The following is a 57,671-nucleotide window of genomic DNA, read 5'->3' as shown; positions in this document are numbered from 1 at the left end:
CAGCACCATCTGAGTTACTATAAGCTGCTAAGTTAGGCATTGGTAGTGGGAATTGGAATTTTGTTTCGATATCCGTTTCACGATAACCACCTAACGTTGAATCAACCGTCAAAACAATGCCTTTAACCCCGGCATTAACGGCCTTTTGTAGTAAGAATTCATTAAATTGATCGTCTTTACTCATATAAAGTTGGAAGAATTGTGGTGCATCAGGCGCAGCTGCGGCTGCATCTTCAACAAGTGTATTAGCATACGTACTAATTGAGAAGATTGAACCAGCTGCGGCCATCCCTTTGGCAGTATCTACTTCACCTTTTTCGTGGGCTAATCCTTGTGCTGCTGAAGGGGCTTGAATAATCGGCGTCTTCAAATCAATATCCCACAATTTTGTGTGCAAATCAGCATGTTCAACCCCTTGTAAAACACGGGGCATAATCTTCTTTTGATTGAAGGCACTGGTATTTTCAGCCATTGTCCATTCATCTTCTGAACCGCCACGAATATAGCCAAAGGCACCTGCTTCCATTCGTTCCTTCACACGACCTTCTAGCGATACTAGATTTAAAACATCAACTGGGTGTTCTGCGTCACTTGTAGGATATGTCATAATAATTGTCTCTTTCTTTTTGTCAATAGGATCATGATATAGCACTTACATAGTGATTAGCAAACATTTGTACTCGCTTTCTTACATTTGACTTTTAAAACCAATGTCTCGGCGGAAAAAGCTTTGTGGATTGGCCACCGATTGTAAGTCAGCTTCAATTTGGACCCGCGCTTGCGCCATTGTGGGTGCCGTATAAACGGCCGTATATAAACGCCCACCAGCACTCATTAAGCCCCCGGTTGTTGGTGCCACACCGGCAAAGCTAAACTGACTATTAGCCGCTTTAAAACGAGCAGTTGGTGCCAACTGAAAAATTGCCGGCGCTTGACTGGGATAACCTTTAGCGGCCACTACAACCCCCAACGTCACACCGTCTGTTTGCCAGTCCAAAGTCGGTTGCTGGTGGGTTAATAATTGTTGAAAGACTTGCGCTAAATCACCTTGCAAACGCGGTAGCACTACTTGGGTTTCCGGATCGCCAAAGCGTACGTTGAACTCAATTACTTTGATCCCAGTTGCGGTCGCAATCAACCCCGCATATAAAACGCCGGTAAACGGCGTGCCATTAGCGGCCATCGTTGCCACAACTGGTTTGATAATCGTTTCAACCGCTGTTTGTACTATTTGATCACTAATTTGCGGTACTGGACAATAGGCGCCCATCCCACCAGTATTCGGTCCCCGGTCACCTTCAAAAGCCCGCTTATGGTCCTGGGCAATCGGCAACGGATAAACTTGATCATCGGCCACTAGCGCCATTAGCGAGAACTCCTCACCGATCAAATAGTCTTCGATGAGGATCTGACGACGTCCTTGTTTGAAGAACCGCCGAACGGCCGCTAAGCCATCCGCCAATGTTTCAGCGATGACCACACCCTTACCAGCCGCTAAACCATCGGCCTTAATCACTATTGGTAACGAACGCCCTTGCAAGGCGGTTAACGCCTCTGATTCATTAGTTACCGTTTGATATTGGGCAGTGGGCACCTGTGCTCGAGCCATCATTTCTTTGGCAAAAGTTTTTGAGCCCTCCAATGCCGCAGCCTGCTTCGTCGGGCCAAAAATCGCTAAACCCGCCGCTTGAAAAGCATCCACAACCCCAGCGACTAATGGTTGTTCTGGGCCAACGATGGTGTAAGCCACCGCCTGTTTTTTAGCAAACGCAATTAACTGCTCAAAATCATTGACGTCAATTGCGGCCGTTTTTATCTGGTCTAATTGCATCCCCGGATTCCCAGGTAAGCAATAGACCTGTTCAACTTGTTCACTTTTTAGTAGTTCTCGTGCCAACGTATGCTCACGCGCACCGCTGCCAATCACCAAGATATCCATTTAAATGCCACCTCTTAATGTTTAAAATGACGTCGATTTGTAAAGACCATGCTGACCCCTTTTTGGTTCGCCATGTCGATTGAATCTTGATCTTTAATTGATCCACCAGGTTGAATAATCGCTGTAATGCCGTGTTCAGCAGCGTAGGCTACGCTATCGTCCATTGGGAAAAAGGCATCTGATGCTAACACGAATGGTGCTTGCATCCCATTAGCTAATGCTTGTTCCAACGCAATTTTAACGGAGCCAACCCGGTTCATCTGACCGGCACCAACGCCCAACGTTTGATCTTTAGTTGCGACAACAATCGCGTTACTTTTGACGTGTTTCACCACGCGTTGCGCAAATAGGAGCGCTTCTTTTTCATCTTCAGTTGGGGCTTTAGTGGTGACCGTCTTCAATTCAGATGCTTGATCCGTTAAGCGATCTCTTTCTTGAACCAATAGACCACCTAAGACCGAAACTGTTTCGAAACGATCCGCTTTAGCGGCTTGTTCAAAATCAAGTGTCATCAAACGAATATTCTTTTTCTTTTCAAGAATTGCTAACGCTTCTGGCGCAAAACTTGGGGCAATGACAATTTCCAAGAATAATTCATGCAAAGCATTGGCTGTTTGAACGTCTACTTCGCGGTTCAAGGCAATGATGCCGCCAAAAATTGAGACGGAATCGGCTGCAAAAGCTTTTTGCCAAGCATCGTAGATGGTTGTCCCCAAACCAACGCCACAAGGATTCATGTGTTTCATCGCCACCACGCATGGTTCGCTGAATTCTGCGGCGACTTTAATCGCTGCATCTGCATCCTTAATATTGTTGTAAGACAATTCTTTTCCGTGTAATTGATGGGCAGCAGCAATCGAAAAGGCGCTTGGTAAAGCACTTTGGTAAAAGGCAGCTTTTTGATGAGCGTTTTCGCCGTAACGTAACGCTTGTTTGAAGTCGTATGTTAAGGAAAGTTTTTCAGGGAATTCAACCGCATCAGCATCTGACAGATAACCGGCAATCAAACTATCATAGGCGGCGGTGTGCCGGAATGCTTTAGCGGCTAAATGGCGGCGGTAAGTGACATCATCTTGTTGCAATTGTGCCAATGTTTCGTCATAGTCGGCTTGATCCACCACGACGTACACTGACTTAAAGTTTTTAGCGGCTGAACGTAACATCGATGGGCCACCAATATCAATTTGTTCAATCGCTTGTTCTTGGGTAATCTCTGGTTTTTGAATCGTTTCTTTAAAGGGATAGAGGTTAACACAAACCAGATCAATCGGTGCAATCTCGTGTTCAGCAAGTGCTGCCATATGCGTTGGTTCATCGCGCTTAGCCAATAAGCCACCGTGAATATTGGGATGGATAGTTTTAACCCGACCGTCTAACATTTCAGGAAAATGAGTCACTTCATCGATGGGTGTCACTGGCACACCCGCTTTTTCCAAGACGCTAAAAGTGCCGCCAGTTGAAATAATTTCAAAATCTGCCGCTACTAATCCTTGGGCAAATGCCACAATACCCGTTTTGTCTGAAACGCTAATCAATGCTCTTTTCATGTGTTAAAAGCTCCCTTTAATTATTTTTTTGAACTAAATCATAAATTACAGCTGGATATAATTGATGTTCAACCGCGTGAACACGCGCTTCTAGTGTTGCTAGCGTATCATTTGGTTTCACCGGAACGGTTGCTTGGGCGATAATCGGCCCCGTATCCACTCCTTCATCGATATAGTGGACCGTCACGCCAGTTTCACTCACTTTGGCACGGTACGCATCTTCAATCCCATGAATCCCCGGAAAATCCGGTAACAATGCCGGGTGGATATTAATAATCCGCTGAGGATAAGTGCCTAGTAAAATGGGCGTGATAATTCGCATGTAGCCCGCCAAGATAATATAATCGATCACCAAAGGCGCCAACTGGGCAACGACTGCTTGCTCGTAAGCTTGACGATTTTCAAACTGACGTGGTGCCAATACAGTCACCGGCACCTCCCGCCGGTGCGCCTTTTCAATCACGGCTGCTTGCGGGCGATCGCAAACCAATTGGACAATTTCAAGGCCCGCTTGTTGTAAGCGTTGATTATCAGCAATTGCTTCGAAGTTACTCCCTGTGCCAGATGCAAAAATTGCCACTCTCATTTGGCTGTCACCAATTCAACCGCCGCTTGTTGACGTTTTTGAACGGTCCCAATCTGATAAGCTTGTTCCTGTTTAGCATTCAATTGTGCTAAAACGGCTGGTGCTGCTTCTGGTGCAACCGTCAAGACCATTCCAATCCCCATATTGAAGATGTTATACATTTCCATTTCAGCAAGTTGCCCATATTGTTGTAAGGCCTTAAAAATCGGTAGGATTGGCCAACTGCCCAACGTTAAGTGGGCCGCTAAATCAGCCGGTAACATCCGCGGTACGTTTTCAATAAAACCACCACCCGTAATATGTGCGGCGCCTTTAATCACCCGTTGTTGCAGTAGCGGCTGTAAGTCTTCAACGTAAATCTTAGTAGGTGTTAATAACCAATCACCCAGTGTCTTACCCGGTAACTCTGGCAATTGACTAGCAACTGTCAAATTATTTTGCTCAAAAAAGATTTTGCGGACTAATGAATAACCGTTAGAATGAATGCCACTAGACGCCAATCCAATCAGAACGTCGCCGGCCTGAATCGTTTCACCGGTCACTAACGCATCCTGTTCAGCAATCCCAACTGCAAAACCGGCAACGTCATAGTGCTTAGCCGCATACATACCAGGCATTTCTGCCGTTTCACCGCCAATTAAAGCCATATTGGCTTGCTTGCAACCTTCGAGCACACCAGCGACGATGTCTTCAATCTTATCCGGATCAGTTTTACCAGTTGCTAAATAGTCTAAGAAGTATAACGGTTGCGCACCTTGTGCAACAATGTCGTTAACACACATCGCCACACAATCAATCCCGATAGTCGCATGTTGATCAGCTGCAAAAGCAACCATCAATTTCGTACCGACACCATCCGTACTCGAGACTAACACCGGTTTTTGATACTGGGCCATTTCTAGCGCGTATTGTCCGCCAAAGCTGCCAATATTGTGATTATCAGCCCCTACTTTTTTTTGGATGCGGGCAACGACTTCGTAACCAGCCGTCACATCGACGCCCGCTTTTTGGTAAGCATCTGTCATCTCGATTACTCCTTATCTTGTTTTAGACTCGCTTGATAATCTGCTTCATAATCGTATAGCGGCGTTGGATAATCGCCGTTAAAATACGCCATACATAACCCTGAATACGGTGCATCTTGATGTAAGCCAATCGCATCAATCAAACCTTCTTGACTCAAAAAGGCCAACGAATCAGCACCGATTGTTTCACACATTTGAGCCACACTTTGTTGTGAAGCGATTAATTCTTCGCGAGTTTGAATGTCAATGCCGTAGAAACAAGGATATTTTAATGGTGGTGAGGCGACACGTAAATGCACTTCTAGCGCCCCAGCTTCCTTCAACCGTTTAACAATGTGTTTGCTAGTAGTCCCACGAACAATCGAATCATCAACTAACACAATTCGTTTACCTGCCACGACACTTTTAACAACTGCTAACTTGCGGTTAACACCCTGCTCTCGCAGTGCTTGTGTCGGTTGAATAAAGGTCCGACCGACATATTGATTTTTAACGAGCCCCATTTCATATGGTAGGCCGCTGGCTTCCGCGTAACCACTGGCTGCGGAGAGCGATGAGTTAGGTACCCCAATCACCATATCAGCATCAACACCCGTTTCCGCCGCCAATCGTTTGCCCATTCGCTTCCGCGCTGCGTGGACGTTAATCCCACAAATATCAGAATCTGGTCGTGCGAAATAGATATATTCCATCGAACAAATCGAATGAGTCGTTTCGGTCGTGAAGAAATCCGAATGCAAGCCATCGCGATCAATTGTCACGACTTCACCAGGTTGTACATCCCGAATAAAAATCGCTTCGACCGCGTTTAGCGCACACGTTTCACTGGCAACAACATACGCCCCATTGGCCATCTGTCCAATCGATAATGGTCGGAAACCATTAGGATCAAGCATCGCAATCAAGGAATCCTGCGTTAATAGCACATAGGCAAAACCACCGTGAATTTGGTTGAGGGCTGTTTTAACCTTAGTGTGCAAATCCGGACCAGCCGCTCGCCGAATGAGATGCATTAAAATTTCTGAATCAGAACTAGACTTTAAAATGGCGCCCTCATCTTCCAATTGACGCCGTAACGTGACCGCGTTGGTTAAATTACCGTTATGTGCTAACGCAAATTGACCATCGGCAAAATCAAACAAGAAGGGTTGAATATTTTCTAAACCGTGACTCCCCGCCGTTGCGTATCGAACATGACCGATAGCCGCTTCACCTGTTAATTGGGCTAAATTTTCTGGGTTCCGGAAAACATCGGCTAATAGACCGCGATCGCGATAACCTAGTAACTGACCGTTGTCATTCGTGACGATTCCCGCCCCTTCTTGCCCCCGGTGTTGGAGACTATGAAGGCCAAAATAGGCCAATTGGTTGGCATCTGGATGGCCCCAAACCCCAAAGACACCACATTCTTCATTTAAGCTTCTGATTTCATTAAGCATGGTAAAGCCGCCTCCCAAGCATCCTTGGCCGCTTCAACGGTCAAGTCAATCATTTCATCTTTCGTTTGAATATGCATTATTGGTTCAGCCGTTACCCGACCAATCAATTGGGCTGACTGGTCGCTAATCTGTTCAAAAGCAGCTTGATCGGCCGCTTTAACCGTCACAATAAACCGCGATTGTGTTTCGGCAAATAATTGGCGACTAGCCAAATCTACTTGTACGTGATACCCCAAACCTTGTTTGAAGGTTGCTTCAGAAAGCGCGACCGCTAAGCCCCCTTCTGATAGATCATGCGCGCTAGTAATCAAGCCTTGTTGAATGGCTTTTAAAACAAGATCTTGATTAGCCTTTTCCGTTGCTAATGAGAAATGTCCCAGTTGACCTGAAATAGTACCTTGTTGCATCTTTTGTAATTCACTACCTGCATAGTTATCGTCAGTTTCACCAATCAAATAAATTAAATCATCAACTTGTTTGAAATCTTGCGTAGTAATGTCTTGGATATCTCGAATTAAACCGACCATCCCAATCATTGGTGTGGGGTAAATCGCTTCTCCGTTAAATTCGTTATACAGTGAGACATTCCCCGAAATCACTGGTGTACCAAAAGTTTCACAAGCAGCAGCAATTCCCTGAGCACTCTGATCAAATTCCCAGAAAACAGCTGGTTTTTCCGGATTACCGTAGTTTAAACAATCCGTAATCCCTAATGGTTGCCCACCAGCAGCGACAATATTTCGAGCTGCTTCAGCGACTGCAATTTGGCCACCCACGTGGGGATCTAGATAAAGATAGCGACCGTTACAGTCAGTCGTCATCGCAAGGGCATTTTTGGTGCCACGAATGCGCACTACGGCTGCATCACTACCAGGTAAAACGACGGTATTGGTTTTCACTTGGGCATCATAGTGGCGGTAGAATGAACTTTTATCCGCGATTGTTGGTTGTTTTAATAGTGCCAACCAAGTTGCCTGAGTGTCCGTCACGCTAGGCACATAGGGCGCTTGGGCGGCAAATGTTGCTAAGCGTTCTGGTTTTGCTTGGTCCTTATGATAAACCGGTGCGGCATCTGTTAAGGCCGCCACTGGTAAATCAGCAACCAATTGGCCTTGGTGCCATAGTTGGTATTGTTCTTTGGTTGTTACTTCCCCAATCCGAACGGCATCTAAGTCGTAACCTTTAAATAAAGCAATCACTTGGTCTTCATAACCAGCTCTAACACATAAAGCCATTCGTTCTTGCGATTCGGATAACATGATTTCATAAGCAGACATGTCGGTTTCGCGTTGCGGCACTTGATCAAGGTCTAAAATCATCCCGGTTCCCGCTTTAGCCGCCATTTCGGCAGTTGATGAAACCAATCCAGCTGCCCCCATATCTTGAATCCCGACCAACCAATCCGAATGTTGCAAAATTAATTCTAAGCAAGCATCCATCAATAATTTTTCCATGAATGGATCACCGACTTGAACGGCTGAGCGTTGCGTTGCTTTACCTTCAGCAAATTCATCCGATGCAAAGGTGGCCCCGTGAATCCCATCACGTCCAGTTTTGGCGCCAACGTACAACACGCTATTGCCGGCTCCTCGCGCTTTTCCTTGTTGAATATCCTTTTGTTCAATCAAACCGACACACATCGCATTCACCAATGGATTGGCTTGATAGCACGGATCAAAACTGATTTCACCGCCAACTGTTGGAATCCCAATACAATTACCATAACCGCCAATCCCAGCGACCACTTCCTGGACCAGATACTTGGTTTGATTATCATTGAGCTCCCCAAACCGCAAGCTGTCTAAAATGGCAATCGGCGTTGCACCCATTGAAAAGATATCGCGGATAATCCCACCGACACCAGTAGCTGCCCCCTCATAGGGTTCAACAGCAGAGGGATGATTGTGACTTTCAGCCTTGAAAACAACGGCTTGACCATCACCAATATCTAAAATACCGGCCCCCTCACCTGGTCCTTGTAGCACGTGTGGGCCATTCGTTGGAAATTTTTTAAGAATCGGCTTGGAGTTTTTATACGAACAATGTTCACTCCACATAACCGAGAAAAGACCCGTCTCTGTGTAATTTGGCAATCGTTTTAAAATTTTAGTGCAAATCAATTCGTATTCACTATCGGTTAAGCCCCATTGTTGGTATAACTTGGTTTGTTGAATCTCAATTGCCGTTGGATTATTCACCATGAGTTACTACCCCGCTTTTCAAAGTTGTCAAAATTGATTGGAAGACACCCAGCCCATCCGCACTGCCCAATAAAACTTCGACTGCACGTTCAGGGTGTGGCATCATCCCTAAAACGTTTCCCGCTTCGTTCGTGATGCCCGCGATATTGTCTAAACTACCATTAACGTCGGTTGTATAAGTAAATGCGATTTGGTGGTTGGCGTGCAATTGGGCCAACGTTTCTGGATCACAATAATAATTACCTTCACCATGGGCAATCGGTAGCGCAATTGTGGCCCCTTTTGCATATTGATTTGTAAAGCGTGTGTCGTTATTTTCAACCTGTAAAGTTACCGTTTCGCAAATGAAATGCGTTTGGCGATTGGGCAACAGCGCCCCTGGTAATAAGCCTGCTTCCGTCAAAATCTGGAACCCGTTGCAGATTCCTAAAACCGGTTTGCCCGCTTTAGCAAAAGCCACCACCGCCGTCATAATTGGTGCCAATTTAGCAATCGCGCCACTGCGTAAATAATCGCCATATGAAAAGCCACCTGGAATTAGCACCGCATCAAAACCGGCTAAGCTAGTTGCTGTGTAAGAGACATAAGCCGCTTCTTCATGGCAGACATCGACAATTGCGTGGTATAAATCGGCATCACAATTCGATCCTGGAAAAACAAGCACTGCGAATTTCATTTTGCATCCTCCACCAATTGTACGTCGTAGCGGTATTGTTCCATATTCGGATTAGCCAATAGTCGATCGCAAATTGCTTCAACTTTCTCAATCACAGTGGCTTGATCCGTACCAGTCACTTGCATTTCGAAAAACTTACCAATTCGCATTTGACTGATCCCTTCAAAACCTAAGCGTTGAATCGCACCTTGAACCGCTTGACCTTGTGGATCTAGAACTGAATCTTTATAGGTGACATAAACTTGCACGTTATACATTTGCAAAACCCCCAATCATTTTTGTTAAGCGTTGTAAAACCGTCTCGTAGACCGTGACTAAGTCGCCCTTATTCTGGCGGAAAACATCCTTATCTAATGATGAGTGTGTTTTCTGATCCCAAAGCCGACAATTATCTGGTGAAAATTCATCCGCTAAAATTAAGCGTCCTTGATAGCGACCAAATTCCAATTTAAAATCAATTAAATCAATACCAATTTCATTGAATAACTTAATCAACAAAGTATTAATCTGTTTCGTCATCGCTTCAATCGTAGCCACTTCCGTAGGTGTCACCAGTTTCAAAGCCGTTGCTTGCGAGATATTAATAGCCGGATCGTCCAAAGCATCATTTTTGTAATAATATTCAATAATCGGTTGTTCTAATCGTTGTCCCAACGGTTGACCAAACTTCCGTGCAAAGCTTCCGGCGACCACATTTCTCAAGACCACTTCCAACGGGATAATGGTGACTTTTTTGACGAGTTGTTCGGTTTCAGATACATTTTTGATTAAATGGGTTTCGATCCCTTGTTGACTTAAGTAAGCAAAAATTAATTTTGAAATTTCATAATTAACTTCCCCTTTGCCAGTAATCTGTTCTTTCCGCTTGCCATTTAAAGCAGTTGCTTGATCCTTATAAATCATTTTTAAGACTTCGGGGTCGTCAGTTGAGAATAAGTCCTTGGCTTTCCCTGAATAAAGTAACGTTTCACTCATCATTTCTTCCTCCAATAGACATATTATTTTATAAAATAATTAATAATTGTTCGTTTTTATTTTTGCCATAAAAAAACTTTGAAATGATCGCTATTTCAAAGTTCGTTTATTTTTAACCCAAACCAACACGCTCAAAAATTTCGGCCACATGCCGAATATGATAATGATAGTCAAACGCATCATCCAAATCAGCTGGCGTTAGAATGCTCATTACCTGTTCGTCGGCTTCTAATAACGGTCTGAAATCAATTTGTTCATCCCAAGAACGGGCCGTCTTAGGTTGAATCAAATCATAGGCCGCTTCTCTTGAAAGGCCGTGATCGATCAATTTCAATAACACGCGTTGGCTATAAATCAAACCAAAAGTCCGACCCATATTACGTTTCATATTTTCTGGGAAGACCGTCAAGTTCGTCATAATTTTTGTAAACCGTTTGAGAATGTAATCTAATAAAATGGTTGTATCCGGTAAAATAATCCGTTCAGCGGAGCTATGTGAAATATCGCGTTCATGCCACAGCGCTACATCTTCATAAGCCGTTACCATATGACCGCGAATAACTCGCGTTAAGCCTGTGATATTTTCAGAACCAATTGGATTGCGTTTATGGGGCATTGCTGAAGAGCCTTTTTGCCCTTTAGCAAAGTATTCTTCCACTTCGCGCGTTTCTGATTTTTGTAAACCACGAATTTCAGTCGCGAATTTCTCGATAGATGTCGCTAATAACGCCATTTCAGCAACGTAAGCAGCATGTAAATCTCTCGGTAGTACTTGAGTTGAAATTTCTTGAGCCCGAATCCCCAATTGATCACAAACATAACTTTCAACAAACGGTGGAATATTCGCAAACGTCCCCACAGCCCCACTGATTTTACCGGCTTCAACGCCTTCTGCCGCTGTTTCAAAACGTTCTTTATGGCGTTTTAATTCGGAATACCAAAGCGCTAATTTCAAACCAAAAGTCGTCGGTTCAGCGTGCACACCATGTGTCCGCCCCATCATAACTGTATCTTGATAACGTTTAGCTTGCTTACCAATCACTTCTATCAAAGCGTTGATATCAGCTCGTAAAATGGCGTTCGCTTGTTTCAATAAATAGCCGTAAGCCGTATCAACGACATCAGTAGACGTTAACCCATAATGAACCCATTTTCGTTCAGCACCTAGTGATTCCGAAACGGCCCGGGTGAACGCCACCACATCATGTCTTGTTTCCTGTTCAATTTCTAGAATGCGAGGAATTGAAAATTGCGCGTTGGCTTTAATCTTAGCGACATCTTCTGCCGGAATGTGTCCTAATTTAGACCACGCCTCATCCGCTAAAATTTCAACTGCCAACCATGCTTCATACTTGTTGTGATCGGTCCAAATGGCACCCATTTCAGGATTTGTATAACGTTCAATCATTTTGTCTACTCCTTTGGTAACGCCCAAATTTGTGTTGCTTCAATTTCAGAAAGTGTTTTGTTTAGATCATCAGTCAACAAGGTGATATGCCCCATCTTCCGATTTTCTTTGCGCTCAGCCTTACCGTAATCGTGATAAGACCAATCAGTTGATTGGCGACTCTTGGCCAGTGCACCTGGTACATCTTGGCCTAAGACATTGACCATTACAGCTGATTGCCAAAGGCGCGGTGTTTGAAGTGGCCAATTGCAACCCCCCCGGATGTGCGCCATGAATTGCGACAAGTCACAAGCTTCAATCGTTAAATGACCCGAATTATGCGGTCTTGGTGCGATTTCATTTACAAACAACTGGCCAGTTGGGGTCACGAAGAACTCTACCCCGAGTGTCCCCACCAATTCTATTTCGGTCGCAATTTTCTGAGCAATTTCCTTAGCTTCTTGTGCAACCGCCGCCGGTACCCGTGCAGGGCAAATACTAATATGTAATATGTTATGCCGGTGTTGGTTTTCAATGACTGGAAAAAGTGCCTGTTGCCCTGCCCAATTCTGGCTAATCATGACTGAAATCTCTTGATCAAAAGTCACCATTTCTTCTAACACACAAACGCCAAAATCCAGAAGTGCTCTAGCGGCTTCAATATCACTGGCCCGTCTTAAGACAAGTTGCCCTTTACCGTCGTACCCACCCCGGGCCGTTTTCAAGAGACAGGGTAAGCCAATCTCAGCGACCGCTTTAGTTAATTCACTAATCGATGTTACGACTTTAAAAGCGGCGTGCGGTAATTTCTCGGTTGCTAAGAATTGTTTTTCCAAAACACGGTCTTGTGCAATCCGTAACGCCTTGGTTCCTTGTGGAATTTGTGTTAATTGTTGTGCTTTTTCAATCGTCGTTGCATCAACGTTTTCAAATTCATAAGTCACGACATCCGAACGTTTCGCCAATTCAATGATTTGATTCTCGTCATCGTAAGCCGCAACAATTTGGTCATCGGCTACTTGACCGGCCGGACAATCAACTTGCGGATCAAGAACGATGACTTTAAAGCCCATCGACTTAGCGGCCAAGGTCATCATCTGTCCTAATTGACCGCCACCAATAATCCCAATGACTTGTCCTGGTAAAATTTGTTTAGTTAAGTTGGTCATTACTTGCCACCGCCTTTTGATGAAGTGCTTGTTTGTATTGCACTAATGCCTTTTGATAAGTTGGTGTTTTAAGCCCGCAGATTTGGGTTGCCAACAAACCAGCGTTAATTGCGCCTGCCTTACCAATCGCTACCGTTGCCACTGGCACACCACTTGGCATCTGGACAATTGACAACAATGAGTCCATCCCATTGAGCGCCTTGCTTTGAATTGGTACCCCGATAACTGGCAGAACAGTGTTAGCAGCCAACATCCCCGGTAGATGTGCTGCACCACCGGCACCTGCAATAATCACTTGATAACCTTCTTCCGCCGCACTTTGCGCAAAAGCAATCATTTCAATTGGCATCCGGTGTGCCGAAATGACTTTTTTGGTATAACTCACATTCAAATCCGTTAAAATCTGAGCCGTTTCCTGCATTGTTTCCCAATCAGAGATCGATCCCATCACAATCGCTACATCAGTCATTCGATTAGCCTGCTTTCTTAATTGATTATGGTTTGATTTTAACAACGACGACGGCATAAGTCAAAGGGAAATCCGTATTATTTTATTATAGTTTTATAAATTGTACGTATTACGTGTAAAATAATTAATCAATATCTTTCATGAAATATTAGTTATTTGAAAAGACGAACAAAAAAGAGTGACTCATTAATGAATGAGTCACTCTTTTTAAAGGCGTTTATTATGGTAACAGGACAAACAATAATGCCCCTAAAATCCCACCAACGAATGGGCCGATAACTGGAATCCAACTGTATTGCCAGTCAGAATCACCCTTGTTGGCAATTGGTAGAACTGCATGCGCAATCCGTGGGCCTAGATCCCGAGCCGGATTAATTGCATACCCAGTTGTTCCACCAAGTGATAACCCGATTGCAGTAATGATAACACCAACTACGAGTGGGTTTAAGCCTTCTGTGAATTGGCCCCGTGTCAATGCTAACAATGCGAATACTAAGACAAATGTCCCAATAATTTCACTCATTAAGTTGGCAAATGGGCTTCTAATTGCAGGACCGGTTGCAAAAGTCCCTAAAATCGCTGATTGGTCATCTGTCGCTTGCCAATGTGGGTAGTATTGAATCCAGACAACGACTGCCCCCAAGAAAGCCCCAATCATTTGGGCGATGATAAATGGTAATACAACAGACCATGATACTTTACCGATGATTGCAAAGGCGAGCGTGACCGCTGGGTTTAAATGGGCAGGACCCATAAATGCTGATGCGTAAACACCTAGCGTTACGGCAAACCCCCAACCTAACGTAATTGCAATCCAACCAGCACCGTTGGCCTTAGTCTTTGCTAAACTAACACCGGCAACGACTCCGTCCCCTAAGAGGACTAAGATAAATGTACCGACTAATTCGCCTAGTGCTTGGACCATTATTGAATTATCCATAAGGTTTCCTCCTTATTCAACTCACTATTTTAAATAGTCGAGTTGTGCTCCAGCAATTGCGGCATCTAATTGCGCTGTTTGACGTTCTTTTTCAGCAGCATCCCAGTTCAAGAGACGGGCCATTTCGTTGATAACTGGTTGTTTGATGGCTGCCAATTGATCATTGTGGAATAAGACGAAGTTTGTCCGACGCAATAAATAATCAACTGGTGTTAACGTCATTTCTTCGTTAACTGAATATCTCAAACTAATCGTTTCCTTCAAGTTCAAGCCATCAGCTGTGCCTTGATCTGCATATGAAACTACACGGCTAACGTTTGAACCAAAGCGATTAGCTAAGTCAGTAGCATCATCTTCTGAAATACCCTTGCTCATCGCTACTTTCGTGTAGAACTTCAATGTTTCTTCAACGTTATTAGGATCAAAATGACCACCTGATACTTGTAACTTCTTAGAATCGATTTCACGAACCGTTTCGTTGAAGTCTTTCTTCAAGATATCACGAATCATTTCTAATGCGCCAGCAGCCATCTTACGGTAATCCGTAATCTTACCACCTGATAAAGTCATCAAGCCGTTTTCAGCCACTTTAAGTGAACTCCCACGTGAGACTTGTGAAGGGTTAACCGTTTCTTCAGCATGGGCTGTTCTTAATTGGCTGATTGCTTTTTCAACATCAGCACGAGCAGCTGTTTTATTTTCATAGTCATCAACAGTCTTAATTAGGTTATTGAATGATTCTTCTGAAACCTTACCACTATTAGCGCCACCGCCATTATAATCAGAACTACCGTTGTTTGAGATTAATGGTCGTAAACCAGCCCAGCTTGCTTCAATATCGTTTAATGCGATATCAACGCTAGGATAACGGTTATTGATAGCCTTTAATAAGTAATCAACGTCGGTTTGTTCAACACGTGGGTGTTTATAGTCGCCTGTGTAATCTGTATCCGTTGTTCCGAAGTATGTTTTGCCTTCGCGTGGCACAACGAAAATCATGCGACCATCATGGAGACCTGAATCAAAATAAGTTGGTTGTGGCACTGATAAGCGACTGCTATCAACAACTAAATGAATTCCTTTAGTTGGACGAAGTGTTTCTTGCGCTTTCACTTCAGTATTCAAAGCGTTAACTTTATCAACCCAAGGGCCAGCTGTATTAATCACTAATTTGGCATGAATATCGAATGTTTCATCCGTTAATTCATCATGCGCCTTCAAGCCATTAACGCGGCCATTAGCATCATAAGTCATCCCAACAGCTTTAACGTGGCTGGCAACTGTTGCGCCCAATTCGTCAGCTTCTTTGATATTTTCGATTACTAAACGGGCATCGTTATTCACAAAGTCCAAATAGACACCAGCACCCATCAAACGATCTGATTTCAAACCAGGTTCGCGTTGGAGCACTTCTTTACGATCAATTGTGTAGTTGGCATATTGTGTCCCAGTAACCCCTGCCAATTTATCGTATAAATCCATCGCAATTTTAACACTGAACATATCATAAGTTGCTTCAGGTTCATCATAAATTGGTAAAAGCATTGGTGTAGGCCGTGGAATGTGAGGTGCGATACCTTGAACAACCGCACGTTCGCTAACAGTATCAGCAACAACCCCGACGTCGAAAGTCTTCAAGTAGCGAATCCCACCATGCACTAATTTCGTTGAACGTGATGATGTCCCTTCAGCAAAATCTTGCATTTCGATTAAACCCGTTTTAATACCAGATGCGGCAGATTGAATGGCGACCCCTGCCCCAGTGATCCCACCACCAATAATTAATAAATCAAGTTGTTCGTTCTTTAAGTTTTGAATGGCTTGTTGACGGCTTTCTAATGAAAATGTCATAATAATCCTCCTTATTCGTTCATCTTATATGGACGATGTTTGAAAATTTTTGTTGCTTCAATGGCTTGTTGCCAACCAGCATATAGATCTTCACGTTCTTCTTCTGGCATGTTAGGTTCGAAACGCTGCCCAACAGAGAAGATTTGCGCTAATTCATCTGTATCCTGCCAAAAACCAACAGCTAGGCCGGCCAAGAAGGCAGCACCCATGGCCGTTGTTTCTAAGTTTGCGGCTTTTTCAATGGCACTATTTAAAATATCTGCCTGGAATTGCATGAGGTAGTTGTTATTAGCAGCACCCCCATCGACACGTAGCATCTTGATATCAATCCCCGTATCTTTTTGCATGGTTTGAACAACGTCACGTGTTTGATAAGCTAATGATTGCAGTGTTGCTTTAATAATATCCTGACGGTTCGTCCCACGCGTGATACCAAGAATCGAGCCCCGTGCTTCAGCGTCCCAATAAGGTGCACCTAAGCCGGTAAAAGCTGGCACAACGTAAACTTCATTTAAACTCGTTGAAGCTTTAGCAGCAGCTTCAGAATCTGAAGATTTCTCAACTAATTGCATGCTATCTCTCAACCATTGAATGGCCGAACCAGCGACAAAGACTGAGCCTTCCAAAGCGTAGTTCACTTTACCATTGATTGAATAACCGATTGTCGTTAATAAGTTATTTTCAGACATCGTTGGCTTTTCACCAGTGTTCATCACGATAAATGAGCCTGTCCCGTAAGTATTCTTGACCATTCCGGGTTGTAAAGCTAATTGACCAAACAAGGCAGCTTGTTGATCACCGGCCATCCCTGAAATTGGTACGCTGCTGCCATAAAAATGATAAGACGCCGTTTCACCATAAACTTCAGAGTTTGGCCGCACATCAGGTAACATTGCCCGTGGAATGTTGAGAAGCTTCAAGATATCGTCGTCCCAGTCCAAGTCGTGAATGTTAAAAATCATCGTCCGACTGGCATTAGTATAATCAGTGACGTGCGTTGCGCCCCCGGTTAATTTCCAAGTAATCCAAGTATCAATTGTCCCAAAGAGCAATTCGCCCTTTTCAGCACGTTCTTGTGCGCCTGGCACTTGATCTAAAATCCAGCGAATCTTGGTTGCTGAGAAATAGGCATCAACAATCAAGCCCGTCTTCTTATGGATTAAATCTTCGTAACCATCTGTCTTAAGCTTTTCAGCAATGTCGTTGGTTTGCCGCGATTGCCAAACCACCGCATTGTAAATTGGTAGGCCAGTTGCCTTGTCCCAGATAACCGTCGTTTCACGTTGATTAGTAATCCCAATCCCCGCAATCTGGTTCGGTTGAATGCCAGATTTAATAAAAGCGTTTGCAATAGTCGATAAAACGGCGTTCCAAATTTCATTAGCGTTATGCTCTACCCAACCGGGTTCAGGAAAGTACTGCGGGAACTCACGTTGTGCATCCGCGACTTTTTGACCATCGTGGTTAAAAATGATTGAGCGAGTGCTTGTCGTCCCCTCATCAATCGCAAGAATGTATTTTTCAGTCATTTTAATCCTCCTTTAACAAAATTTCTTTGGAAAACGTTTCCTTGTTTTTTATTATAGATTACCGGTATCCAAAATGGAAGCGTTTTGCCTAAATTAAATTTTACACAATCATTATAGTGGGTTAAAAGTCACAAAAAAAGACGGTTGAGCCCTTCGCTCCCCCGTCTTTTAAACTTATATTGTTGCCACTACTTTACTGTATAAATCACTATTCATCTTACTTAACGACGTTTTATCGTTCTTAACATTCGAGAATAATACAATATAAATTCGGCCGCCATGACTAAAGCCGTTTGAAACACTCCAACCAGAAAGATAGCCGCGATTGACGATTAATGCCGGATCATTATACATGCCCATCCCATAATGAGAATCACTACCCGGTTTAAACATTAAATCGGTTTGCTGCTGATTAATTAACTTGTGAGTCCAAAGCGCCTTATCAAAACGGTACATATCCATAGCCGTCATATACATATCCCCCACGCCATAGAGCTGGCTAAAATTCGGTAACATTTCAGCCTTTTTAACACCACCTTTGGTTTCATACCCGATAGAGGCATTTTCTAACTGTGGGTATTGCGCTGACATAAACCCAGTATGCATCATTTTACTTGGTTTGATAATCTTATTTTGTAAGTAATCTTGGTAGTTTTGATGACTCACTTTTTCTAAAATCTTAACCAAAACAATATAGTTAGCATCTAAATAGTGCCAACTGCCTGGTTGGCCCTTAGTCCCATTTTCAATAATCTCAGCTAATAATTGGTCGCTGGTCTTTTCTTGATTGTCCTGATTACGTCCAACAATGCCAGAAGTATGATGCAGTAAGTCCGTCAATTTAATCTGCTGACCATTAGGAAATTTGGGTAAATATTTCGCCACTGGATCGGTAACCTTCAACTTGCCTTGTTGATTTAATTGTAAAATACCGGTTGCGATCAGTGCTTTTTCAGTTGACGCAATTGGATATAACGTGTCCGGTGTATTTAATTTTTTGGCCGCTTCATTAGCTGTGCCATACCCTTTATTAAGCATAATTTTGTTATCTTTAACAATTAATGCTGTTCCTGAAAAGTTAACTTGCTTAAAATATTGATCTAACGCATTATCAGCAACCACCGTTGGCATTGGCTTAGTTGCTTCTTTTTCACGCGCTTTTTGTTTTTGAATACTTTCAGATTTAACCATCGCCGCTTTTTCACTTTGACGTTTTCGTCGTTGCGTTTGTTTTTCGATTTTTTCTTGTTGGGCTGCTTTCTGATCAATTTGCTCTTTAACAACATAGCCACCCGCTAAAAAGACACTTAATATGATGACAACACTGCCGATCATCATTAATTTTCGTTTCGCCACCTAATTACCCTCCCCAATTGATAATCTTCTCTCGTTATTAATAATGTACAATACTTATGCTAGCATTAGAAGTGACAATATTGTTATCTTAAAAAGGAACGCTAACTGAACTTTTATCCTGAAATAACCAGTTGCAACAAAAAAAGACTTATCCTCGAAGGAATAAGCCTTTTTCACTAAACTTTTAAAATCATCATTTAAAGATTAACGGTGAATATACATGTAACTGCCGCCATCTGAAAGTGTTGCAGTATTTGGGCCAGCTGCGTTAGCAAAACCCATCCCGCCTTGCGTAATTGTGACACTGCTGCCACTAACTGATTGAACATACCCAACGTGACCGTACGTAGGATCAGCAGTCCATTGACCACCTACAGATTGACCAGGTACAAAGACAATGATTGCACCGGCTGATGGTGTATGATCGACACGGAAGCCAGCTGCTGATGCAGAAGCACCCCATTGACCGCCATTACCCCAGTTATTACCAGCCCAAGGTGCAACTTGCTTAACATACCAAGTACATTGACCCCATGCGTATGAGTTGCCAGCAACGTTACCATGTGTGCTACCGTCGCCTTGGCTATCACTATCGTCATTAGATTTCTTTGATTTACTATTGTCGCTTGTTTTATTTTCAATTTTACTTGAAGTGCTTGCTTTGCTATCGTTTGAAGTACTTGTTGCTTCTGCTTTATCTGAAGTATCTTTAGTAGAAACAGCAGTCTTTACTACTTTTGTTTCTTTAGCCTTAGTATCGTTAGCAACTTTTAAAGCAGAAGCAGCTTCATCATATTGTGTTTGTAGCGCTTCTAATGTTGCCTTATTGTCATTAACCTTTTGGTTTAATGCATCTTGTTGTTGATCTGATTTAGCCTTCATGGCCTTCAAATCAGTTTGTTGTGCTTCAAGACTTGTTTTTTCAGATTGTAAATTAGATTTAGTTGTTTCTTGTTCTGTCATTAAATTTGAGTATTCTGCTTTAGCTGCTTTAACATCTTCTAGTGCTGATTTACTTGCTTGGTTCAACTTATTGACTGTGAATGATCTTGCAACAAGATCAGAAAAGTCTTTTGAGTTTAAGACAAAATCAAAGTAAACATTGCCACTGACAGTGTCCCCTGTTTGTTTTTGTAATGCAACAAGTTGGGCCTTAAGCACTGTCGTTCTTTTTTGAACTTCGGCTTTTGCGCTTGTGATTTGTGTTTTTAAGGTTGCGATTTTTTGTGTTGATTGATCAATATTTGTTTTAGTCGTTTCAATTTTAGTTGTGTTATCAGTGATTTGTTGTTGTAGTTTGATATTATCAGCATTGGCTGTTGCAATATCCTTTAACAATTTGGCTGTTTCACTTTTATTATTTGTAATGGCTCCTTGTGTTTCATCAACTGTTGCTGCATTAGCTGCGACTGTGTTTAGTGCTGAAACGGCTACCATACTCATTACAATTGCACTTGTGATTACTTTTTTGAAAGACATTTTTTATAATTACCCCGTGTTTTATTAATAGGTTATAGTATAGACCAATAATGTTACATTCATATTACAACCAAGTTACAACCATAAGTCTACTTCATCAAAAAACCACTCATACCAACAGTTAAGGGACGTAACAGTTATTTCAAGTGCCACTATTACTTTGATACTAAAAAGAGCACCAATCAGCTAGCGATTAAAAACTAACTAATTGGTGCTCTTTTTGAAATTATGCTTTAACGGTCTTCTTACCAGCCGTCTTAATGGCATCATTAATGCCCTTAGTATATAAAATATTACCTTTTTCAATGCCACCGAAATGCGTCCCATCAGTGCCTTCAAAAACTTCTGGATGGCTAGCAGCAATCTTATTCCAATCTGTCACCGTGATAAATGGGTATTTAGCCGGTAACGTCCGTTCATAGACTGCGATTTTGGTACTATCATAAGTCGCATCTGCATGACCATCGTAAGGGGTCATAAAAATTAGACGATGTCCTTTTTTCAAATCATGAATAATCTTATCGATTTGTTCTTTGAAATCTGGAAAAGCATTCGTCCCGATACAGATCACGACATATTCTCGCAATTGATTATTGTTTTGTTGATTCATCAATACGTCATACGCCTGGTCCATTCGACGATTACCTTCAGCGTTAATGTCACTATTTTTAACGTGTTCTAATAAGTAACTCCGTGCGCCTAATGTGACACTGTCACCGATAATACTAATGCCTTGGGGCACATTATAGTTAGTTTGGCTAACTGGCACCGTTTGTTTGGGTTGACTAACCTTAGCGTGAACCGCCTGAATTTGATCAGCGTCCTGATAAAGATTACCGACCCAGAGATGTTGTTCCAAAGAAGACATATGTGGTGCGTCAACTGCATAGTTGGCTGTCACCACACCTAAAATCGCCATCGCAAACAACAACGGACCACCGACCGCCTTTTGGTAAGCAACTGTTTTGCCCATCAAAAGCGGTTCGATGTAATAATAAGACAGTGTTGAGAAAATAACCGAGCCAATTAAGGCCGCCACTACTGCTTTAATATTATTGTTAAAGTAACTTAAAAAGATAATGTACAATGGCCAGTGGAAAAGATACATTGCATAGCTAATATCCGCTAAATAAGTAATGAAGCGTGGTTCAGCCACGTTGGGTGCTTTATCATGCAATAGACGTGCAAAAATAATGAGACATCCTGTGATTAAACTCCCTAGTAAGATGCCATAAGCATACGTACTAGCTTGATCAAACTTCATACGCGTTCCTAAACCAAATAATAACAACGCACTGACCACGAAACCAATTAATGGTGTCTTCCAGGTCAAGTGACTCGTTAATTGATTAAAGCCTTGTGCTGATTGACCAACCCCACAAAAGCTCCCAATCATCGCACCGACAAAGAATGGATAACCATGCGTTAAACTTGAGAAATAAATCGGTGAATATTCAGATAAACCTTTAATTTGCGTAAACATTGATAGAAAGCTAACGGCAAATAAAACAAACGAAACACTGAAGATAGCCGTTCTGAAATACTTCGCACTTTTGACAGTTCTTGAAACAAGATAGACAATTAAGCCCCAGATTAAGTAAAAGTGCATTTCAACTGCTAATGACCAAGTATGCACAAATAAGTGCGGAATGAAATTAGTTTCATAGCTACCACCCGTACTAATTTCATAAAAATTCGTCGTAAAACTTAAAGTGGCGGTAATTTGTTTAGTTAAATTCGTTCTTAAATCCGGATTCGCAATTAAAGACAGCGGCACCGCGATTAGAACCATTAATAATAATGGCGGAAAAATCCGGTTAAACCGACGCCGATAAAATGCCCATAGTTTCACTTTATCGCGCCGGATAAATTCATCAATAAATAGTGCTGTGATTAAGTAACCTGAAAAGGTAAAAAACACATCAACCCCAACAAAGCCACCGGCATATCTTGTTTTAAAATAGTGATAGTATAAAACCATCCCTAGGCCAAAAATGCGAATTAAACTAAACCATCTAATTCTTGCTTTCTTGATACTTCCCATTAACGAGATCCCCCTTATAAGTCACATGGTTTTTCTTCAGTTCACCTTTACCATAAGGTGCACCCGCTTTAAATTGGCCTTTATACTGCCAACCTTCATGAGAAATAAATTGACCAGCGCCTTCAAACCGACCATTTTTAAATTGGCCGGTATAATAGTCGCCATTTTTTAACATTAGTTTGCCATCACCACTGAAACGGCCCTTTTCAACCGCGCCACGATACTGCAATCGATCACGATCTAAGTTGATCGACTGCACCCCACTATCGCGTGGCTTCAATGTAATCACTAAACACACAAAAACAATTAACAAAAGAATACTCAACATAATGTTAGACCCTTTTGAAAAAAAACGCTTCACTTGTTGCATTTTGTCACAATCCTCCCCCAAAAATAATCCCCTTGGCCATTAATCAACGACATTAATAACCGTTTCCGTTACACCAATTAACACTTATGCTAGCTAACGTAATTAAACCCTTAAAATTGTTAGCACCATAAGCATACCAACTTTATCATAATTTAGATGTGCTGCCAATCCAGTATTTTAAAAACTCATCTATCATTAACTATTCATTATTCCTGATGAAGACATCAAAAAAGCTAGTCACTAAAGTGGCTAGCTTTTTCGGTTAATAATCCCATGGATAATCGAGATTAATTTGTTGATTAAAGGCTTGTTGATTTTTAAAATTAGCCAAGCGCTGTACTTTTCTTTGACCATAATCCGCACAGATAAATTCTTCCTCTGCCGTCGTTGGTGCAATCTCTGGTAAGTTCGGCGTTTTTTCCGTCGTGACAAAGGTTAAAAAAGCCGTCAAACCTAAGAAACGCTCTCCAGTTTGTAGATGTTCACCAATAATTTTTGTAAAAACTTCAATTGAGCGGTGACCAACACCAACGACGTAACTTTCGATACACAACGAATCCTGTAATTTAAACGGCGCAATAAAATTTAATTGGTCAATACTGGCCGTCACGGTTTCAACACGGGCTAAGCGGCTCGCCGCAATTGACGCCGCGCCATCTAGTAGTTCCAATAGTCGCCCACCATAGACCGTCTCATGTTCGTTTAAATCGCTCGCAAACACTCGATGATTGCTAATTGATAAGGTTTGGCGACAAGTGATTGTTTCTGTCATTCAAAACGCTCCATTCACAATTAATCCAAGGTAGGAATTACTAAGCGACTCGCACCTAGATCCACTTGGTATTGGTTTTGTTGTTCTTCCCGCAACGTCATCCCCATATCAGTCGCATAGATTACCAAGCCTAATTGATGTCCCGCTGCTAAATGGTAATGCGTTGGTTGTAAGTCTAGTTGCACCTCATAAAAAGTACCTGCGTCGACTGTCTCGGTTTGATAACTATTGTGACGATTCTGTAAATTGAGATGGCCCTTAGTGATCAACTGATAAGGACTAAGTGCCCCTAATTTGAATTCCTTCAAATCATCATAGCGCCAGTGATAACCTAATTGTTGCCCCTTAGCGGCCAAAATAGCTGGTGTTGTGCCTAAGCGGCTAAATAAGCCGTAATCAACCAACATAACACTCAACAAACCACGATCGGTATTGACCGCAACTTTCGTTTTCAACTGTACCCGACCATCAATCACCAATTGCTTCGATTGAGCCTGTGACAATAATAATAAGCGATTTTGCGTAAAGTCAGATTGTGGTGCTAATAATTGATCCTGCCAAGCAGCCTCACTGAGATGCTGTTTTTTAAACATGGCAACACCATCATCGCTGAAATCTGCTACAGGGGTCGTTGGCGTCTGATCTAACCCTAGATGTTCTGGGTCATTTAAGAAATAAGTTTGACGTGGATTCTTAGGGTTTAACCAATCATCTTGGGTATGCCAAGTCGCTTCTTGCGTATTATCCTGAATTGTCACCGTTGGTAAGATTTCTGATGCATGATTGTCGATATCTAACAACTGATAACTCAACCATAGGTTCATCATATCTGTAAAATCAATCGATTGGATATTATTCATATAGATATGTTGTCCTTGGTGTAAAAAGAGTTTCTTTTCGATTGGTAGTTGCCGTAAGTCATCCCACAGTGCGCCGGCATTTTGCAATTTAACGTTCCAATCGTTTAAACCGTGTACCAAGACAACATCACAATTAATTTTTTGAACATTGTCCCGATAATTACGTTCTGCCCAAAAGGCATTGTAATTCCCCGTAATCCGATCTTGACCTTCTCGTAAAGCTGCCAACTGTTCTTCAAAGAGCGCACCTGATTTAGTATGATCCGCTGCGTCCATCTGTCTAGTTTGACAGAGTTTCGCTAAAACATCCGCATCTTCTCCTTGGCAATCAACAGGCGCCACCACCAAGCCGTTTTCACGGTAGTAATCATACCAACTGGAGATAGCCGCTTCAGCAATCACAGTTTTCAATCCTTCAACACCGGTTGTCGCAGCCGCAGTCGCCAGGGTCCCTAAATAAGACTTCCCGGTCATGGCGACTTTTTGGTTGCACCACCAAGCCTTAATTTCAATCCGATCTGTTTTATTAGTATAAGCCCGACGATTACCCGCTAACCATTCAATAATCGCGGTGGTTGAGGCCGTTTCTTCTGGTGAGCCACACGTCCGCATGCCATCTGAACCCCGAGTCCCGATACCGCCAGCATAAACCGTCGCAAACCCCCGTGCTAAGAAATAATCATTTAACAGGTAGTTACTGTCATCAGCGGCTTCTAATTCCGGTTCAGTCGTTTCTCCGAGTGGTTCTCTAGCAGCTGGTACAGATTGATTGGTCCCAGTCTTCAAATCCGCCAAGTTAGGTTGAATGGCCGCCTTAGCTTGAATGGGCACATCAACGTTGTGCAGATCGGCATCGACATCATTAGTGCCTTTGTAATAAGGACTGGCAGTATATAAGGCCGGTACACGTAGGCCTTTTTCAGTTTCCTTAGGTCTAAAGATTGTCGTTTCGAGCAAGTCAAGATGCCCATCTAAATCAGTATCCAAACTTGATTCAACATAAACCACTTCACGAATAAAGTTTTGCGTATCAAAAACCGGTTGGGTTTTACCATTAAAGATTAAGAACTCGGGTGCGGTCGCCTTTTGCCAATGCGCAAAGAAACCACGATTAGCCAAACAATCTAAATAAAGCAACCCGTTTTGACTGCGGGTCGTTAATAAAAGGTAGACAGCTTCTAAAAAGAGTTCTTGGGTTAATACCGGTTGATCAACATAGGGTATCCCGACTTTTGCCATGAATCGCCGAGGGTGATTAAATTGAAAATCAGTTGTAACCTTAAACCCTAGCAACTGCAATGCAATATTATAAAACGTCCGCTGATCAAACGATGTTGAGATGCCTGCCAAATAATCGGCTAAGTTTAAACTAGCCGTCGCCTGGATTTTTTGCATTTGTTCATTTTGAGCCGTTTTTGAGTGGGCCTCTGGGAAGAACCGTGCGAATATTTGTTGTGCTAACGCTTGAACTGACAATGCTTCATAACCTTCATCAAGGAGCTTAATCCGTTGTAAGGCCTTTATTTGTTCCGAATAAGTGGTTGTTAACCGTGCAAACTGATTTAATTTCATTTTTTTACCCCATTTCTGCGAATTTCAATTGACATCAGATACTTCAATTGCTTATAATATAGCATGTTACTTGATATTCTAAAAGCAATAACCAATCTTTTTTGTCATAGTAGCTCAGCTGGATAGAGCAACGGTCTTCTAAACCGTAGGTCGCGAGTTCGAATCTCGCCTGTGACATTTTAGCGTCATTCGGTACAATTCTAATAGATGGGAACGTTGTTAAATCAACGTTCTCATCTATTTTTTTATACGCTAAAATGTTAAAAAAACACAGTTACCACAATTTAACCACAATTTTCGGCGTAAGCGTTTAAATTGTTTAAAGCCCGGCAGCCTAATATACTAATGTTAACAATCAGCTATTTTAGAAAGGACGTTATCTTATGTCAACAACATATCAAAAAATCCTTGTCGGTGTCGACGGTTCCGATATGGCTAATAAAGCTTTTATGGAAGCTGTTGAAATTGCTAAAAGAAATAGCGCTGAATTATTTATCGCCCGAATTGTCCCGAATGATATTTTCGTCTCGCCAGATGCGAGTATGTACGCCAAGGTGACCGCTTTGGAGAAAGATCGGGTAAAATCTCAACTCGCCGCTAACGTGCGTTACGCGCACAACCACGGCCTTGAAAAGATTACCCCAATTCTAGAAGTTGCTTCTCCTAAAAAAGAAATTGCGATTCGCATCCCTGAGGAATTTGGCATTGACCTCATCGTCTTAGGGATTACCGGTAAAGGCGCTATTGAACGAATGCTAGTCGGTTCGGTCGCCCAATACGTCAGCAGCCACGCTAAAGCTAACGTTTTGTTGGTGAAATAAGGGTTTAAAAAGGCACGTCCTACAAAATTCTGTAGTGCGTGCCTTTTTTGTTATCCTAAAAATTAAACGTTCTAAACCAATCATGATTGCCCTGCTCTTGAAAAATATGACTATCAAAACCACCAAGCGCATAACTCACGCCCATGATCACCAATCCAATCACAACCATCAATAACCCAATTTTAAACCAATTCATTCGAATTTTTGCGAACATCTATGCCACCGCCTTTGATTGTCTTTTACTTTTCCGAATCAACCACCGTGTTAAGCCGATTGAAAATTGCACAATATATTTCGAAAAATACCACGTTAAACCGCCGATTAAGATGCCAACACCCACCATCGCAAAACTAATACCAAGTTGCATCATGCCGACTACTGCACCTTCGTTTAACGTGACAAAACATGAAAAAACTAAGCTAACGGCCCCACCAATGATGCTAGCAACCGCCAGCGTACCACCGATAAAAGGCCCAATCCATAGTAATAAATAACCAACCGTGAGTAAAACAATTACGGTTAACAACAAACTACCCCAAAGTGGCGAACCCAACACCAACAACACGACCAACGTTACTAACAATACCGGCGACATTCTTTTGTGTTGAACCTGTGTTGGTTGAAACTGATCTGCTAATTGACTAGCGATTTGATGAGGTGTCTCTAAACTAGCAATTACGGCCGCCTCAGTTTCACCGCCTTCAATACGATCATCAATCAATTCATCGTAATAATCAATTGTATTGGCAGCATCACTCTCACACCATAGCTTGTTAAAGCAGCTGCTAAGTCTTTGATAAAGTCATTTTTAGTCATTATGCTTCTCCTTTAATATACTCATAGATTGCTGTTACTTGCGTCCATTCATTTAAAAACTGTTCAATCGCAGCCGCCCCAATCGGTGTTAGATGGAAATATTTCCGTAAACGTCCGTTATGAGCTACCTGATAACTTTCAATCTGTTCTTGTTTTTCGAGCCGTTTTAAGATGGGATACAAAGTTGAATCAGAGATTTCAATGACGCTTGAAGTATCTTTAATAATCTGATAGCCATACGAATCGGCTTTTTTAAGCGTTGCTAAAACACAAAATTCTAACAACCCCTTCTTTAATTGCGCGTTCATGTCATCATCCTTTCAAAATATAATACTATACTTTGCATAGTATTATGTCAAACATAATTACGCATAAAAAAAAGGAATCCGGGACAAAAGTAACTTTTGTCTCAGACCCCTTCTTGATAACCGAATGTTGCTAGTATAAACGTGCTTTTGTCAGTAACTTTCTGCGTTTTGCTAAACTTGTCAAATTGGTGATTTCATCACCGATTCGCCCAGTTCTACAAATACTCAAAAGCTAAACACTGACAACACACTCTTTTTAAATTAGTCTCGATTACCGAAACCAAAGATTTGGAGCATTGTAATAAATAAGTTAACGAAATCTAGATAAAGTGTTAAAGCACCCATCACGGCTAATCCTGAGATTGAAACTTCCCCAGTTGAACCGTATTGACGATATAACAAGCTTAGTTTTTGGTTATCCCAGGCTGTTAAAATAATGAAGACGATTAACATCGCGTAAGATAAGAAGTACTCAATTGCAGCTGAGCCCATGAAAGCATTGACGATGGTTACAATAATAATCCCAATCAAGCCCATCATGGCAAACTTCCCAAAACCACTTAAGTTATTCTTCGTCATCCGGCCATAAGCTGACATCGCGACAAAGACTAACGCACTTGAAATAAATGCGGCGCCAATCTGACCGATGTTATACGCTAACAAGATTACCGTGAACGTTAATCCGTTCAACAGGGCGTAAGCAATAAACATCATCATTGATGCTGACGGATTCTTGGTTGCTTTGCGACTAATCTGAACGACCAAAATCATCTCAACAATCATTAATCCCCAGACCATCCAAGTATTACTATTGCTTAAAATGGCTACGGTTTGACTTGCAAAAACTGTGACTAGTAAAACAGCAACGAGAGCCGAAATACCAACACCTAAAGCCATTAATCCGTATACTTTACTAAAAAATCGTGATTCGCTATCGACATTGACAACGCGTCTTCCATCCATGAATAATCACCTCTTAATATTTCTAACGAGGTATAATCCTCGGTTAGCAATATTGTAACAAAAAATGACTAAAACACAATCATCTTGCCTGAATCTTTAATTATCCTTAGGACTTAAGTTGCTTAATAATTCTTCGTAAGCATATTCATATTTTTGAACATCGCCGGCACCCATGAAGACGACTACTGGTTGTTCAAAATCTAATAATGGTGACATATTATCCAATTTAAGGACCCGACCACCCTTAGTAATCTTAGCACCTAAATCAGCACTTGAAACCTTACCTGATTTTTCACGAGCAGAACTGAAGATATCTGTTAAGAAAACTTCATCCGCGAGGTTTAAACTAGCTGCAAAATCATCCATCAATGCAATTGTCCGTGTAAATGTATGGGGTTGGAACACCGCTACGATTTGACGATCTGGATATTTTTGACGGGCTGCATCCAAAGTGGCTTTAATTTCTGATGGATGATGTGCATAGTCATCAATAATCGTGACATCTGCGACTTTCTTTTCAGTAAAGCGGCGTTTAACACCTTTGAAGTCTGCCAATTCACGTGCAACTTCACGACCATCAATTTTTTCGAGGTAACTAACGGCAATGACAGCTAAACTATTAAGTACGTTGTGTTCGCCGTATAATGGCACGTGGTAATGTCCGATATTTTCATCGTGATAATAAGCATCAAATTCTGATCCTTCAACAGTCCGTTGAATATTACGTGCTTGGAAATCATCATTTGATTTAGTTCCATAGTAATAAATTGGTGCGTTTGATTTTAGTTTTCTTAATTCTGGATCGTCGCCCCAGGCAAAAATCCCTTTTTGAACCTTGTAAGCTTCTGATTGGAAAGCATCGAAAACATCTTCGATCCCCGTATAATAATCAGGGTGATCAAAGTCGATGTTGGTCATGATTAAATAATCTGGTGAGTAAGCTAAGAAATGACGACGATATTCATCCGCTTCAAAAGCGAAGAATTGTGCATCCTTGATGCCCTTACCTGTCCCATCACCAACTAAGAAACTTGTTTTGGCAACGCCACTTAAAACGTGTGCTAGTAACCCACTCGTACTTGTTTTACCATGCGCACCAGCAACACCGATACTTGTATAATTTTTTAAGAGTTCGCCTAAGAATTGGTGATAACGCACAACTGGCAAGCCCATTTCGAGCGCTGTCTTAATTTCAATTTGATCATCTTGGAAAGCATTGCCGGCAATTACCGTTAAGCCTTCGTGAAGGTTATCGGCTGAGAAAGGTAAAATCTTAATGTCTGCTTTCTCTAAATCCCGTTGTGTAAAGGTATATTGGTCGATATCTGAGCCTTGTACTTGATAGCCTAAATCATTTAATACGAGCGCTAAAGCACTCATCCCTGATCCTTTAATGCCCACAAAGTGGTAAACCGTTTCACTTGTTATCATTTTAAATGTCCTCTTTTCAGAAAGTCACTAAGTATATTTGAATCAAATCCCTTTAAGTTTACCATATCAGGCGTTTGAGCTAAATAATGAATCCTTAAAAAACGCTATTTTATCAAAAAAAGAGGTTAAGGCAAAATATTTTTGCCCTAACCTCTTTTGAATTAACCTAATACTAAATAATCTTCGATGTTGATGAAGTAAACCTTGTACCACGTTAAGAACGTGTAAATTGTCCAAATCTTACGACGCCCGTTAATGCGTTGTTCCTTATTAGCATCGAGTAACGCTAATAATTGGCCTTGATCGAAGAATTCACTGACGAAATCTTCGCTAAAGAGCGCTTTGACTTGTTCATAGTACTTGTCAGTTTCTAACCATTGCTTGATTGGCACTGGGAAACCTAATTTAGGTCTGTTGGCCCAAGCGGCTGGTAAATGCTTAGCAGATGCTTGACGGTAAGCATACTTAGTATCCTTGCTGTTAATCAAGTATTCAGTCGGCACTTGACCAGCAGTTTTAGCAACTTCTGGGTCTAAAAATGGTACCCGGAGTTCCAAACTGTGCGCCATTGATAGTTTATCAGCTTTTTGTAAAATATCATTTAACATAAAGTGATGCATATCAATGTATTGCATTTGTGAAACGGGATCAGCATCTTTGACGCGGTCAAAGTCTGCTTGATAATTTTCTTGAATTGTTGTGTCATTTTGATAAGCGGGTTTCAAGTATTGGTTGGCTTCATCTGAACCAAAAATACTTGGGTTTTCGATATCATAAATTACTGATTGACCGGCATAGAATTCCTTAGGGTTAGCCAAGTTCGTATATAAATGAACACGACCAGGGAATGCTGGCATCTTTTTGACTGTCTTCGCCAATTTAGCACGGGCACCCTTTGGTAATTTCTTCAAACTAGATGTGAAAGCCTTGATTGTTGTATTGTGTGAATGCATTCCGTAGTTAACGTAGCCGGCAAACAATTCATCAGCACCTTCACCTGAAAGTGCAACGGTCACTTTTTCACGGGCAAAACGTGATAAGAACCATAATGGCACACATGATGGGTTCCCGTCTGGTTCGTCCAAGTAATATTGGATTTTATCAAATTCAGCAAACGCATCGTCCGCTTTAACCTTAGTTTCATTGAAGTTCAAGCCCAGTTCGTCTGCCAAAGCATGAGCGGCTGTTACTTCGTTATAAGTTTGGTCGTCAAAACCAACACTAAAGACTTCTTGTGGTTGCAAGATACTTGTTACATAACTACTATCGACCCCTTCTGAAAGAAAGGCACCCACTGGTACGTCAGCAACGTTGTGCATCTTGATTGATTCTTCGACAGAAGCATCAATTTTCTTAACTTCTTCTTCGAAAGATAAGTTAGAAGGATCAAATTGCATATCCCAATACTTTTCAATATCTAATTGGCCATCTTTGTAAGTAAAGTAATGACCTGCAGGGAATCTGAAGACCCCTTCAAAGAAAGTTTCTTGTAAATCATTATATTGATTCATCATGAATGATTTAAGAGCTTTCTTGTTTAATGTCCGCTTAAATTCTGGATGACGCATGAATGTTTTAATTTCACTACTAAACATAAAGGTGCCATCATCAAGCGTTGTGTAATAAAGGGGTTTGATCCCGAAGAAATCACGGGCACCAAATAACGTTTTCGTTTGTAAATCGTAAATCACGAACACAAACATCCCACGAATCTTCTTCAAAACATCTTTGCCCCATTGTTCATAGGCATGCAAAATTGTTTCAGTATCTGAATCCGTCTTGAATTCGTGACCTAATGGTTCCAATTCCTTACGAATTTCACGATAGTTATATACTTCACCGTTAAAGAAAATCAATTTAGTATGATCTTCATTATAAATAGGTTGATCACCTTTAGTTAAATCAATAATTGATAAGCGACGGAAACCAAGCGCCACTTTATCATCAATGAAATCACCCGCACCACTTGGGCCACGATGTTTAATGACATCCATTTGTTGGTTCAATACTTCTTTTTTCTTTGGTAAATCAAACAATCCACCAGCAAATCCGACAATCCCACACATACCGTAAGCTCCTCTTTGATAGTCCGATATCTAAACAATACTTATTAGACTTTTAATTAATTATTTTCAGAAAAATTTAAAAACTAAATAACAATTAATTAGACGGTGTTAACTAATTAATTGTTATTTACTATCATACTATTTTATTTTTAATAAGCCCATAACAAATTCGTAAGTTACTTATTTATTTTAATAGTGCGGCAACTGCATCAGCCGTCACTGCTTGGCCGACTTCCCAATCATCTGGTAAGACCATAATGCCTTTAGCAGGTGCACCTTCAACGCCAATTTCACGAGCAGCACAAATCATACCGTCGCTTTGAACGCCACGTAATTGACCAGGCCAGATGATTTTACCTTCTGGCATCACTGCGCCAACTGTTGCGACAATCACTTTTTGACCTTGAGCAATGTTAGCAGCCCCACAAACGATTTGAACCGTTTGATCAGGTGCAATTTGCGTTTGTGTCACGTGCATATGATCTGAATCTGGATGAACCACACATTCCTGTACATAACCAACCACGATGTGGGGTGTTTCATCAGCAACTAAATCAGGTGTGAAGCCAGCAGCTTCAAGTGCTTGATTTAAAGTTGCGACATCCGCAACACTGAGGGCTTGGACCCCGTTAAATTGTAATTCAGGTAATAATTGATCGATTGCTAAAAAGTTATAGCCAATTGTCTGATCTGCTTGGTCGCTAATTCTGACAATTGATTGTTTCTCAGTCGTTACTTGATTAGCAACATCTGGTTGGGTCATCACAACGAGAATATTTGGAAAAGATTTTTGGTTCATACTTGCAATTAGCATTTTATGACTCCTTTAAAATTAACTTAATGAGTGGATAAATTCTGAAATTTCACGTTTTGTCTTCCGGTCCTTATTCACAAAACGACCAACTTCACGGCCATTATCAATCACAACAAAGCTTGGAATACCGAAGATTTCCCATTCTTCACAAATATCGATGTATTGATCACGATCAATTTCGATAAATTCATATTCTGGGAATTCAGCTTCGATTTCGGGCATTGCGGGTTTAATAAACCGGCAATCGCTACACCACGTTGCTGTAAAAAATAAGACATGTTTTCCTTTGGTAATGAGATGGGTTAGATTTGTTTCTGCCATCTTTGCGAATTCTTTCATTATGCACCCCTTCAATTTAACTACTCGTTTTAATATAAGCGGTTTGTGGTCAAATGTCCACTCTTGTTCCTCAAAAAAGTGTGCTATACTATTTAAAGATAAATTTACTGAGGAGTTTTTTTTTGAAAAAAAATAGTCAAACGTTAAAATATCTCTTAACTGGTTTCGGACTAGCCGTTGCGGCAGCAGCCGGCACCAGACAATATAAAACCCAACAAAAGATGGTTAAGCTCGACAAGATTTTAGAAGATGTCAAAGCAAGCCTTCGTCATGAAGGGCAAATCGTCGGCTCATGGATTGAAGAAAGTCCTCACCTATTTTCACAAAACAAACGGACTTTCCCGGTTTATCAAGGCGGTATCATCTGCGAACGTGATGAAGGCACAAATCAATTTCACTTCAAAGTTGATGCTAAAACGGGGGTTGTCATTGAGTTTTCACAACTTTAAAATAAATAAAAACACTTACCGAAATTGGTAAGTGTTTTTATTTGGCTTGAGCGGTTATTTTAAAAAACACGCTATTTGTAGTGCGCTTCTAATCTGTAAATGACTTGACCGCGCTTGCTGAATTTTTCTTCGTATTCTGTTTGGATATTGTCTTCTGCTAAATCACTGTTGTGTAAATCAAGTGAAATATCGTCAAAAACCATCCCATATGCATTTAAACTGGCTAATGAGTATTCAAACAAGCCTTGGTTATCGGTCTTGAAACGTAAATAACCTGTTGGTTGCATAATTTGTTGGTATTCAGCCAAGAATGACTTATAAGTTAAGCGTCGTTTTTCATGACGCGTTTTAGGCCATGGATCAGAGAAGTTTAAGTAAACCCCTGCGACTTCGTTTTCGGCGAAGAAAGTTGTCAATGCTGCGCCGTTCCCTAACAATAATTGAAGATTAGGGAGTTTTAATTCAACTTGTTTTTGCAAAATAACGGCAATCGCTGATTCTTGAATTTCAACCGCGATGAAGTTGCGGTCTGGGTATTTTTGAGCCATTTGAGTAATGAATTGCCCTTTACCTGAACCAACTTCGATATAGATTGGTTGTTCCTTGGCAAAACGACTTTGCCAGTTACTGGCAATATTTTCTGGGCTCACCAAAATCATGTCTGGGTTTTCAGCGATCAAATCCGCTGCCCAAGGTTTGTTTCTTAAACGCATAATAAACTCCTCATTTGCTGCCAATTAAAAGAGGCTGGGACAAAAGTCATTTTGTCTCGGCCCCGCAATCTGATTAGGATAAACGTGTGCCAGCAGGCATATTCCTGCGTTTAGCGACGTCTAGCAAATAACCAACAAGTTGGCCATTCACCAGACTATGCTAATCCTCAGAATATTAACACCTGTTGGCACACTCTTTGGCATTTAATTTTTTTTAATTATTTCAGAAAGAACTTCTTCTAAACGCAATATGTCATGGTTCATTTCAGTAAAACGACCACGTTGATAATGGTGCTTAATGCTTTGGAGTAGGTTCAAACTACCGTACCAGTTAACGCGCATCAATAATTCAGGCGTTACCTCTAAACCATAGTTTTCAAGCCACTCTTGCCATTCTTGACGTGGAACATATTGAAATAAAATCATTCCGAAATCGACAGCTGGATCAGCTAACATTGCTGAATCCCAATCGACTAGGTACAAACGATTGATATCAGATAACAACCAATTCTTATGACTTAAATCGCCGTGACACACCTCTAAAGAAGGTGTTTGTAATGCTGACATCGTGTCTTTTAAATACTGACTCGTTTGTGCTAAAAAAGGATGTTGCCGCAAATCTTGCGGTAAATCATAGAAGTAGGTTTGCAACATCTCTGGTGCTTGCCAGACCTGACCCCCAACCTTTTGTAACATGCGCTTTAATAGATGAGATTGATGAACCCGCGCCAATAACTTGGCAACTTGCGGACTATTCATCTCATCACGCTTGAGCGTACGACCATTTAGCCATTCTTGTGCGGTTAACACATCACCGCTTGAAATCCGTTTGGTCCAGATTAAACGTGGTGTAATGCCTTCTGCAGAAAGAGCCGCTAGAAATGGCGACGTATTTCGTTTTAAAAATATCTTCTCTGATGCACGGACGCCTAAATAAGCGGCACCCGTATCACCACCAGCTGAACGTACTTGCCAACCGGTATCTAAGTCGAAATTCATCCACCCGACTCCTTTACAATAAAATAAGGTGCCTACCCCGTGGCACCGCGTTGCTTCAACTGATTTTTAACTACCAGTATCATATAATAAGCACACGTGCTACGTCAAGTAGGCACCCCTTTGAATTCGGGATTATTTAACTAATCGTTGTGGTAAATAGAACTGAACAAAAACACCAACTAAGGCGAATAACGCCAGAACACTTAACCCAGCTTGGAGGTCCAAGCCCATCGTCACTAGCAGTATCACGCTAAACAAGATGGCTTGGCACAATAATAAACCTAATAACAGTTGTTGGAAAGCTTTCACGCGAGCTTGCTTAGCAATCGGATATAGATGGGTAAAAATAATTTGTTCATATTGAGTATAAAACGGTAGCAACTGGAAGCCGACTAAGTAGATTAATAACAAACCTAGTGCTAAGCTCAACCACCACAGATGGCTGAAACATAGAATGATGCCTCCTAAAACCACTAGGCGAACGTATAATCCGCTAAACTCGGTCCCGCGAATAAAACCACGTGTGTAGAGATACAAATATGGATTACCACTACGCTTAGCAACTGGCAATAGCCAATCTAAGTAACGGCGCCGTTTGACCTGGCTATTTAACCCCGGTACATCTGTAAAGAGGTTGTATAAGCGATAAATACGCCCCATTCTAGAATCTTCTGCGCTGACCGCTGCCAACCAATCAAACAATGTTGTCTGTTGAATAGTTGTCAATTGACGTCGTTGATAATAAGCCAAGCCAATTGCGATTAAAACCCCAGCGATTGCCAAGCCGCTAAAGAGTTGACTACCAATTAACAACCAATCAACTAGTAACCAAACAATCTTAGGTAACTTGGCATCTATCTGGTACCAATTCAATAATTGATTTGAAAAGCGGCGATCTTTGATCGCGATTAATGTGGCCCAAACTAGGAGTAATTGCCAGCTCGGTACGGATTTAGTAATCAGCAGGGTTGGTGCAATTAATCCCGTTACTAGCCCGGTAAAAATTACCGGGAGCCAGGCACTGTAACCCCGCGCCGCTTTTAAATAAACAGGTAAATCACTTTCCTTAGGTAATAAGAAAACGCTATCCGCTTCTTTAAGTAATGTTGCAAAGCGCCCAAAGCTAACTGCCGCTAATAAGACGAGACTCAATAGCAATTTAAGCCACCACGCTTGTGGATCCAGCCCTTTGACGGCATTAGCATACGTATAGCCTAATGCACCCAATAGGAAAATTAAAGCTAAGACGAAATGGTCGTTAAAAACCAGTTTGAGATATTTAACTTGTTCTTGAATATGTTGCCGAACACGTTTTTGCCATAACTGTCGCATCATTAACCTTCTTTCGTCATTTGCAAATAGATATCATCTAAGTTTGCATCTGCCATGTTAAATTCTGCTTTCAGTTCTTCAAGCGTCCCAGTTGTTCGGACCTTGCCTTGATTCAATAGGACAAAAGAATCGGCGTATTGTTGCGCCGTGGCCAAAATATGGGTCGACATCAAAATAGCCGCCCCCGCCGCCTTTTTATCAGCAATAATGTCCAATAAATCGTGAATGGCGAGTGGATCAAGACCTGTAAAAGGTTCATCAATGATGAATAAATCGGCGTCAGTCATAAAAGCGTTGACGATCATCACTTTTTGACGCATCCCTTTTGAAAAATGAACTGGGAACCAGTCCAGCTTATTGTCGAGTCGGAACTTCTTCAATAACACCATTGCTTTGGCCCAAGTCATCTCGAAATCTAAGTCGTAAGCCATCATAGTTAGTTCCAGATGTTCTCGTAATGTTAACTCGGGATAAAGGACTGGCGTTTCCGGCACGTAAGCCATGCTTTGGCGGTATTGATCCGGATTAGATTGCAACGTGACGCCATTAAGCGTAATCGTGCCCTTTTGCGGTGTTAATAATCCGATAATATGTTTAATGGTCGTTGATTTACCAGCCCCGTTTAAGCCAATCAAGCCGACAACCTGTTGATTGGGAACCGTAAAACTTACTTCTTGGAGCACTGGTACGTGGGCGTAACCACCCGTTAATTGGTTAATTTCTAAACTCATTTAACTTGCCTCATTCATTTAAATTAAAAATTAGTTGATACCCTTTTCTGACAAACACTTAACACGAAGTTTATCATCAATTATTAATTTTAACAAACCCTTTCATTTTTAACGAACGATTCACTCAATTGACCGTGATTTAGTAGCAGAAAACGCGTTATTATGATAGCATTAACCGTATACAGCGCCACAATCTTATAGAAAGTAGGTATTTAATTATATGGATGATTGTATTTTTTGTAAAATTGTTCGTCAAGAAATTCCGAGCACTGTCGTCTATGAAGATGATGTTGTCAAAGCATTTCTCGATATCACCCAGACCACACCCGGTCACACCTTGGTCATTCCAAAGCAACATGTTGCCAATATTTTCGAATATGACGCCGACTTAGCTGCTGCGGTTTTCAGCCGAGTACCCAAGATTGCGAATGCAATCAAGGCCAGCAATCCCGCGATTAAAGGGATGAATATTTGTAATAATAACGGTGAGGTTGCTTACCAATCCGTTTTCCATTCTCATATCCACCTACTCCCTCGTTACACGGCAGCAGACGGCTTCTCAATGCAATTTGCTGATAACTCAGCGGATTATACACCAGAGAAGTTACAAACGATTGCTGACGCGATTAAGCAACAATTGGAGGCTTAACGATGTCATTTTCAAAAGGATTACTGATTGGTGGCCTTCTTGGCACAACCTATGCGTTACTAACCGCTAAAAAAACGGGCTTAGAACGTCAACAAGCAATCAGCCATTATTTAACCGACGTTACCATGCAAGCACAAACTGTTCAAAGTAACGCTGTAGATTTACAAAACACGGCCGGTCAACTGTCTAACGAAATCAAAACAACAGCTGTTGATTCACTCGCTGATATCAGCGATGCTGTTCAAACTTTTTCGTTTGAAGCTCAACCCCGGGTTGCACAAATTTCAGAATCAATCAAACGTCTTACGGACGATTTAAAGGCGCTATAACGCAGTTTATCAACCTTTCACGGACGTATTCATAAAAAAGCTAAATTTGAAGGTTCTGTGAAATTTTCGCTCTCGGATTTAATTCAGCGGGTTCATGTGTTATATTAATTGATGAATTCACGGTATTAATCGTATTTACAATAATTTATAAGGATGTGTCATATGATGAAAAAATGGCTATTAGCCGCTGCCAGTCTATTAATGGTAGTTACATTAGCAGGTTGTGGAAGCAACACTATCGCAACTCTTAAGGGTGGTAAAGTCACTCAAGACGAATTCTACAAAGAAATTAAGGAAACTTCTGCCGGCAAGCAACAAGTACAACAAATGATCTTGCAAAAAGCACTTCAAGAACAATATGGTAGCAAGAGTCTTACTAAGAAAATCGACAAGACTTACAATACTTACAAGAAACAATACGGTTCATCTTTCACTTCAGTACTTGCACAAAGTGGTTTAACAACCTCTTCATTCAAAAACCAAATCACAACTCAAATGTTAGCTAACGCTGCTTTAAAAGCTAACAAAAAAGTTACAAACGCTGATTTGAAGAAACAATGGAAAACATACGAACCAAAAGTTGAAGTACAACATATCTTAGTTGAAAAGAAAGATACTGCTGAAACAGTTATTTCTGAACTTAAGAAAGACAACTCAACTAAAAACTTCACTGCTTTAGCTAAGAAGTACTCAACAGATACTGGTACTAAGAAAGACGGCGGTAAATTACCTGTCTTTGATAGCACAGATACATCATTAGATCCAACATTCAAAACAGCTGCCTTCAAGTTGAAGACAAACGAATACACAACAACACCTGTTAAGACATCATATGGTTACCACGTTATCCGCATGATCAAGAACCCTGGTAAAGGTAAGATGGCTGATCACAAGAAGACATTAACTGACCAAGTTTATGCTAAGTGGGCTAATGATCAAACAGTGATGGCTAAGGTTTACACGAAGGTTCTTAAGAAAGCCGACGTAACAATCAAGGATAAAGATTTATCAGATATCCTTTCAAGCTACGGCGTTAACGCTAAAAAATCATCAGCTAAATCATCATCAAAATAAGCACATCTAAAAAGAGCCTCAATCAAACAGATTACTGTTTGGTTGAGGCTCTTTTTTTAATTAATCCTGCGTTAATTGTTGATCGTTAACGGGTCGGTAGAAATGACGTCCATCCATTGCAAAGAGCCGTTCAGTATACTGCCCCGCTTCTGCATGTTGCAAGGATTGAGTCATCATCGTAATGCTAGCATCCATTTCATCGATTTGATGGAGTACTTCTGCTTCCAAAATTTGTGGTCGCACTGGTGAACCATATTCCATTAAACCGTGATGAGCTAAGACAACATGTCTCAGCACTAACATATCTTCACTATTGATGTCGATTTTTAGCGTCTCACAAGCCTTAACGATTTCTTCATCAACTAACACAATGTGCCCGATTAAATTCCCGCGCACTGTGTATTCCGTTGAAACCGGCCCCGATAATTCAAGCGTCTTACCTAAATCGTGCAACAAGACCCCTGAATACAATAACGCCGCATCAATTTGTGGGTATTGGGCGGCAATTGTTTTAGCTAGTCGCAACATCGATAACGTATGGTAGGCTAGCCCGCCCGCAAAAGCGTGGTGGTTAGTCTTGGCCGCTGGAAAACTGAAGAAGTCCGCTTGATGCTTTTGAATCAAGTGGCGCACCAATCGTTGCCAATTAGGATTGGTAATTTCAAAAAGCACTTGGCTAATTTCTTCTTCCATATCGGCCGTTTGTACCGGTGCTTTTTGGATAAATTGTTCAATGACCTGTGGTTCCTCTTCAGTCGCTAACCGAAGTTTATAGATCTTAATTTGTGGATTACTTTGATAAAGTTCCCGTTTACCTTGGAGATGAATAATCTTCCCCGGTGTAAATAAGGCCACATCTTCATCAGAAGCATCCCAATACTTACCACTAATTTGTCCGGATTGATCTTGGAATGTGAAGGCAATAAATTGCTTGCCGTTTTTAGCAACTCTGACATCCGCTGCTTTAATTAAAACAAATAGCGCTAAGTTTTCATCATTTTGGTAATCAAATAGCTTTTTAGTCGTCATTTGCTAACCCTACCTTCTCTAAGTTTAACCAGTGTTCCGTGCCAAAGGCGGCCTCAGTTCGCGGATTAGCCGTCAAGTAAATGACTTGATGTGCACCGCTGAGGTTTTGCAATAATTGCCAAACCGCTGCTTGCCGCTGATCATCGAAATTGACGAACCCGTCATCTACCAATAATGGTAGTGAGACAACATCGGCAATCTCTTCTGCAAACGCAAAACGTAATGCAATGTATAATTGCTCTGCCGTTCCTTGTGAAAGTTCGCCGACTTCAAATAGAACCTGGTCTTGTCGAAGGACAGTTAAAGTTGCCGCTTCGAAAGTAATTTCAATATACCGATTCTGCGTTAGAATTGCAAAGTATTGCGTAGCTTTTGCTAATAAACGTGGGAATCGTTCTTGTGAAGCTGCTGTTAGGGTCGCTTGAATCCAATCGATTGCCAATTGTTTAGCCAACCAATCTTGTGCTAAACCGATAATGTCGGCTTCAGCGTTTAATTGTGCTTGCTTTTGTCGTTGATAAGCATCGCTATCAACTAACTTTTGTTGAACAACTTGTAACTCGGCAATCGTCTGTTGTTGTGTTTGAATTGCCGCCGTTAATGTCGCCGTTTGTTGCGTTAATTGTGCAATTGCCGTTTCGAGGGCTGCTTGGTCCTCAAAAGCTTGTAATTGTGGCAAATAACTTGTCAATTCATGTTCAAGATCTGTTTGACGTTGTTGTTGCACTTGGCGTTGCTGTTCAGCGGCTGCACATTGCGCTAGTTCAGCGGCCGTTTTGAGCTGGGCTTTTTCAAGCAAGTCAGCTTGTTGCACTTGTCGTTCTTGGTCTTGTCTTTGCAAGCGTGTCACTTGTTGTTGTTGATATTCATAACGTTCATTATCCTGCGCGAGAGCTTGTTTCAATTGATCAAGCCGGCCCTTAAATTGTTCAATTTGCGCCAAATTATGCAGTGGTTCGCCTTGAAGCGCCCCTAGCCAATCGTGCGCAAACGCAAACTGTTCAAAATAATCAGTTAAGTCAGCTTGACTCGCGTTAATTTCAGCACTTTGTTGGGCAATTAATGCTTGTAAGTGTTGCATCCGCGCCAAGGCATCTTGTTGGTTCATGACTTGTGTCACCGTTGCTTCGTTCGAATAACCATTCGTGCTTAAAAGCGTAGCGACTTGTTGTTGACTGGTACTTAAAGCTTGTTGCCCATCTGCAAGTGCTGTTTGTTTTTCCTGAAGGTCGGCTTGTAACTGATCGAGTTTAGCGAGTGCTTGTTGCCACTGCGCCTTTTGGGTTGTATCAGCCGTTTGTTTTTGTTGCCCTTGATACTTGGTATATAACCCATAACCAAGTAACCCGAGTCCTAACAAAGCAATTGCTTTCAAGCCCCCCGGTAAAAAGATGCCTAATAAACCAACAACCCCTAATCCTAAACAAATATTGCTCATCGGTGTTGGACTAGCAACTTCCGCGGGTGTTTCTAAAGTGGTCACTAATTGTTCTTGTTCAGCCACCTGATCAGTCAATGTTGTTAATTGATCCGTTAAAACGCGGTTGGTCGTTTGCGTTTGTTCGTAGGTGGTATTGGCAACTTGTAACTGTTCTAGCTGGTCGGCGCTTAAAACAGTTGGTAATGTTTCAGTCGTCGGCCATTGATACTTAGCAGCTAATGCCGCTTGTTCGCTCGTCAACTGCGTCAACTGGGTTTGTTGCAAGGCTAACTGTTGCGCTTGCTTTTGCCGTGTTGACCATTGCTCCAGTAACCCATCAATTTCAGCTTGGTGTGTTTGATAGAATCGGAATTCACCCGTTTGATCAAGCGTTTCTTGAATCGTCGCCACAGCTTGCTGAGCATCCGCTAATGCTGCTTGAGATTCTTGGCGTTGTTCTTCGATTTTTTGATATTGCGCATACAAAGTGCTGTCAAAAGGCTTCGTTGTCGCTAAGGATGCTTGTAAAGCCTGCCATTCTACATACTTCGGCCAGCGTTCTAGTAATTGTTGCTGCTGGTTTTTTTGTCCCTGAACTTCAGCTAGTGCTGCCTGATCTTGCTTCAGCGTCTGCAGTGCCTGTTGTAATTGTTGGTCGTTACTTTCGTATTGCTGATTAGCCGCTTTAGCCTGGCTAACAGCCTGTTCGATTTCCGGATACTGCTTTAAGGCCTTATTAAGTGGCCACTTGCGCCCGGATGGTTTATAGATTTGCTGACTAGCCTTATCTAAGCTAGCTTCAAAAGCGAGCCATTCATGACTACCAACCGCACCAATCGTTAAAAGATGTTGCATAAAATCATCGGCAGTTAGCCCAAAAATCTGATTTAGATCCTGTTGATTGGTCTCAAAAATTTGCGTAAAGAGGGCTTTGTCTGCAGGCGCAATCAATTGGTTCAAATAATCCGCACCAAACTCCTTGCCCTGATCAATAATGGTTACCTCGCCACCGGCTTTACCAGCAACCCGCCGAATCGTAATCTCGCGATCGTGGTGGTCAACGATTAACTCGCCACCATACTGCGCGCCACTTTTAGGGAGGTATTGTTCATACTTTTGCTTACCAGTTGCAAAACCAAACAAAACGCCTTTGATAAAAGCCGTGATGGTTGATTTACCAGCTTCATTTTGACCGTATAAAACCTGGTAATCGGTTTGCAAATCAATTGTTTGATCGTGCCACTTACCAAAGCCAAAGATGTTAATTGTTTTAATCCGCATGCTTAGTCCTCCAGCTTCTTTTCTTGTAGAATCGTTTCGGCCGCGGTCTTCAAATCATCTTGAAAATCGGGTTCTTCGAGTGCTTCTCGGATGAATTTTTCTTTCAGAAGCGGTTGGGCCTTTTCCAAGATGTAATCTGGCGTAAAGATCTTATCAGCCGCCGATTGCCAATAGGCCTGATCAATCTGGCTAAATTGTTGTTGGGCCGCAAACTGTAGTTTAAGCGCGTACGGCCAATGCATGACAGCACTAGACTCGAGGGCTGCTTGTAAATAAGCGAGTAATTCGCCATTATTGACACGTTGAATCAAATCACTCGATAACCGTTCAGCGTGCGTCAATTCCAAAGCCACCAAACTCGCCGTTTCACTCTGTGCTAATTGCTGACTCAACGCTTCTTGCAATTGATTCAAGCTTGGATTTTCAGGGATTTCAAATCGTTGCCGTTGCCATTCAATCACCGTCGTCGGTTTAAATTCAAGCTCGAATTGCCCCGCTTGCGCGGTCACTAAATAAAAACCCTTTTCACCAGGTTCGTTCTTATGCCGACCTTGTAAATTACCCGGGTAAATCACATAAGGCCGTTCTTGTAAGATTTGGCGTTTATGAATATGTCCTAGCGCCCAATAATCATATTGTAGTTGGTTGAGTTCACTTAACGTAAACGGTGCGTAATGATCCGCATCAGAGGTCGTACTCTGGCTACCATGCAAAGTCCCAATTGTATAAGTTGTGGCAGCTCGTGGTGGAAATTGTGTCGTTTGATCCGCTGCTAACCACCGTTGCCCGTAACTAAAACCAACAATCGTGACCGTTTCTTGCGCTTTAGTTGTTAGTGTTTTAGCTTCAACAGCCGTTGTAAAAACATGGACATTTTTCGGAAAATCGAAATGAATTTGATTGGGATCCCAGTAATCATGATTCCCGTAACTGAGATAAACTGGGATTTCAACAGCGTTTAAGCGTTCAAATTGTTGTTTCAAAAAGTTTTGGACCTGCAAACTCTGGGCCTCTTGATCAAATGAATCACCCACTAATAAAACAAAATCAACAGCTTCATCAATGGCAGTCTGCACTAATTTTTCAAAGGCGGTAAAAGTTGATTCGTGAATCGTCGTCCATAAATTGGTTGACGCTTTTTTTAGTCCCACAAACGGACTATCAATATGCGCATCAGCCGCGTGAATAAATTTCATGATCGTTATCCCCCATTTTAGTAATATGTCTTATTATAGCATTGCAACTAAGGCTTAGAAAGGCGCCTTCCCACTAAAAAAAGAAGCATCGAGTTCGCGATTTGCGACTCGATACTTCTCTTAAAAAATACGGTTTAGCCTTGGTAGATATCAGCAATTGGTTTTGAGATGATTTGGTTTAATTCATCCATCAATTGGCTTAATTGGCGTTCTTGTTCCATCAAGTTCTTGATGGCATCGATATCACCGATTTTTTGAGCAAGTTCTTGGATTTCTTTGATTTCGTCATCCGTTAATTCTTCGCCTTGCATTTGTTTTTGTTGTAAAGTCATTTGTTGTGTTTGAAATTTCTTGAACATTGTGAAGGCAATATCATCCTTCTTAAGTGCTGCAAAAGCATTTTGCAAGCCTAAAAATTGTGGTAATGTTTGTAAATTAGTTGCCATTTGGTTCGCATCATCATAAATGTTGACTGTCATAGTAGTGACTCCCTTACATGAATTTAGTTAAAAAAACCTTTCAAGTTATTATACCATTGATTGACCGTTTCTTTCGCTTTATTTACACCATCTTTAATTCCCGATTGCAGCGAATTGACGACTTTATCAGAATCCTGATCGTCTTCTTTTTTAGCCATTGATTGCGCATCTTCCGTATCAAAGCTAGTTTGGGCCGTCGTTGGTAACAACTGTTGCATTTCGTATTTAAAGATTGGCGCTAGGCCGTCGATACTGGTATTTTTCATAAAGTGTTCTTGATCCGTCTTATCGTAGCCCATCCAAGTCGCGACCACAATATCCGGCGTATAACCGATTAACCATTGATCCTTCGTCCCGTAACCGTAACTGTCGGGGACTTCGGTACTACCGGATTTACCAGCGACTTGATAGCCATCTGGTTTAGCGTAACGCCCAGTCCCGCTATTATAAACGCCCAACATCATGCTGGTCATTTCCTTAGCGGTTTTCTGACTCATAATCCGGGATTTCGATGGTGTCGTGTTATCAACAATAACGGCGCCACTGGCATCCACAATCTTTCGAATAAAGTGGGTCTCGGAAAGTTCCCCGTTATTGGCAAAAGCCGTATAAGCACTCGCCATTTGATAAGGTGAAACCCCTCCTTGCCAACCACCAAGGGCCATCGCTAAGTTTTGGTCACTCTTAGGGACTGAGATCCCGAAATCTTCAACTGACTTGATGCCGCGTTTAAGCCCAATTTGATTTAACAACCAAACAGCAGGCGCATTCGTACTGTTAGCCACCGCTTGATACATCGGCATCGAACCGGTATAAACATTGTCTGGGTTGGTTGGCGTATATTTATTGGTTCCGTAACTCTTCTTCTTATCTTGAAGAGAAGAATCGTAGTGATAGCCATCTTCTAACGCTGGTGTATAAACGGCCAACGGTTTAATCGTCGAACCCGGTTGCCGTTTCATCTGAGTGATTCGACTATAACCGCGAATCGTGTAATCGCCACGCCCACCAACAACGGCCGATACACCACCTGTTTTCGGATCGATGGCAATTGAGCTCCCTTGCACTAAGGTGCCATCAGCCGCATTGTCTGGGAACAACCAATTTTGCTCGAAGGTATTTTCCATCTTGCTTTGTTGTGATTGATCGAGTGCGGTATAAATCTTATAGCCGTTTTTAACAAGATCTTCTTCCTTGAGACCAAACCGCTTAACAGCTTCATTCACAACTTCATCAAAGTAGTAAGGATATTTGTAACTATCGTTTTGTTCCAAGGTATTTTTAACGACCAATGTTTCACTCTTGGCTGCCTTGGCTTGACTCTCAGTCAATTTACCATTATCAACCATCAGACCGAGAATTAAATTCCGCCGTGATGTGGCGTTATCCAAATGATCAGCCGGATTATAGTAACTTGGGCTTCGGAGCATAGCAGCAATCACAGCCGCTTCACTAGCATCTAATTCGCTAGCGTTTTTACCGAAGTACCGTCTAGAAGCATCTTGAACACCCCACACCCCGTTACCGAAGTAGGCATTATTTAAATACATCGCCAAAATATCTTTTTTAGAGTAAGTCTTCGTAATTTGAACCGCTAGGAAAAGTTCTTCAAACTTCCGTGAAAAAGTCTGCTTCTGACTCAACTTCGCATTTTTGGCGAGCTGCTGGGTCAACGTACTCCCCCCACCGGTAATCTGACCATGATGAATCACTAAGTTAACAGCGGCGCGGGCCAAGCCCTTGACGCTAAAGCCCGGATTCGTATAGAAGGAGCGATCTTCCGTCGAAATCACGGCATTTTGAATCTCAGGTGAAATTTTATCTAATTCAACGTACGTCCCTTTTTGGGTGTATAAGGTGCCCGCCCGCGCATCTTTTTTATCATAAAGTGTTGTTGATGTTTGTAAGTTGGCCTTAATTTCCCCAACGTTAGCCGTTTTTGCTTTAAAGGTTAAGTAGCTACTCATGAAAAATACTAAAAGTAATATGCCCAAAATCAACCATCGCGTTAATTGCAGTCGATACCAAACATACTTCACGACTCGCCACGCCCGTTTAAAAAAACGTTTAATCGCCAACCAAATCGGCGAATCCTGCTTATTCATACAATCCCTCTTTTAATCAATTTACATCGTACTTTGTTATATTGTAGCATATTCCAGTACGCCCCTTATGCCAGTGCGTTGACATTAATAATCTTTTAAAATTTACTTTTAGTGCTAAATTCGCTAAACTGGTAGCTTGAAGGTGGTTTACGCTGATGATAATTTACCAAAAAAAAGTAACTTTAGAAACAGACTTTAGTCCGATGTCAGTCCGCGGACTTCTCAATCACTGGTTAGTGCCGCAAAAAATGCAACACTTCTTGCGGATTAATCGTGAAATACTCGTCAACGGACAATACCGCGCGTTTAACCGCAACGTAGAACCTGGCGATGAAATCACGCTGAATTTTTCAGAAGTGTCCGTCAAAGTTCAAAACTACGAACTAGATGCGACACAATCATTCAGTGTTTTATTTGAAAGCGACGATTTATTGATCGTCAACAAGCCTGCTGGTATTAAAACCCATCCCAACCGCCCTGGCGAAAACGGGACATTAATGAACCAAGTCGCCTTTTATCTCGCCCAACAAGGCAAAAAGGCCTACATGGTCCACCGCATTGACGAAGCCACTAGCGGCGTCTTATTGATTGGCAAAACGCCGATTGTGATCGGAATTTTAAACCGTCAACTCAGTCAAAAAAAGATGGCCCGCCAGTACATTGCTATCGTCAATGATCCCGAACACGAATTGGCAGAACACGCCACAATTAATTCACCCATTGGTATCGACCCGGAAAATGATCGTCAACGTTGTGTTGATTACATCAACGGTTTATCGGCGATTACCCACTACCGCGTTTTAAGTCGGAAGGGCGCAACTGCAGTATTAGCGGTCGACCTTGAAACTGGCCGAACTCACCAAATTCGCGTCCACTTGGCTAGTATTGGTCATCCAATTCTAGGTGATCCACTCTATAACCCAACCGATACAACACCGCGGCTCTTACTACACGGTCAGACGTTGCGGTATACAGAACCTTACACGGATCAACCCCGAACCGTTACAGCCCCAGTTCCTGATGCATTTGAACCTTATCTTTCATAACCAAATAAAAGAAAGTGTGCCATCAGTTGGGTATCTCCTAAGGATTAGAATTCGGATATCTAAAAAAGGAGCCAAGACAAAATTCACTTTTGTCTTGGCCCCTTTTTTAGCGCTTTTAATGATGCGCTTGTGGTGCTTCTAAACGGCGTTGGATGAACCCTAAAACGAGATCGGCGATAATTGCCATCAAAGCTGTTGGCAAGGCCCCAGCTAAAATCAGCGCACCGCCATCGGTCGCGTTCGTCCCTCGAATGATAATATCACCCAAACCACCGGCGCCGACAAATGAGCCAATCGCGGTGATCCCAATAGCAACTACAAGGGCATTGCGAATCCCCGCCATAATCACGGCTAAGGACAGGGGTAATTCAACCATCGTCAATAATTGCCACTTGGTCATCCCCATCCCCAGACCGGAATCCAGAATATTTGGTGAGACATTAATCATCCCGGTATACGTATTTTTGATAATTGGTAATAACGAGTATAAAAAGACCGTCATAATCACCGTATTAGTGCCTAAGCCTAACCCTAACATGATGATCGATAACATCGCTAACGACGGCACCGTTTGAATAACGTTGGCAATACCGATTACCACATCGCTCATTTTTTTACGATGCGCAATCAAAATGCCAATCGGAATTCCAATGATGGCCGCTAGTAACACCCCATAGATTGAAATTAAGAAGTGCCGGTTAAATTGGCTTAAAACGTAACCACCATTATGTTGGAAATAATAAAGTAGCTGTTGCCACGTGTTTAAATGCGTCATTTGTTGGCTCCTTTCTTAAAGTAATCATGTTGCGTCAAGAATTGCTTAGCCACCACAGCGGGTTCTAGCAAGTCGTTATCCACTTTGTAGTTGAGTGTTTGCATCGTATCAAGATTGATTTGCCCGGATAACCGGTTTAAGAGTGGTTTCAGTTCTGGATGTTGTTTTAAAATCTGATCGGTAGCCACTAGACTGGCATCGTATGGTGGGAAAAAGTGCCGGTCATCCTTTAAGACCTTCAGGTTGTAGCTCTTAATCCGCCCATCAGTCGAATACCCTAAGACGACGTCCATTTTACCGGCCGCAAGTGCGCTATAGACTAAGCCAATTTGCATTGGCGCTACCTTCTTAAAATCGTAGCCGTAAGTTTGCTTGAATTCTTGGTAGCCATCCCCTTCATGGTTGACCCACACCGAGTCAACGCCAGCGGTTAATTGCTTAGCCACCCGGCCCAAATCGCTGACCGTTTCAAGATGGTACTTTTTAGCCATTTGCTGCGTCACCATGAAGGCGTACGTATCGGCAAAGCCATACGTTGGAAACCACGTTTGTTGGTAGCGGTCTTTAAATTCGCGCTTCACAATTGTTTGCGCCTTTTTGGGATCCTTCGTTGGCTTCATTTTTAACGTCCCCGTGATCTCGGTTCCTGCATACCGACTCGTTGCAATATCCGCATCGCCGCGGATTAACGATTCGTGCGTCACCGTTGAAGAACCCAGGTTATTAACCAATTCGACCTTGTTATCCGTTTCATGCGCAATCAATTGACTGACGATATTGGCTAAAATTTGGGATTCCGTCGTACTTTGAGAACTAATCCGAATCGTATCCTTCGCCGAGCCACCAAGACCGGGCAACCCGCAACTGCCTAATAGCAAAAGGCAGCCACCAAGCAGTGTTAAGACTGTGATTTTCTTTAATCTTTTCAACATAGCGACCTCCTTTAGCGAATGGCAACGGGTGTCATTCTTTTTTCAAGACGACCAAGTAAGAAATCAACCAACAAGGCTAAAATCGTCACTGGAATTGTCCCGCCGATGATTAAGTCTGGCTTAAATAGGTTTAAGCCATTGAAGATGAAATCGCCAAGGCCACCGGCACCAATATATGACGCTAGTGTTGCCCAAGCGATGACGTAAACCGCCGATAACCGGATGCCGGACATGATAACTGGCATTGCCATCGGAACTTCCACCTGCATGATTGATTGGAGCGGCGTCATCCCCATACCTTTAGCACTATCTTTTAACACCGGATCGACATCGTTCATGCCAATATAGGTATTGCGTAAAATCGGTAATAACGAATAGATAAACAAGGCCACAATCGCTGGTACTTTCCCAATCCCGAGTAACGGAATCATTAACGCTAACAGCGCCAAAGACGGCACCGTCTGGAGCATGCTAGCTATCGCAATCACGACTTTAGCCGTCTTCGGAACACGCGTTAAGGCAATCCCGAGCGGTACTGCAACTAATGCCCCTAACAATAACGCGATGGCCGAGATGTAAAGTTGCTCCCACGTTTTAATTAGCAAGTCGGCCCCATTTTGATTTAAAAAATTAAGCATTGCTCTGGCCTCCTTTAGTCTGTTGCATTGTCTGGCTCGTCATCGCCCCAAACGGCGTCGTAAACGACATCGACAAGCGCTGTCCGCGTAACAATCCCCACTAAGCGATGGTCATCATCGACAACGGGCACGTACTTCCAACCACGCTTCAATATCCGTTCGATTGTATCGCGGACCAGATCGGTTTGATTCACAAAGTTGACCTTCGTCGACATGATATCTTGAACGGTACCAGCATCTTTGTAATGATGGTCAATATTTTCCAAATCCACTAACCCTTGAAGCAGCTGTTGGTCGTCAACGACTAACAACGTATCAACCCGTCGTTGCCGCATTAATTTAATCGCAGAACTCAGTGATTGATCTGGCGTAATCGTGACCGGTGTCTTCAGCATAATTTGTCCAACAGTTTCGACATTTGGTTTAGCTTCCAATAACCGATCGTGACCTATTAAGTCCTTAACAAAATCGTTGGCTGGTTGTCGTAAAATTTCATTAGGCGTGCCATATTGAATGATTTTGCCACCATCCATAATCGCAATTCGTGATGATAATTTGAGTGCTTCGTCCATATCATGGGTTACAAAAATCACTGTTTTCCCCATTTCAACTTGGAGTTGTTTAACAAGATCTTGGAGTGCTTCTCGTGTAATCGGATCAAGTGCGCCAAATGGTTCGTCCATTAAAATAATATCCTGCCCAGCAGCCAACGCTCGGATAACACCGATTCGCTGTTGTTGACCACCTGATAATTGACTTGGGTAACGATCTAAAAAATCAGCAGGTAATTCTACCAGTTTTAATAATTCCTGTGCCTTTTTTTCACGGTCTTCATCGGACCATTTTAATAGTTTAGGCACGATTGTAATATTGTCACGAATCGTCATATGGGGCATTAATCCGATATTTTGAATGACGTAGCCAATTTTGCGCCGTAGTTTAACGGGGTCCGTGTCCGCTAACGATTTACCAGCCAGTGTAATTGTGCCGTGAGTGGGATTAATCATCCGGTTAATCATGCGCATTGTCGTTGTTTTGCCGGAACCAGACGTGCCAATTAGGCAAATGAATTCACCTTGATCAACTGTGAAGCTAATGTCATCAACGGCCTTATTACCACCGCGATAAATCTTTGAAACATGGTCAAATTCTAGATAATGTGCCATCAGTAACCTCCTAATAAATGTCATTGCATAAATTTATTTATATTATTCATGTTAAGAAGATAAACAACAAGTGTCAATTGATAAGGCTTACAACCAAGCGCTTATTCTGCTAAAAATCAGCTTTTAGACTATCGATTGCGAATCGTTTGTTCAATAGTGGTCAAATCAATCAGATAAGCTTTTGCGAATACCTAATCTCCTGAAAAAAGGGCGCCAATAAGTTAGTTCTTAATACCTAACTTATTGGCGCCCTTTAATTAATTTTTAGTCGTTAATTTCGGTTAGTTACCGCTAAATGTGCTGAAAAACGTTGATTTAAATCTGCCGCATGTGCTTCATCAGGACTGATAACCACAATTGTATCATGCCCAGCAAGCGTCCCAACAACATCCTCATACCCTAAGTCGTCGATTAACGCTGCTAGTAGATTACCGTTACTAGGCACGGTTTTAATCACGTTAATCACCTGAACCTGCGTAATCGTCAAGGCGACTTCACGTAACTTATCGTTTAACCGTTGTTCTTGCGTCCGTTCATCGTCATGAAAAACCGTGTACCGCAATTCCCCGTTCACATCCCGGGCCTTAACAATTTGCATTTCACGAATATCACGTGAAATTGTCGCTTGCGTAGCGTCAATACCATCATCTCTTAATGTTGCTAATAATTCTTCTTGGGTTGTTATCACTTGTTGATTAATAATCTGTTCAATACGTGTCTGTCGATCTACCTTTTTCATCATGATCACTCCTCCGATGAATCTGATTATCCCTATTATACCAGTTTTGGCGGCTAACAAACAGCGCTATCATTTTCAAATCTGATATCGGGCGTCAATCATTTTTGCTCACCGAATCACATTTATTGACTTATTAATTTCAATTATTTATGATTATTATAAGATATAAGATCAACCAAGGAGGCTATGCTGATGAAGACCCCCGTTTCGTATCTCTTATTATTAAGTCTATCGACTGCACTACTATCTCCTATTCATGTTAGTCGTGCTGAGAAATCAGCATCAGCCCCACCAAGTGAATCCCAATCTTCAGTCCTCGTTGAACCAGACGATCCAAGCAATATACAATCCGCTGAATCGTCATCCGTCTCAACAACTGAAGAATCAGCAAAATCTGAATCAGAACCGATTAAAACACCGCCGCAAGAGCCAGTTGAACCAATCAAACCACTTGTGACACAAAATCCTGGTGTCAAAGCCGGTCTCACGCCCGTTGCGAATGCAGCCGAATTAAAAGCGGCTTTAGAAAATGGCGAAAGCGTCCAACTAACAGCTGATATCACATTGAATGTGCTCGAAAGCTTGCTTGCTAGAATTCAAATCGGTAAAAATAACCCTCAAGACATTACCATCGATGGCACCAATCCAACGACCGGACAGCGCCATTTATTAAATATTGCTGATATTGCTGTCCTAGCACCAACAACACAACTGTACATCGGCTCAACTGGTATGCAAAAGAAAACAATCAAATTTACAAATCTAAGAATTAATAATAATAACTACTATGGTCTCTGTCACCCAACAAATGAGTCTTACGCAAATGGTAGTACGCTCTTGCTCGAAAATGTTGGATACAACAGTAGTGCGCAGTCACTTCATTTCATGCAGGAAGTGATCGCCTTTAGTGGTAACAATACCATTACCCAAACTGCTGGTACTTGGTCACAGGAATTGGCTGAAACAGGCCGGTTAGACTTTAGAGGTGGGACAACGACTATCAATCATGCCGGTGGCGGCTCTTATGGCCTAATCCGAATTGATCAAAACCCAGCTGATGGTATTGCCCCCGGTATTCAAGTTTCCGGTGGTGCAAAAGTTTCAATTACAGCCAACAACGCTATTTTCCCGGCATCAGGCGCTGGTATTCCTCAGATTAATATCGAATCAAAAGGGTCTGGTTCCAATTTAGCACTCAATGCTGGTGGTCATATCTTCGGTGTCACTGGATCAAGTAGCTCCAAAGCAGTTGCTTCAGATGGTGGTACTATCAATGTCACAAAGGCCAACAACTTCTATCAAACTGGTACGACTAACCGCACAATTGCTGCCACTAATAATGGTCATGTCAATTTGAAATTGGCAGGCAGTCTTTATTATTACGTACAAAGTCAATCACCAATGTCCGCAACCCAGGACAGTACGATCGATATTCAATCAACCACTAATCTCTTTACCTCTTATCTACAAAAAAGCCCCATTACAGCGTACAAGAATAGTACGATAAAACTCGCTTCTAATTCAGACGTCTTCGGTGCATATGTTCAAGATAGTCCAATAAGTGCCACTAACAATAGCGAAGTTAACTTGAACGCTGGTAAAGATATTTTTGCCTATATCTATAACCCCTCAAGTGGTAATCCAATCATGCAAATGACAACCGACACCACTTCTAAGATGACCTTAACCGCCAAAGATGCGTTTATCCGTAACATCCAAGCCAATGGTCTTAAATTGGATATTGGTGGTCAACTATCAGCCACTTTTGGTCAATATTTAGCTGTTTCAGGTGCGCGACCGCTTATGCATGACTTCCGTGACAACAGTATTATTGACCTCACCATCAACGGTGCGCAAAATATTGCCAACGGGCTCATTCCACTAGCGAGTACCGGTTCTTACATGAAAATTGGCGATGACAGTCAAGTCACTATTAATAATCAAACAACTACTAACCAATCTGTCTTATTTGGCCTCAGTGGTAGCAACAGTCCGGTTACAATTGGTGATTCTGATGTCACTATCAACAACAATGCAGTTGCGGCAACCCGATTATTAGAAAATATTAAACTTAACCTTGAAAATACAACTGGTCAATCACCACACACCATTTATCGCGGTGTCAGTTTAACTGAAAAGGACCAAACCAAAACAACTTATCCATTCGTTCACTTCGATAGCACCATTGGCACCACTAACGCAACGAACAGTTCTGACACGACTTTTAAAACGAAATTTGAAAGTCACACTTCTACTCAAAATATTGTGCAACTTCATTTGCACGATCCACTACCACCTGAAATCATCACCCTTATCAACACTGGTGGACTCCCTACCGATGATGCCCAGAAATTTAAATTTGCTTTAAATGGGACCGCGACTCCTGCCAGTGAGCTCACGCTGAACTTTCTAAGCGCCGCGGGACAATCATTATTAAAAGGCCCTGCTAAAGCAGCGGCTGCCAACCAGGCTTTCGACTATCAATTTGAATCTGATTTACCAACGCAACCCAATCAGATCGTTGTTGAAGCTAACTACCCAGCACCATACGCGCTCACAACGCCTGTCCGGAAGGTTCTAAAGGATATTCCTGCTGGTAAGCTAGGCTTTCTAGCAGCACCGACTCACCTCGATTTTGGCAGTCTCCCGCTTACCAATAGTCAAAGTCCTCTCTACCCCTATACTAAGACAGCAGATACCAGTCTGATTGTCTCTGATCCACGCGCCACTACCCGGGGAGACTGGGCTATTCAGATCAATCTCAAGCAACCTTTTACCGCTGGTCAAGCCACACTCGATAATGCCCTAATTTGGCGTAAGAATCAGACCACTAAACCATTGGTTGCCGGGCAACCGCAACAACTCTATTCCAAGGCCGCTCATGCACCGATTCAACCCGGTGCTGACGAAACGGATTTGACGGATTTACTCCACGAAACTGTTCAAACCCAATTTCCAGCTGGTCCTAAACAAACCGCAACCCCGTATACGGCTGAATTAGAATTAATGCTCATCACTGCCCCCAATTAAATCGTTAGGAGGTTAGAGGCGATGTATAAACGCTATTTTTTCACTTTTCTGTTAGGTGGTAGTCTATTATTCACACCGATTCGAGCAGAGGCTGTGCCCGCTAGTTCGAGTGCAACAATTCAATTTAGCAATCAGCAAACGCTACCGGTCGTCCCCCTACCACGACCACCTTTGATTGCCGCACCCGACAATGCGGGCACCATTCACAACGAATGGCACATGACACCACTCGAATATGCACCACCATTAACACAACGGTTACCACAAACCAGTATTACCGATATACGCTATTATCAACTTAGCGGATTGCTCCTATTATTAACCACTATTCTACTCATTAAGAAAGAGGCGACCTACTATGAAAAAAACAATGATTAGCACAACTTTATTCTCACTACTCGCAACAACAACTCTTCTGTCAGCAGGCCAAATCCAAGCAGCTCCTACGGAAGTTGAAAAACAAACGACTGATGCAGCGGTTGTCTTCACTGAAAAAAGTAATCCATTAGTGATTACCGCTGTTCCAGACTTTCATTTTGGCTCCCATGAAATCGATCGTTCGGCTGACAAAGATTTAGCAGCGGTGGAAAGTGGCTCTCACATTGGCACAGCAAACACGCTTGCCACTAGTAATGTTGTTTCAATTCAAGATGATCGTAGCCAAGCTAAATTAGACGGTTGGGACCTACAAGTGGCCCAAACAGATTTCGCTAACGCTGGCACTACTGACGCAAGTGACGCAGATGCTTCCGATGTCTTAACTGGCGTTAACATTTGGTTTAAAACACCAAACGTCACAATTGATGGTGCTAACAAGGGCGATGCTGCCTTACCAACGACTAGCGATCAAACGGTTCAAGTTAACGACCAAGCAAGTACCTTTATGAAAGGTGGCGCGACATCCTTCGGGAGCGTTGCAGCAACCCTAGGCACGGCACCAACATCAGGAACAGATAGTGATGCTATCTTCCTCCACGTACCAAAAACTGTTAATCCAACTGACAAAGCACATTACCAATCAGATATCACATGGACTTTAATCGCTAGCCCAAATAGCTAACAAAGGAGTTTTTGAATATGCGGACAACAATTAAAAGACTAGTTATCGGCCTATTATTTGGCCTAATTGCCCTCTTCGCCCACGCGCAAGCCACTCAAGCCGCGCAACCCGTAGCAGATTTTGCGATGACAATTATTCCGCCTGACAATCAGGCCGACAAACAATTAAGTTATTTTGATTTAGTTGTCCAACCCAAGCAACAACAAGATCTCCAGATTAAATTAGTTAATCATAAGGACAAACCAATTAAGGTTCGTGTGCAAACTAACACGGCGACTACCAATGTTAACGGCGTCGTCAATTATAGCGATAACGTGAATCAATCGGATAAAACACTCAAATATCCGTTGGGCAAACATTTAAAACCGGCCAAAAAGAACATTACGTTAACCGCTCATGAACAAAAAGTCGTCAATATTCGCTTAAGCGCACCTGATAAAGCTTTTAAAGGCCAATTAGTTGGTGGGATTAGCGCGACTGAAGTCCCAACAACAGCAAAAACAACACAGCAGATTAGCGTGCGTAATAAGTTTGCGTATGCAGTTGCAGTAGTTGCCCGCAGCAATGACCAAAGTGTCACACCAGAATTCAAACTCGGTGCTGTCAAAACTGGTCAACATATGGGGACCAACCAAATCATTGCCAATATTCGTAATGTACAACCTAAGTTCCAGAATCAAACCTCATTAAACGCCTTTGTCACCAAGCGTAACCAAAAGACGAAGCTTTATCAAACTGAGAAAAAGCAAGTCCAA

The 57,671-nt window shown here is 42.1% G+C and carries 54 protein-coding genes and 1 tRNA gene (2 of these 55 cut by a window edge); 11 read left to right on the top strand and 44 right to left on the bottom strand.

Features of this window, described 5'->3' with window-relative positions; genetic code table 11:
- The 22 genes from NDN60_RS02330 to NDN60_RS02225 all read right to left on the bottom strand — a co-directional run.
- Positions 1 to 607, bottom strand: partial view of a lactate oxidase gene (locus tag NDN60_RS02330; protein ID WP_056948319.1) — the 5' portion only. It extends 482 nt beyond the left edge of the window; 607 of the gene's 1,089 nt are visible here — the first part of the coding sequence; the start codon lies at positions 605 to 607; the stop codon falls past the left edge of the window.
- 81 nt (positions 608 to 688) lie between these two features.
- The gene (gene purD, locus NDN60_RS02325) at positions 689 to 1,939 is read right to left on the bottom strand and encodes a phosphoribosylamine--glycine ligase (protein WP_056948317.1); all 1,251 of its coding nucleotides are present in this window, start codon (positions 1,937 to 1,939) and stop codon (positions 689 to 691) included.
- 14 nt (positions 1,940 to 1,953) lie between these two features.
- Positions 1,954 to 3,486, bottom strand: a complete 1,533-nt coding sequence (purH, locus tag NDN60_RS02320) for a bifunctional phosphoribosylaminoimidazolecarboxamide formyltransferase/IMP cyclohydrolase (RefSeq protein ID WP_056948315.1) — start codon at positions 3,484 to 3,486, stop codon at positions 1,954 to 1,956.
- Positions 3,487 to 3,502: 16 nt separating this feature from the next.
- Positions 3,503 to 4,072, bottom strand: coding sequence for a phosphoribosylglycinamide formyltransferase (gene purN, locus NDN60_RS02315; RefSeq protein WP_056948314.1), 570 nt, complete (start codon positions 4,070 to 4,072; stop codon positions 3,503 to 3,505).
- Positions 4,069 to 5,097, bottom strand: a complete 1,029-nt coding sequence (gene purM, locus NDN60_RS02310) for a phosphoribosylformylglycinamidine cyclo-ligase (protein WP_056948312.1) — start codon at positions 5,095 to 5,097, stop codon at positions 4,069 to 4,071. Before purM ends, purN begins: the two co-directional genes overlap by 4 nt.
- Before the next feature lie 5 nt (positions 5,098 to 5,102).
- Positions 5,103 to 6,536, bottom strand: a complete 1,434-nt coding sequence (gene purF, locus NDN60_RS02305; protein WP_011374368.1) for an amidophosphoribosyltransferase — start codon at positions 6,534 to 6,536, stop codon at positions 5,103 to 5,105.
- Positions 6,512 to 8,737 carry a phosphoribosylformylglycinamidine synthase subunit PurL gene (gene purL, locus NDN60_RS02300; protein WP_056948311.1) on the bottom strand — a complete coding sequence of 742 codons (2,226 nt, stop codon included), beginning with the start codon at positions 8,735 to 8,737 and terminating at the stop codon, positions 6,512 to 6,514. The genes purF and purL overlap by 25 nt, the downstream gene beginning before the upstream one ends.
- On the bottom strand, positions 8,727 to 9,413 hold the full coding sequence (gene purQ, locus NDN60_RS02295) for a phosphoribosylformylglycinamidine synthase subunit PurQ (protein WP_056948308.1): 687 nt from the start codon (positions 9,411 to 9,413) through the stop codon (positions 8,727 to 8,729). The genes purL and purQ overlap by 11 nt, the downstream gene beginning before the upstream one ends.
- A complete protein-coding gene (gene purS, locus NDN60_RS02290) occupies positions 9,410 to 9,670 on the bottom strand; it encodes a phosphoribosylformylglycinamidine synthase subunit PurS (protein ID WP_011374365.1) in 261 nt (86 codons plus the stop codon). The genes purQ and purS overlap by 4 nt, the downstream gene beginning before the upstream one ends.
- Positions 9,663 to 10,388: a phosphoribosylaminoimidazolesuccinocarboxamide synthase gene (gene purC, locus NDN60_RS02285; RefSeq protein WP_011374364.1), complete on the bottom strand. Its 726-nt coding sequence runs from the start codon at positions 10,386 to 10,388 to the stop codon at positions 9,663 to 9,665. The genes purS and purC overlap by 8 nt, the downstream gene beginning before the upstream one ends.
- 112 nt (positions 10,389 to 10,500) lie before the next feature.
- Positions 10,501 to 11,796, bottom strand: a complete 1,296-nt coding sequence (purB, locus tag NDN60_RS02280) for an adenylosuccinate lyase (RefSeq protein ID WP_056948306.1) — start codon at positions 11,794 to 11,796, stop codon at positions 10,501 to 10,503.
- Positions 11,797 to 11,801: 5 nt separating this feature from the next.
- Positions 11,802 to 12,944 (bottom strand): 5-(carboxyamino)imidazole ribonucleotide synthase, encoded by a 1,143-nt coding sequence (gene purK, locus NDN60_RS02275; protein WP_076632168.1) that lies wholly within the window; start codon positions 12,942 to 12,944, stop codon positions 11,802 to 11,804.
- Entirely contained in the window at positions 12,928 to 13,413 is a 486-nt protein-coding gene (gene purE, locus NDN60_RS02270; RefSeq protein WP_016264836.1) for a 5-(carboxyamino)imidazole ribonucleotide mutase, read from the bottom strand. Before purE ends, purK begins: the two co-directional genes overlap by 17 nt.
- A gap of 220 nt (positions 13,414 to 13,633) precedes the next feature.
- Positions 13,634 to 14,353, bottom strand: a complete 720-nt coding sequence (locus NDN60_RS02265; protein ID WP_011374360.1) for an MIP/aquaporin family protein — start codon at positions 14,351 to 14,353, stop codon at positions 13,634 to 13,636.
- 24 nt (positions 14,354 to 14,377) lie between these two features.
- Entirely contained in the window at positions 14,378 to 16,204 is a 1,827-nt protein-coding gene (gene glpO, locus NDN60_RS02260) for a type 1 glycerol-3-phosphate oxidase (RefSeq protein ID WP_099947306.1), read from the bottom strand.
- Positions 16,205 to 16,215: 11 nt separating this feature from the next.
- Positions 16,216 to 17,733 (bottom strand): glycerol kinase GlpK, encoded by a 1,518-nt coding sequence (glpK, locus tag NDN60_RS02255; RefSeq protein ID WP_011374358.1) that lies wholly within the window; start codon positions 17,731 to 17,733, stop codon positions 16,216 to 16,218.
- Positions 17,734 to 17,907: 174 nt separating this feature from the next.
- Entirely contained in the window at positions 17,908 to 19,089 is a 1,182-nt protein-coding gene (locus NDN60_RS02250) for a serine hydrolase domain-containing protein (protein ID WP_099947637.1), read from the bottom strand.
- 204 nt (positions 19,090 to 19,293) lie between these two features.
- Entirely contained in the window at positions 19,294 to 20,568 is a 1,275-nt protein-coding gene (locus NDN60_RS02245) for a CHAP domain-containing protein (protein ID WP_172952581.1), read from the bottom strand.
- 226 nt (positions 20,569 to 20,794) lie between these two features.
- Positions 20,795 to 22,612, bottom strand: a complete 1,818-nt coding sequence (locus tag NDN60_RS02240) for an acyltransferase family protein (protein ID WP_099947636.1) — start codon at positions 22,610 to 22,612, stop codon at positions 20,795 to 20,797.
- Positions 22,584 to 22,982 (bottom strand): hypothetical protein, encoded by a 399-nt coding sequence (locus tag NDN60_RS02235; RefSeq protein ID WP_085391672.1) that lies wholly within the window; start codon positions 22,980 to 22,982, stop codon positions 22,584 to 22,586. Before NDN60_RS02235 ends, NDN60_RS02240 begins: the two co-directional genes overlap by 29 nt.
- A 262-nt stretch (positions 22,983 to 23,244) precedes the next feature.
- Positions 23,245 to 23,754, bottom strand: a complete 510-nt coding sequence (locus NDN60_RS02230) for an acyl-CoA thioesterase (protein ID WP_099947635.1) — start codon at positions 23,752 to 23,754, stop codon at positions 23,245 to 23,247.
- Between the two features lie 20 nt (positions 23,755 to 23,774).
- Positions 23,775 to 26,186, bottom strand: coding sequence for a Xaa-Pro dipeptidyl-peptidase (locus NDN60_RS02225; RefSeq protein ID WP_099712982.1), 2,412 nt, complete (start codon positions 26,184 to 26,186; stop codon positions 23,775 to 23,777).
- Positions 26,187 to 26,289: 103 nt separating this feature from the next.
- Here NDN60_RS02225 and NDN60_RS02220 point away from each other — a divergent pair.
- Both NDN60_RS02220 and NDN60_RS02215 read left to right on the top strand, forming a co-directional pair.
- Positions 26,290 to 26,363: transfer RNA gene (locus NDN60_RS02220), tRNA-Arg, on the top strand.
- A gap of 206 nt (positions 26,364 to 26,569) precedes the next feature.
- On the top strand, positions 26,570 to 27,007 hold the full coding sequence (locus tag NDN60_RS02215) for a universal stress protein (RefSeq protein ID WP_096585250.1): 438 nt from the start codon (positions 26,570 to 26,572) through the stop codon (positions 27,005 to 27,007).
- 55 nt (positions 27,008 to 27,062) lie between these two features.
- On the opposite strand, the gene NDN60_RS02210 is transcribed toward NDN60_RS02215, so the two are convergent.
- The 8 genes from NDN60_RS02210 to NDN60_RS02175 form a co-directional block, all read right to left on the bottom strand.
- Positions 27,063 to 27,221 carry a hypothetical protein gene (locus tag NDN60_RS02210; protein ID WP_162926695.1) on the bottom strand — a complete coding sequence of 53 codons (159 nt, stop codon included), beginning with the start codon at positions 27,219 to 27,221 and terminating at the stop codon, positions 27,063 to 27,065.
- Positions 27,222 to 27,728, bottom strand: a complete 507-nt coding sequence (locus NDN60_RS02205; protein WP_231953188.1) for a hypothetical protein — start codon at positions 27,726 to 27,728, stop codon at positions 27,222 to 27,224.
- A 94-nt stretch (positions 27,729 to 27,822) separates the two neighbouring features.
- A complete protein-coding gene (locus NDN60_RS02200; RefSeq protein ID WP_011374348.1) occupies positions 27,823 to 28,131 on the bottom strand; it encodes a PadR family transcriptional regulator in 309 nt (102 codons plus the stop codon).
- 261 nt (positions 28,132 to 28,392) lie between these two features.
- Complete coding sequence (locus NDN60_RS02195) at positions 28,393 to 29,094, bottom strand: Bax inhibitor-1/YccA family protein (RefSeq protein ID WP_011374347.1); 702 nt, start codon at positions 29,092 to 29,094, stop codon at positions 28,393 to 28,395.
- Between the two features lie 96 nt (positions 29,095 to 29,190).
- Positions 29,191 to 30,522, bottom strand: a complete 1,332-nt coding sequence (gene murC, locus NDN60_RS02190; RefSeq protein ID WP_025015891.1) for a UDP-N-acetylmuramate--L-alanine ligase — start codon at positions 30,520 to 30,522, stop codon at positions 29,191 to 29,193.
- Positions 30,523 to 30,686: 164 nt separating this feature from the next.
- Entirely contained in the window at positions 30,687 to 32,591 is a 1,905-nt protein-coding gene (gene asnB / locus NDN60_RS02185; RefSeq protein WP_016264823.1) for an asparagine synthase (glutamine-hydrolyzing), read from the bottom strand.
- 184 nt (positions 32,592 to 32,775) lie between these two features.
- Positions 32,776 to 33,405: a YtpR family tRNA-binding protein gene (ytpR, locus tag NDN60_RS02180; protein ID WP_096585258.1), complete on the bottom strand. Its 630-nt coding sequence runs from the start codon at positions 33,403 to 33,405 to the stop codon at positions 32,776 to 32,778.
- 18 nt (positions 33,406 to 33,423) lie between these two features.
- Positions 33,424 to 33,744, bottom strand: coding sequence for a thioredoxin family protein (locus tag NDN60_RS02175; protein WP_011374343.1), 321 nt, complete (start codon positions 33,742 to 33,744; stop codon positions 33,424 to 33,426).
- A 122-nt stretch (positions 33,745 to 33,866) separates the two neighbouring features.
- On the opposite strand from NDN60_RS02175, the gene NDN60_RS02170 reads away from it, so the two are divergent.
- Entirely contained in the window at positions 33,867 to 34,193 is a 327-nt protein-coding gene (locus NDN60_RS02170) for a hypothetical protein (RefSeq protein WP_011374342.1), read from the top strand.
- A 71-nt stretch (positions 34,194 to 34,264) separates the two neighbouring features.
- Here the strand turns inward: NDN60_RS02170 and trmB are convergent, their stop codons facing one another.
- From trmB to NDN60_RS02150, 4 genes are all read right to left on the bottom strand, one after another.
- Positions 34,265 to 34,906 carry a tRNA (guanosine(46)-N7)-methyltransferase TrmB gene (trmB, locus tag NDN60_RS02165; RefSeq protein WP_011374341.1) on the bottom strand — a complete coding sequence of 214 codons (642 nt, stop codon included), beginning with the start codon at positions 34,904 to 34,906 and terminating at the stop codon, positions 34,265 to 34,267.
- A 204-nt stretch (positions 34,907 to 35,110) separates the two neighbouring features.
- Positions 35,111 to 35,905, bottom strand: a complete 795-nt coding sequence (locus NDN60_RS02160) for a phosphotransferase family protein (protein WP_011374340.1) — start codon at positions 35,903 to 35,905, stop codon at positions 35,111 to 35,113.
- A gap of 132 nt (positions 35,906 to 36,037) precedes the next feature.
- Positions 36,038 to 37,237: an ABC transporter permease gene (locus NDN60_RS02155; RefSeq protein ID WP_041820776.1), complete on the bottom strand. Its 1,200-nt coding sequence runs from the start codon at positions 37,235 to 37,237 to the stop codon at positions 36,038 to 36,040.
- A gap of 2 nt (positions 37,238 to 37,239) precedes the next feature.
- Positions 37,240 to 37,968, bottom strand: a complete 729-nt coding sequence (locus tag NDN60_RS02150) for an ABC transporter ATP-binding protein (protein ID WP_056948287.1) — start codon at positions 37,966 to 37,968, stop codon at positions 37,240 to 37,242.
- Between the two features lie 220 nt (positions 37,969 to 38,188).
- Here NDN60_RS02150 and NDN60_RS02145 point away from each other — a divergent pair, with 220 nt between their 5' ends.
- From NDN60_RS02145 to NDN60_RS02135, 3 genes are all read left to right on the top strand, one after another.
- Complete coding sequence (locus NDN60_RS02145; RefSeq protein WP_011374337.1) at positions 38,189 to 38,617, top strand: HIT family protein; 429 nt, start codon at positions 38,189 to 38,191, stop codon at positions 38,615 to 38,617.
- A gap of 2 nt (positions 38,618 to 38,619) precedes the next feature.
- Positions 38,620 to 38,946: a YtxH domain-containing protein gene (locus tag NDN60_RS02140; RefSeq protein WP_011374336.1), complete on the top strand. Its 327-nt coding sequence runs from the start codon at positions 38,620 to 38,622 to the stop codon at positions 38,944 to 38,946.
- A 165-nt stretch (positions 38,947 to 39,111) separates the two neighbouring features.
- Positions 39,112 to 40,020 carry a peptidylprolyl isomerase PrsA gene (locus NDN60_RS02135; RefSeq protein WP_049762126.1) on the top strand — a complete coding sequence of 303 codons (909 nt, stop codon included), beginning with the start codon at positions 39,112 to 39,114 and terminating at the stop codon, positions 40,018 to 40,020.
- A 60-nt stretch (positions 40,021 to 40,080) separates the two neighbouring features.
- Here the strand turns inward: NDN60_RS02135 and NDN60_RS02130 are convergent, their stop codons facing one another.
- From NDN60_RS02130 to NDN60_RS02110, 5 genes are all read right to left on the bottom strand, one after another.
- On the bottom strand, positions 40,081 to 41,049 hold the full coding sequence (locus NDN60_RS02130; protein WP_011374334.1) for a 3'-5' exoribonuclease YhaM family protein: 969 nt from the start codon (positions 41,047 to 41,049) through the stop codon (positions 40,081 to 40,083).
- Complete coding sequence (locus NDN60_RS02125) at positions 41,039 to 43,750, bottom strand: ATP-binding protein (RefSeq protein WP_056948285.1); 2,712 nt, start codon at positions 43,748 to 43,750, stop codon at positions 41,039 to 41,041. Before NDN60_RS02125 ends, NDN60_RS02130 begins: the two co-directional genes overlap by 11 nt.
- Positions 43,751 to 43,752: 2 nt before the next feature.
- Positions 43,753 to 44,946: a metallophosphoesterase family protein gene (locus tag NDN60_RS02120; protein WP_056948283.1), complete on the bottom strand. Its 1,194-nt coding sequence runs from the start codon at positions 44,944 to 44,946 to the stop codon at positions 43,753 to 43,755.
- A gap of 134 nt (positions 44,947 to 45,080) precedes the next feature.
- Positions 45,081 to 45,425 (bottom strand): YlbF family regulator, encoded by a 345-nt coding sequence (locus NDN60_RS02115; RefSeq protein ID WP_056948281.1) that lies wholly within the window; start codon positions 45,423 to 45,425, stop codon positions 45,081 to 45,083.
- Positions 45,426 to 45,448: 23 nt separating this feature from the next.
- On the bottom strand, positions 45,449 to 47,530 hold the full coding sequence (locus NDN60_RS02110; protein ID WP_056948279.1) for a PBP1A family penicillin-binding protein: 2,082 nt from the start codon (positions 47,528 to 47,530) through the stop codon (positions 45,449 to 45,451).
- Positions 47,531 to 47,685: 155 nt separating this feature from the next.
- Between NDN60_RS02110 and NDN60_RS02105 the strand changes: the two genes are divergently transcribed.
- Positions 47,686 to 48,576, top strand: a complete 891-nt coding sequence (locus tag NDN60_RS02105; RefSeq protein WP_056948277.1) for an RluA family pseudouridine synthase — start codon at positions 47,686 to 47,688, stop codon at positions 48,574 to 48,576.
- A gap of 115 nt (positions 48,577 to 48,691) precedes the next feature.
- Here NDN60_RS02105 and NDN60_RS02100 read toward each other — a convergent pair whose 3' ends face one another.
- The 5 genes from NDN60_RS02100 to argR form a co-directional block, all read right to left on the bottom strand.
- A complete protein-coding gene (locus NDN60_RS02100) occupies positions 48,692 to 49,351 on the bottom strand; it encodes an ABC transporter permease (protein WP_025015902.1) in 660 nt (219 codons plus the stop codon).
- Positions 49,348 to 50,283 (bottom strand): osmoprotectant ABC transporter substrate-binding protein, encoded by a 936-nt coding sequence (locus tag NDN60_RS02095; RefSeq protein WP_016264812.1) that lies wholly within the window; start codon positions 50,281 to 50,283, stop codon positions 49,348 to 49,350. The genes NDN60_RS02100 and NDN60_RS02095 overlap by 4 nt, the downstream gene beginning before the upstream one ends.
- 11 nt (positions 50,284 to 50,294) lie before the next feature.
- Positions 50,295 to 50,921: an ABC transporter permease gene (locus NDN60_RS02090; RefSeq protein WP_011374326.1), complete on the bottom strand. Its 627-nt coding sequence runs from the start codon at positions 50,919 to 50,921 to the stop codon at positions 50,295 to 50,297.
- A 14-nt stretch (positions 50,922 to 50,935) separates the two neighbouring features.
- Complete coding sequence (locus NDN60_RS02085; RefSeq protein WP_035146539.1) at positions 50,936 to 52,087, bottom strand: betaine/proline/choline family ABC transporter ATP-binding protein; 1,152 nt, start codon at positions 52,085 to 52,087, stop codon at positions 50,936 to 50,938.
- Positions 52,088 to 52,358: 271 nt separating this feature from the next.
- Positions 52,359 to 52,826, bottom strand: a complete 468-nt coding sequence (gene argR / locus NDN60_RS02080) for an arginine repressor (protein WP_099947634.1) — start codon at positions 52,824 to 52,826, stop codon at positions 52,359 to 52,361.
- A 192-nt stretch (positions 52,827 to 53,018) separates the two neighbouring features.
- Here argR and NDN60_RS02075 point away from each other — a divergent pair, with 192 nt between their 5' ends.
- The 4 genes in view from NDN60_RS02075 to NDN60_RS02060 are tightly spaced (at most 21 nt apart) and all read left to right on the top strand, a layout consistent with a single transcriptional unit that may run on beyond the window.
- On the top strand, positions 53,019 to 55,856 hold the full coding sequence (locus NDN60_RS02075; protein WP_099947633.1) for a pectate lyase-like adhesive domain-containing protein: 2,838 nt from the start codon (positions 53,019 to 53,021) through the stop codon (positions 55,854 to 55,856).
- Between the two features lie 21 nt (positions 55,857 to 55,877).
- Positions 55,878 to 56,234 carry a hypothetical protein gene (locus tag NDN60_RS02070; RefSeq protein ID WP_011374321.1) on the top strand — a complete coding sequence of 119 codons (357 nt, stop codon included), beginning with the start codon at positions 55,878 to 55,880 and terminating at the stop codon, positions 56,232 to 56,234.
- On the top strand, positions 56,215 to 56,916 hold the full coding sequence (locus NDN60_RS02065) for a WxL domain-containing protein (protein WP_011374320.1): 702 nt from the start codon (positions 56,215 to 56,217) through the stop codon (positions 56,914 to 56,916). The genes NDN60_RS02070 and NDN60_RS02065 overlap by 20 nt, the downstream gene beginning before the upstream one ends.
- A gap of 17 nt (positions 56,917 to 56,933) precedes the next feature.
- Positions 56,934 to 57,671, top strand: the 5' portion of a protein-coding gene (locus tag NDN60_RS02060) for a DUF3324 domain-containing protein (protein WP_011374319.1). Its footprint extends 318 nt past the window's final position; only the first 738 of its 1,056 coding nucleotides appear in the window; its start codon is at positions 56,934 to 56,936; its stop codon lies off the right edge, out of view.

Origin of the sequence: Latilactobacillus sp. (genome assembly GCF_033176295.1) — a bacterium.
Lineage (GTDB): Bacteria > Bacillota > Bacilli > Lactobacillales > Lactobacillaceae > Latilactobacillus > Latilactobacillus sakei.
Note: the sequence above shows the minus strand (reverse complement) of the source record. Positions and strands in the feature narration are given on the sequence as shown.

Coding starts and splice junctions, on each gene's coding strand:
- purK (WP_076632168.1), bottom strand. CDS start 12,944: ATGACCAACTTAACTAAACAAATTTTACCAGGACAAGTCATTGGGATT.
- NDN60_RS02245 (WP_172952581.1), bottom strand. CDS start 20,568: ATGTCTTTCAAAAAAGTAATCACAAGTGCAATTGTAATGAGTATGGTA.
- NDN60_RS02145 (WP_011374337.1), top strand. CDS start 38,189: ATGGATGATTGTATTTTTTGTAAAATTGTTCGTCAAGAAATTCCGAGC.
- NDN60_RS02065 (WP_011374320.1), top strand. CDS start 56,215: ATGAAAAAAACAATGATTAGCACAACTTTATTCTCACTACTCGCAACA.
- purS (WP_011374365.1), bottom strand. CDS start 9,670: ATGTATAACGTGCAAGTTTATGTCACCTATAAAGATTCAGTTCTAGAT.
- NDN60_RS02175 (WP_011374343.1), bottom strand. CDS start 33,744: ATGAAAGAATTCGCAAAGATGGCAGAAACAAATCTAACCCATCTCATT.
- NDN60_RS02075 (WP_099947633.1), top strand. CDS start 53,019: ATGAAGACCCCCGTTTCGTATCTCTTATTATTAAGTCTATCGACTGCA.
- NDN60_RS02265 (WP_011374360.1), bottom strand. CDS start 14,353: ATGGATAATTCAATAATGGTCCAAGCACTAGGCGAATTAGTCGGTACA.
- purF (WP_011374368.1), bottom strand. CDS start 6,536: ATGCTTAATGAAATCAGAAGCTTAAATGAAGAATGTGGTGTCTTTGGG.
- NDN60_RS02150 (WP_056948287.1), bottom strand. CDS start 37,968: ATGAGTTTAGAAATTAACCAATTAACGGGTGGTTACGCCCACGTACCA.
- purB (WP_056948306.1), bottom strand. CDS start 11,796: ATGATTGAACGTTATACAAATCCTGAAATGGGTGCCATTTGGACCGAT.
- NDN60_RS02195 (WP_011374347.1), bottom strand. CDS start 29,094: ATGGATGGAAGACGCGTTGTCAATGTCGATAGCGAATCACGATTTTTT.
- NDN60_RS02210 (WP_162926695.1), bottom strand. CDS start 27,221: ATGTTCGCAAAAATTCGAATGAATTGGTTTAAAATTGGGTTATTGATG.
- NDN60_RS02105 (WP_056948277.1), top strand. CDS start 47,686: ATGATAATTTACCAAAAAAAAGTAACTTTAGAAACAGACTTTAGTCCG.
- NDN60_RS02090 (WP_011374326.1), bottom strand. CDS start 50,921: ATGCTTAATTTTTTAAATCAAAATGGGGCCGACTTGCTAATTAAAACG.
- NDN60_RS02155 (WP_041820776.1), bottom strand. CDS start 37,237: ATGCGACAGTTATGGCAAAAACGTGTTCGGCAACATATTCAAGAACAA.
- purE (WP_016264836.1), bottom strand. CDS start 13,413: ATGACTGATGTAGCGATTGTGATGGGATCGATCTCTGATTGGGAAACA.
- NDN60_RS02225 (WP_099712982.1), bottom strand. CDS start 26,186: ATGAAATTAAATCAGTTTGCACGGTTAACAACCACTTATTCGGAACAA.
- NDN60_RS02235 (WP_085391672.1), bottom strand. CDS start 22,982: ATGCAACAAGTGAAGCGTTTTTTTTCAAAAGGGTCTAACATTATGTTG.
- NDN60_RS02115 (WP_056948281.1), bottom strand. CDS start 45,425: ATGACAGTCAACATTTATGATGATGCGAACCAAATGGCAACTAATTTA.
- NDN60_RS02240 (WP_099947636.1), bottom strand. CDS start 22,612: ATGGGAAGTATCAAGAAAGCAAGAATTAGATGGTTTAGTTTAATTCGC.
- argR (WP_099947634.1), bottom strand. CDS start 52,826: ATGAAAAAGGTAGATCGACAGACACGTATTGAACAGATTATTAATCAA.
- trmB (WP_011374341.1), bottom strand. CDS start 34,906: ATGCGTTTAAGAAACAAACCTTGGGCAGCGGATTTGATCGCTGAAAAC.
- purQ (WP_056948308.1), bottom strand. CDS start 9,413: ATGAAATTCGCAGTGCTTGTTTTTCCAGGATCGAATTGTGATGCCGAT.
- glpO (WP_099947306.1), bottom strand. CDS start 16,204: ATGACATTTTCATTAGAAAGCCGTCAACAAGCCATTCAAAACTTAAAG.
- purN (WP_056948314.1), bottom strand. CDS start 4,072: ATGAGAGTGGCAATTTTTGCATCTGGCACAGGGAGTAACTTCGAAGCA.
- purL (WP_056948311.1), bottom strand. CDS start 8,737: ATGGTGAATAATCCAACGGCAATTGAGATTCAACAAACCAAGTTATAC.
- NDN60_RS02160 (WP_011374340.1), bottom strand. CDS start 35,905: ATGAATTTCGACTTAGATACCGGTTGGCAAGTACGTTCAGCTGGTGGT.
- NDN60_RS02130 (WP_011374334.1), bottom strand. CDS start 41,049: ATGACGACTAAAAAGCTATTTGATTACCAAAATGATGAAAACTTAGCG.
- purM (WP_056948312.1), bottom strand. CDS start 5,097: ATGACAGATGCTTACCAAAAAGCGGGCGTCGATGTGACGGCTGGTTAC.
- purC (WP_011374364.1), bottom strand. CDS start 10,388: ATGAGTGAAACGTTACTTTATTCAGGGAAAGCCAAGGACTTATTCTCA.
- asnB (WP_016264823.1), bottom strand. CDS start 32,591: ATGTGTGGGATTGTCGGATTTGCTGGTGGATTGTTTGATTTACCAAAG.
- ytpR (WP_096585258.1), bottom strand. CDS start 33,405: ATGCTAATTGCAAGTATGAACCAAAAATCTTTTCCAAATATTCTCGTT.
- NDN60_RS02100 (WP_025015902.1), bottom strand. CDS start 49,351: ATGACGCATTTAAACACGTGGCAACAGCTACTTTATTATTTCCAACAT.
- NDN60_RS02120 (WP_056948283.1), bottom strand. CDS start 44,946: ATGAAATTTATTCACGCGGCTGATGCGCATATTGATAGTCCGTTTGTG.
- purD (WP_056948317.1), bottom strand. CDS start 1,939: ATGGATATCTTGGTGATTGGCAGCGGTGCGCGTGAGCATACGTTGGCA.
- NDN60_RS02200 (WP_011374348.1), bottom strand. CDS start 28,131: ATGAACGCGCAATTAAAGAAGGGGTTGTTAGAATTTTGTGTTTTAGCA.
- purH (WP_056948315.1), bottom strand. CDS start 3,486: ATGAAAAGAGCATTGATTAGCGTTTCAGACAAAACGGGTATTGTGGCA.
- NDN60_RS02110 (WP_056948279.1), bottom strand. CDS start 47,530: ATGAATAAGCAGGATTCGCCGATTTGGTTGGCGATTAAACGTTTTTTT.
- NDN60_RS02135 (WP_049762126.1), top strand. CDS start 39,112: ATGAAAAAATGGCTATTAGCCGCTGCCAGTCTATTAATGGTAGTTACA.
- NDN60_RS02095 (WP_016264812.1), bottom strand. CDS start 50,283: ATGTTGAAAAGATTAAAGAAAATCACAGTCTTAACACTGCTTGGTGGC.
- glpK (WP_011374358.1), bottom strand. CDS start 17,733: ATGACTGAAAAATACATTCTTGCGATTGATGAGGGGACGACAAGCACT.
- NDN60_RS02230 (WP_099947635.1), bottom strand. CDS start 23,754: ATGACAGAAACAATCACTTGTCGCCAAACCTTATCAATTAGCAATCAT.
- NDN60_RS02070 (WP_011374321.1), top strand. CDS start 55,878: ATGTATAAACGCTATTTTTTCACTTTTCTGTTAGGTGGTAGTCTATTA.
- NDN60_RS02140 (WP_011374336.1), top strand. CDS start 38,620: ATGTCATTTTCAAAAGGATTACTGATTGGTGGCCTTCTTGGCACAACC.
- NDN60_RS02125 (WP_056948285.1), bottom strand. CDS start 43,750: ATGCGGATTAAAACAATTAACATCTTTGGCTTTGGTAAGTGGCACGAT.
- NDN60_RS02085 (WP_035146539.1), bottom strand. CDS start 52,087: ATGGCACATTATCTAGAATTTGACCATGTTTCAAAGATTTATCGCGGT.
- NDN60_RS02215 (WP_096585250.1), top strand. CDS start 26,570: ATGTCAACAACATATCAAAAAATCCTTGTCGGTGTCGACGGTTCCGAT.